Source organism: Planococcus chinensis (genome assembly GCF_042681545.1).
In the GTDB taxonomy this organism is placed as follows: domain Bacteria; phylum Bacillota; class Bacilli; order Bacillales_A; family Planococcaceae; genus Planococcus; species Planococcus chinensis.
This window is the reverse complement of the sequence record NZ_JBHUFW010000004.1, coordinates 288358-345136: the sequence shown is the minus strand read 5'-3', so window position 1 is coordinate 345136 and position 56779 is coordinate 288358. Positions and strand designations below refer to the sequence as shown.

Below are 56779 nucleotides of genomic sequence, written 5' to 3'. Positions count from 1 at the left end.
TCGGTCACCGAGGCATTGTGCTGCTGTTCGAGTTCGATATAGGCCTTCTCGATCTTTTTCACTTTGTCCCGGATCGACCGCGGCAGCCAGTCGCTCTGGCGCAGCCCGTCGATGACCGCCCCTTTGATGCGCCACGAGGCATAGGTCTCAAATTTCAAGTCTTTGTTCAAGTCGAATTTATCGAAGGCGTCCAGCAATCCCTCATAGGCGAGGCTGCGGATATCGTCCTTGTCGACCGTCTTTGGCAGGCTGATGCTGAAGCGCTGGACAATGAAGTCGACCAGCGGCAAGTATTTCTCCACCAGGAAATTCCCGGCTTCTGAATCGCGATGCGTTTTCCAGTCTTCCCAATAATTCAGTTCGTTTTCCGATATTGTCATCGCCACTATGAGTTCCACCACCTATTTTACAGATTTATTTGAAAAGGATTTTCAGCAAAAAGCCTTTCAATCCCAGTTTGTACGGTACCGGCAGTTCAAGAAAATCGAACGCGAGCTTCTGCATCGCGCGCGCCGCCTGGCTGTTCGGATAAGCAATCGTGAACGGCACCTGCTTTTTCACGGCACTTGGTACACTAGCATCGCTTGGAATAAACCCGAGCATGCCGATTTCTTTGTTGAGGAACTTTCCGGTGACCTGCTGGAAATTGTCCGCGGTCTGCCGGCCTTCCTTGTCGCTTGTGCACTGGTTGACGACCAGTTTCATATGGACGTTCGGATCTTTGCCCTGGACCATCTTGACGACCGAGTAGGCATCGGTGATCGACGTCGGTTCCGGTGTCGTGACCAGAATGACATCGTCAGCCGCCAGGATAAACCGCAGATTTTCGTAGGACAGCCCCGCTCCAGTATCCAAGATGATGTAATCGACATGCCCCTGAAGCTGGCTGAGTTCGGTAAAGAATTTATTCATCTTGTCCTCGTCGAGCCGGAATACTTCATCAAATCCCGTCCCGCCGGAAATGAACTGCAAGCCGTTCGGGCCTTCTTCGATGATGTCCCAAATGGATAGATCTTTGTCGAGCATGGTCGCAATCGTCTCTTCCGGCGAACGGCCGAGGAGGACATCGATGTTCGCAAATCCAAGGTCGACGTCGAAAATCAGCACTTTCTTGCCTTGCGTCACCAGGCTCAGGGCGAAGTTGAGCGCAAAATTGGATTTGCCGACGCCGCCTTTGCCGCTAGTCACCGCGATGACGCGCGTCGGCCGTCGGTCTTTTTTCACTTTTTTTTGCTGCATCTTGTCGCGCAGCGCTTTTGCTTGATCAATCATGGCCGTTTTCCCCTAACACGAAATCTGCAATCAGTTCAGGCGTGGCCGCGAGCAGGTCGTCCGGCACGTTCTGGCCGTTTGCGATAAAGCGCACCGGAATCGAGTAGCGGTAGATCAGGTTCAGCATCGCACCCGCTGAACTGGTTTCATCTTTTTTCGTCAAAATCAGATTATCCATCTTGATGGTCTTGAAGTTGTCGATGATGCGCTTCATGTCCTCGAATTTCGAGGTCAAGCTCAACACCAGGTTGATTTGGACGTTCGATTGGTTCGGCAGCAAGCTTTCGAGGTCATCGATATACTGCTTCTGCTGGTAATTGCGTCCTGCTGTATCCATCAGCACAATGTCGCAGTCCGAAAGTTCCGCCATGGCCTTCAACAAGTCATCGAACGATTCCACGACTTTCACCGGAATGTTCAGGATGCCGGCGTACGTCTTTAATTGCTCGACCGCTGCAATGCGATAGGTGTCGGACGTGATCAGTCCAACCTTCTTGTCTTCGCGCAGCAAGTAATCAGCGGCGATTTTTGCAATCGTCGTCGTTTTGCCGACGCCGGTCGGGCCGATAAAGCAGACGATATCCGGGTTCTGGCCGGACGGCGCCTTCTGGTGAGCGCGGATCATGCGGATGATTTCCAGCCGGGCTGCTTCCCCGATTTCGGCTTCTGTCGCTGAAGGATTTTTATCCAAGACAACCATCATCTTTGCGAGAATTTCCGACTGTACTTCCTTTTTCACGCCTTGTTCATCCAAGCGCCCGCTCAGCGGCTTTAAGACATCCGGCAGCCGGTCTTCTTCAATGACATGCATCATGAACTGCTTGATGCTTTTCAGTTCAGCGATCAAATTGCCGGTTTCATCCGCCGCATCTGCGCGTGCTGCATGTGGCCGAACGGTTTCCGGTTCGGCAAACACCGGAACCGGCCGTTCGTTGGCCGGCTGGCCCTTCACCTTTTCCATGCCTTTTGATTCGATGGCGGCGATCACTTCGAGTTTCTCTTTTTGGAAAAGCCCGAACACGCCGCCCTTTTTGACTTTTTTGGTGCTCAGGATGAGCGCATCCGCGCCCAGGTCCCGTTTAATCTGAGGAATGGCATCCGCTACATTGTCTACGATATATGTTTTCAGTCTCATGATAGATTTACCGCCCCGCTTGAAAGATTGACGACGCCGACGCTCTGGATTTCAACATCCGGCTCCAGTTCGTTATAGGAAAGGACCGGCAAGTCCGGCGCAAACCGTTCGATGAATTGGCGCATATACATGCGCGTGCCGGGCGATGTCAGCAAGATGGGCTGGACGCCGGTTTGCTGCAGCTGCGCCGCTTGTTCCGAGATGTTCTGGAAAATGGCTTGCGACGTTTCGGGGTCGATCGACAAATATGTCCCCTGGTCCGTCCGGTGGATCGATTCCGCAAAGCGCTTCTCGAGGCTCGCTCCTGCGGTCAAGACCTGCAGCGCCTGGGATGGCTGTGCATATTGCAGCGTGATCTGGCGCGACAACGCCTGGCGGACGTATTCCGTCAAGATGTCGGTGTCTTTTGTCTGGGAGGCGAAATCGGCCAAGGTTTCGAGGATCGCCAATAAATTCCGGATCGACACTTTCTCTTTCAGAAGCTTCATCAGCACTTTCTGTACTTCGCCGATCGCCATGAGGTTCGGAATCAATTCCTCGACCACTGCCGGCGAGGTTTCCCTCACATTCTCGACTAGCGCCCGCACTTCCTGGCGGCCGAGCAGTTCATGCGCATGGCGCTTGATCACTTCGGTCAGATGGGTCGAGACGACAGAAGGCGGATCGACGATGGCATAGCCGGACATTTCCGCTTCTTCTTTCATGTCTTCATTGACCCAGAGCGCCGGCATGCCGAACGCCGGCTCGACGGTCGGAATGCCTTCGATGCTTTCGTCGTCGATGCCCGGGCTCATGGCCAAGTAATGGTCAAGCATGATTTGCCCGGAAGCCACGCGGTTGCCTTTGATCTTGATGATGTATTCATTCGGCTGCAGCTGGATGTTGTCACGGATCCGGATGACCGGAACGACGATGCCGAGCTCCATGGCGCATTGCCGGCGGATCATGATGACCCGGTCGAGCAGGTCGCCTCCTTGGTTCTTATCGGCAATCGGGATCAGCCCGTAGCCGAACTCGAATTCGATCGCATCGACATGCAATAGGTCGATGACGCTTTCCGGGCTCTTCATTCCTTCGAGTTCCGGGCTCTTCTCGGACGTTTCCTTTTCCAGCTTTTCTTCTTTTTTCAGGTTCTGCTGCATGGCGTAGCCGCCGTATGCGACAAGCCCTGCGACCGGCAGCACGAGCATCGGGTTGATCGGCGTAAAGACCGCTATCAGCGACAAGGTGCCGGCTACGATATAGAGGAGTTTCGGATAGGCGAACAATTGCTTGGTGATGTCAGTCCCGAGGTTGCCTTCGGATACCGCACGCGTCACCACGATGCCGGCTGCTGTTGAAATGAGCAATGCCGGAATCTGGCTGACCAGTCCGTCGCCGATCGACAGGAGCGTGAACAGCTGGGCTGCTTCGCCGAACGGCAAGCCGTGGACAACGACCCCGATAATCAAGCCGCCGATGATGTTGATCAGCGTGATGATGATGCCGGCGATCGCGTCCCCTTTGACGAATTTGCTGGCACCGTCCATGGCGCCGTAGAAATCCGCTTCCTGGCCGACTTTCTCGCGGCGTTTTTTCGCTTCCTGGTCGGAGATCATCCCCGCTCCAAGATCCGCATCGATGCTCATCTGCTTGCCGGGCATCGAGTCGAGCGTAAACCGCGCAGCAACTTCCGCTACACGTTCCGAACCTTTCGTGATGACGAGGAACTGGATGATGACAAGGATCAGGAACACGAGAATCCCGATGATGGCACTGCCGCCGACCACGAACGAACCGAATGTCTCAATGACTTCCCCGCCCGTCTGATTCGTCAGGATCGACCGCGTCGTGGAGACGTTCAAACCGAGGCGGAACAAGGTGGTAAGCAACAACAGCGTCGGAAAGATGGAGAATTCCAACGCTTCCTTTGTGTTCATCGCGACCAGAATGATCGTCAGCGCGATGCTCAAATTGACCATGATCAAGATATCCAGCAATAGTGGAGGGAGAGGGATGACCATCATGACGATGATCATGATGACCGATATTAAGATGGCGTAATCTTTGATTTTCATGCGTTTTTCTCCTCACTCATTGTCAGCTGATCTTGCCTTTTAACCGGTAGATATATGCGAGAACCTCTGCGACCGCGAGAAACAAGTCTTCAGGAACGGAATCCCCGACTTCGACTTGTGCATAAAGCGCGCGGGCGAGCGGCTTGTTTTCCATAATGACGATATCGAGCTCTTTCGCTTTCTCCTTGATCTTCAACGCCAGGTGATCTTTGCCCATAGCAATGACCTTCGGCGCCTCCATCGTCTCCGCGTCGTACTGGATGGCGATGGCGTAGTGGGTCGGGTTGGTGATCAGGACGTCCGCATTCGGCAGGTCCTGGATCATGCGGTTCATGCTCATCGAACGCTGCCGCTCTTTGATCTTTTGCTTGATCAGCGGATCGCCTTCGGATTTCTTGTATTCGTCCTTGATGTCCTGTTTCGACATCCGGATGTTTTTCTCAAATTCGTATTTCTGGTACATATAATCAAGGATTGCGAGGACCAGCAAAATGATGGATGCGGTGATGCCAAGCTTCAGGACCAGCCCGCCGATAAACGACAACGATTCCGTCAAGCTCTTTTGGGACAATAAAAACAATTCCTCTTTTTCGCCCCATAACACCGTAAAGGCGGCAAAGCCAATAATAGAGATCTTCAACAGCGATTTGGCCAGTTCGACCAGTGCACGGACCGAGAAGATCCGCTTCGCGCCCTGGATCGGGTCTAACCGGTCCAGTTTCATCTTCAAAGGGTCAGTGGTGAACATCGCCCCGACTTGGATGAAATTGCCGAGGATGCCAAAAACGATTGCGGCACCCATCATCGGCGCCATCAGCTTCATGGCGTTCATCGTCATCCCTTCGAACAGCGTCCGGACGTTCTTCTCCGTCCAGTCCCAGGTGATGTATTCGGTGAAATTGATGCGGTAGATCGCGAGCACCTGGTCGAGCATCCAGCTTCCGAGAAAGCTCAGCAGCAGGATGCCGCCGATCATGATCATCGCAGAAGGCAATTCAGCGCTTTTCGCCACTTGCCCTTTTCGCTTTGATTCCTGGCGTTTCTGCGGTGTCGCTTTCTCGGTCTTTTCCCCCGAGAAAAACTGCAGATCAAGGGACAATCGGTTTTTCATATTCATGCCCCTCCCAGCAGCCGGGTCAAGTCGCCCATGCTGACCATGATTTTTTCGAACAGCGACTGCAGGATATAGAAGAAGATCGGCATGGAAAACATCAACAGCACAAAGCCGGTGAAGATTTTCAGCGGGAAGCCGACCGCGAAAATGTTCAGCTGCGGCACTGTCTTTGCCAGGATCCCAAGCGCCACATCGACCAGAAACAGCGCACCGACGATCGGCAGCGCGATCTGCAGCGCAATCAGGAACATATCCGTAAAAAGGTTGGTGACAAATTGGGCGATGTCGCCAAATTCAGCGGCGACTTCGAGCGTGCCCACGGGAAACACCTGCAGGCTCCGCATGAGGCCGTCGAGCATCATGTGATGGCCGTCGACCGTCAACAGAAACAGGAGAGCCAGGATGTACTTGAAATGGCCGATGATCGGCACCTGTGTGCCGGTCTGCGGGTCCATGACCGAAGCGATGGCAAAACCCATCTGGAAATCGATGAACGCCCCGGCAATCTGAACAGTGTAGAGCACGAGCGCGGCCGTGAAGCCGAGCGCGATGCCGACCGCGAATTCCTTGATGACCATCCCGACGTAATATACATCGAGCGGAATCGGCTCGCCCGTCTCCAGGCTCGACCACGCGATGAGTGCGAGGAATGCCGCCAATCCGAGCTTCAGGTGGTTCGGCACGCCCTTCATGGAGAACAGCGGCGCGACGACGAAGAAACTGGTGATGCGGACAAGGACCAGGAGTAAATACGGCAGCGACGCAAGAAATGGTTCCATGCGCTACCCGATAAGCTGCGGCAGCTGCTGGAAGAGGTCACGCGTATAGTCCAGCAGCATCGTCAGCATCCATGGCCCGAAGATGACGATCGACAGGAACACCGCAAGGATCTTCGGTACGAACGCCAGCGTCTGTTCCTGGATCTGTGTCATGGCCTGGAAAATGCTGACGATCAGCCCGACGCCGAGGGCGATCAAGAGGATCGGCGCGGAAATGATGATGATCATGTATATCGATTGTTCCGCCAGTTTTATCACTACGTCTGGTGTCATCTTGTTCTTCCTTTCGGTGAGGGGATGGATCTTGTTTTGATGATAATAAATGAAGGGTGAAGATGAAGAACTCGCTGCAGGCGGACGCTTTCCGCGGGCTCGCGCCAAGCCGCTTCGTCGCTGCGCGACTCCAGGGTCTCGACTGCTTCGCTTTCCCGCAGGAGTCGCCGCCTTCCGCTCTTTCTTCTACTTGAATATGAATGATAATAGCGCAAGGTTATTCATATGTTGCTGAATTTTAATAAGAATAAATCCTAATTGTTTAATTCTTAATTTAGGATATGGAGCAAAACAGCAGAGACGCCTGCGGGAGCAGCGTAGCGACGAAGCGGCGAGATCCACTCAGGCGTATAGCCAAGACTAGACCGACCCCTGTGAAGGCTGGTCTTTGCGACGAAGTTAGCGCAGCGATGCAGGAGCACCTGTTTTTAGTTAGCTCGACACAAGCGCAGCTGTTTTGCGGAATATCCGGTAAACTTCAACTAGTTTTAGAGAAGCTAAAAACTCACAAGCAGCGATTCGACGATCAGGTACCAGCCGTCGACGAGGACGAAGAGCAGGATCTTGAACGGCAGTGAGATCATGACCGGCGGGAGCATCATCATCCCCATCGCCATCAGCGTACTGGCGACGACCATGTCGATGATCAGGAACGGGATGAAGATGACGAAGCCGATCTGGAACGCGGTCTTCAGTTCGCTGATGGCGAATGCCGGAATGAGCGACATGAGCGGAATTTCTTCGATGCTGTCAGGCTTTTCGAGTTCCTGGTATTTGAAGAACAAGGCCAGGTCTTTCTCCCGGGTGTGTTCCGCCATGAAGCGCTTGATTGGCACAACGGCCGTGTCCATCGCTTCTTCCTGTGTGGCTTCCCCTGCGAGATACGGCTGGAGCGCGGTCTCGTTGATCTCGGTGAACACTGGCGCCATGATGAAGAACGTCAGGAACAAGGCGAGGCCCACGAGCACTTGGTTCGGCGGCATCGACTGGGTGCCGAGCCCGGTGCGGACGAATGACAGGACGATGACGATTCGCGTGAAGCTGGTCATCAGGATGAGCAGGGCCGGTGCAATCGACAGGATGGTCAAGAGCGCCAAAAGCTGCAGCGTCACCCCGACATCTTCCGGGTTGTCATTGCCGAAATCGATGCCCGGAATATTTACGAGTAGGAGCAAATCTGCCGTCATTTCGAATTCCCTTCCTTGCCGTCCGTCTTCAGCAGGCTGCGTTTGATTTCTTCCTGCTTTTGTTTCTGTTTGTTCAAGCTTTGCGCAAACAATTGCTCAAAGCCCTGGCCTGAGCCCTTTTTCCAGTTCGGCAGTTTCAACGCCGGTTTTTGGAACATCGTTTGCGGCTTCTCGAGGTCCTTTTCGATCGCGCCGATTTCATCTGCATCATCGAATTCCTTGAGGAGCGTGATGTCGTCGCCGACGCCGACCAGCAAGACTTTGCCGCCGACTTTTACGAGCTGCAGGGATTTATTATTCCCGAGCGGTGTGCCGCCCAGAGGCTTGACCGCTTGGTTCGGCTGGAACTTCTGCTGGCGCAGCGCCAGAAACTTGATGAGCCCGTAAATCATGGCGAGGATCAAAAGCGTATAGAATACGAGTTTTGCGATGATGCCGAAGAGGCTCTGCTCTTCCGGCGCTTCTTCGCTTTCGGCCGGCTGTTCTTTATCCGGCGCCTTGTCGCCGACCCAGTCGGCGACATTCGGTTCTGCAAATGCTGCATCAGGCACCGAAACGGCAAAACCGATGGCGAAAATGAAAATCATGAGGATGGATAGCGAATTTATTCTGCTCAATCTCGGTGTACTCCTTCTGTCCGGCATTACCGCAGTTTCGAGATGCGGTCGGCTGTGCTGAGGATGTCCGTGACACGGACGCCGAAGTTTTCGTCGATGACGACCACTTCTCCGACTGCGATGACTTTATTGTTGATAAGGATGTCAACGGGCTCCCCCGCCAGTTTGTCGAGCTCGATGATTGAGCCGTGCGACACGTTCAAGATTTCCTTGACCATCCGCTTGGTGCGGCCGAGCTCCACTGTCACTTGCAGCGGGATATCCAGCAGCATGTTCAGGTTGTTCGGTTCGCCCTGCACGGACGATGTGTCGTCAAAGCTCGAGAACTGGACCGACTGGATGTTCGGCGACTCATTCTTTTTCGGTTCAGTTGTGGTTTGGTTGTTCGTTTGGAATTCCATAGTTTGTGTCTCCTCCGCGTAATCAGGTTCTTCGATCAGAACCCCTGCCATTTGCTTCGCCAACCCGACCGGGATGCCCAGTTCGAAGCTGGCTGGTTTTGAATTGTCCACTTTCACATGGAAGGCAGCTTCTAAAAACCACTCTTCGCTGGTGAATTTGGCAATCGGAAAATCCTGCTGTTTGTCGACAACGTCCATTCCCGAAAGCGAATAGGCTACGTCCTGCTCCAGCACCATCGCCATCGATTTTGATACGGATGTGAACATCCCTTCGACCACTTGCTGCAGCACCTGGAATTGCTTCTCCATGTCTTCTGCATCGCTGCCGGGCTGGATCGACTGCACCAGCCGCTGGACATCTTCTTTTTGAATCGAGAGAATCTGGATGCCGCTCACATCGCCGGTGTATTCGCCAAGGACGACGAAAAACGGCGAGTCGCCAGCAGACAGAAGGTCTTCCCGCTGTTTGACCGCGAGGACCGGCGGCGAGATGGCGATCCCTTTGCCGAGCAATTCGGAAAGGACTTTGGACGAGCCGCCGAGCGATACGGCCAATAGTTCCATCAACGCTTCTCTTTCGGTTGGCAATAAAGAATTTGCGGGCATCGGGTTCCCCTCCGTTTTCTTCCGGCCAAGAAGGCCGCTGATTTCATCAGGGGACAATTTGTCTAAGTTCATCTTATTCTTCCCCTTCTGACTGGATATCGGTGATCTGGATGGCAGTACGGCCTCTGGAGACGCCGGGCTGTGCAAAGAATTTCTGTTTTTCGTCGACGAGGACCGTCACCGGGTCGGTGTACGATTCGTCCAGGCGGATCACATCACCCGGCTTCAAGTTCAAAAAGTCGCTGATGTCGATGGAGGATTTTCCGAGAACTGCCCTCACGTCGAGCTTTGTGCTTTGCACTTTCAGTTCGAGTGCGACCGCTTCGTGGCTTTCGATCTCTTTTTTCTGATTGGCCAGCCAATGGCGCGCCGACAGTTTCGGCAGGACCTGTTCGAGGACAACGTGCGGCAGGCAAATATTGATCATGCCTTCGACGTCGCCGATCTTCGTCTGCAGAGATACCAGAATGACGGTTTCATTCGGCGCAGAGGTGGTGAGGAACTGGGGGTTCACTTCCACTTCCTTCAGCTCCGGCGACAGCTTGATGACTGAGGCCCAGGCTTCTTGGAAACTGCTGAGCGCGTTGATGAAGACGCGTTCGATGACGCTCATCTCGATCTCGGTCAAATCATTCATCGCCGGTTTGCTCATGCCTTGTCCGCCGAGCATCCGGTCGAGCATGATATAGGTGACGTCCGGCGAAAATTCCATCAGGAGGCTCCCGGTGAGAGGAGGGGCTTTGATGACGCCCAGGATGGATTTTTTCTGTACGTTGCGGACAAATTCTTCATACGTGAACTGCTCGACCGACGCGACCGAAATCTGCACGTATGTCCGGAGGAGCGTCGACAGATAAGAAGTCAACAGGCGCGCGTAGTTTTCATGGATGCGCGTTAGCGTCCGGATCTGGTCCTGCGAGAAGCGCAGCGCTTTTTTGAAATCGTAGGTCTGCACTCTCCGTTCCCGCATCACTGGCGCCGCTGCCGGCGCATTTTGCTGAAGCGTTGAAAGAATCGCTTCGAGATTTTCATCGGTCAATTGATTTTCCATCGGGGTCCCTCCTTTCATTCAGCCCAGTTCGGGTGCTGCAGGCTCGGCAGTATGTTGATCTTCTGATAATAGGCGGTGATCTTGTCGGCGACTTCGTCGACCGGTTCAAGTACGTGCACTTTCTTGCCGGACATCAGTGTCACCATCGTATCGGGCGTTGATTCGATCCGTTCGATATAGATGGCGTTCAAAGTGAACGGCGTCTGGTTCAATCTTGTCAGTTGAATCATGTAAACAGCTGAAAACGCGCTAGGCGCTTTCAGCCTGTCCCTCCCTTATCGTTTCAAGTTGACGACTTCCTGCAAGATTTCATCCGAAGTTGTGATGGTCCGTGAGTTCGCCTGGAAGCCGCGCTGCGCGACAATCATTTCCGTGAATTCTTCCGTCAAGTCGACGTTCGACATTTCGAGCATGCCGGCGGAGATCATGGACGTGGCAGCTGCAGCAGTAGAAGGATTTGTTGTACCACCCGCCGCTGCGGTCATTTCGTACAAAGAACCTCCAAATTTCCGGAGACCCGTTGGGTTTGGTGGATTAGATATTCCAATTAGCCCATCAGTCAATTTAGTTTCCGCCCCGCCACCTTTAGGAGTGACCCAAACCTGACCATCTCGCGTTATATTAAAAGAATCATATAATGCAGGATCGATTTTGATAGGATTCCCGGTGCTGCTTAAAACGCTATATCCTTGAGTGGTTACTAAGTCTCCTTGAGCATCAACCACAAAGTTGCCTGCTCGGGTTAAATAGCGACCTGCAGCGCCAGTAGCATTTGGATCTTGTACCACAAAGAACCCGTCCCCCATGATCGCCAAATCCGTTCCGACACCCGTCGTCATCGCTGACCCTGGTGTATGGATCACATTGACGGCCGAAGTCTGCACGCCGAGTCCGACTTGCATCGGATTCACGCCGCTCCCTGACATGTTCTGGCTGAGCAGGTCCTGGAAGTTGATGGTGCTTTTCTTGAAGCCGATTGTGTTGACGTTGGCGATATTGTTCCCGATGACGTCGAGTTTGGTCTGGAAGCCTTTCATGCCTGAAACACCTGAATACATTGAACGTAACATTTGATTTTCCCCTTTCGTGTACCGGCCTGATCCTTTGGATCAGACGGTCTGTAGTCCGTTGGTTTCACCTGTATATTTTTCGATGCGTTGAATCGTATTGATTGGAAGTTTAGCGCCGTCTTCGAGCTCGACGATGATTTCGCCGTTCTTCATGGCGATCGCTTTGACGAGGCCTTCGCCGGATTCGGCAGTTTCCCCTTCGCCGCGTTCCCAGAAGATTTTATTGCCGATCAGGTTCGCGTGGTCGGCAAGCGACCCTGTCCCTTTCCCGCCGACGAATGCGGTCATCGTCGTGTTCAGGTTGGTCAATTGTTCGAGCGAGCTGAACTGCGCCATCTGCCCGATGAACTCAGTGTCTTTCAGCGGTTCGAGCGGGTTCTGGTTTTTCATCTGGGTGACGAGGATTTTGAGGAACGCGTCTTTGCCGAGCGTGCTTTCCGCACCGGTTTTTGCCGTCTGTGCGGTCTGCATGAGGGCTGCGTTGGAATTGCTGACGTTCATCGGAACATTCCTTCCCTGGTTAAATTGTATAATCGACCGACATCACCGTGCCGGCTGAAGGGGCTGGGCGAACGAATGCCGCCGTTTCCTCTTGGAGCCGCTGGTAGCCGTTTTTGGCAGGTGCCTGTTGCTTCTGTTGCTGCTGTGCGAAGCGTTGCTCGCTTTGCTGATTGAAATTCGTTCCCGTTCCTTGCTGGCTGATTTCGATCCGGTCCACGGTGATGCCTTGCTGGACCAGCGAGTTTCTGAGCTGGTAGACCTGCAGATCGAGCGCTTCCTTCGCCACCAGGTTGCTGGTGAAAATCTGCGCGGCCATCTTGCCGTCGACCGTACTCAGGCGGATTTCGAGATGCCCGAGGTGTTCCGGGAAGATGCTGACTTTGATTTGGGCATTCTCACCGCTGCCGGTGAGCTTTATGGTGTTTTTCATAATGCCGGAAAGGTCATCCGCCAAGTTCGTCATGCGAACTGTCGGAGCCGGAGCTTCCGTGCGTGCAGATGGCTGGATAGCTTTCGGTGCCTCCAGCGGGGCAGCCGGCGTTTCCGCTTGAACTACTTCCACCCGGACCGCCGGCGCTTCCGATGTCTGCAGCTCGGCTTGCTCTGTCTGCATGCGTAAGTGGTTCACCGGTGGACTTTCCATCTTCGAAACCGGCAAAGCGGATTCAAGTGCAGCGGCAATCCCTGCCGCCGTTTTCAGCCCATCGCCGGCTTCACCGAGGATTTTTGCCGCAGCTGCATGCCCTTCTTGCGCATGCCCTTTTTCAAGGTCAGCTACGACTTCTTGAAGGATTTTTATGGATTCATTAACTTTTTTTGGCTCATTTAAAATATATTCCTTTTCGACCCCCATAAAAATAGGGACAACGGCGAATTCTTTGTTAGTGTTTGATTGCAGATCTTGCACTTTCTGAGCAATCTGGTGCATCAATTCCACCATTTTCTGCTGGAGCTGCATATTCACAGCTTGATTCTCAGTTGCCGGGCCGTTTTGAGCCGGACTTCCTGTTTCAGGTTTTACATAATCGGGGTTTTGCCCCGCCATTCCAATTTTCTGCTGGGCAGTTTGAAGCGTCAGCAACTCAATCATGGCAGCGAGCAATTCCTGCTGTTCTGGCGGCAGTTCCTCAAGGGGAATCGCGCCCAGTGATTCGAGTGCTTCTTCAAGTTTCGCCAGCAATTCGGCTGGTGCTGCAAGTTCTTGTGCGTTTTCTTCATTGCTTACTGAAGAAAGCAGCTTCGAGAAAGCACCGGTCTCAGGCGGGGTTTCGGTTTTCACTTTGGCGGTTGGGCCAACGTGCTTTACCGCAGCCGATCCTGTCGTTTTCAATGCATCGATCGGACTCACCCTCTTTCTGCGATGGCGGCTTGGCTCGTACGGTAGAACCGGGTGCTCGCCAATTCGTCAAAAAAGTTCTGTTCCGTCGTTTTCGCCTGTTCGACAAACTGCGAATGCTTCTGCTGCTTCAGGTTGTCCCATGTCTTTTCTTCCTGGGCTTTGCGCTGCAGCTGGTTCTGCGTGCGGGCAACATTGCTCTGCAGGAGCTCGAGTTCGCGGTTTGAAGCCAGCAATTGCTCCTGGAGCTGCTGGATGTAATTGACGAGCATGCGGAGTTCGGAGATGTTGACTCCGTCTTCCTGCTTCGCTTTTACCAGGTGTTCGGCGTCGATGATCTTTTTATAGATCGCCTCATTCCGCAGGTAGCCCGCTTCCTGCTGTTTGATGGCATCCGCCATTTGGATTTGTGCAAAGCCTTTTTCGTTTTCTTTTAGATCGAGTATTTTCTGGAACCGGAAATTGAATTGTGTCATGTTCTACACTCCCCCAAATTGTGCGGATAGCCGGTCGACGCTTTCTTCCAGCTTGGTTTTTTCGTATATATCCTGCTGCAGGTATTCCTTGATCAGCGGATAGGAACGGATGGCGTCGTCTATCTCTTTGTTCGCGCCGCTTTTATAAGCGCCGATATTGATCAAATCTTCCGAGGCGTCATACGCTGACAGCAGCCGTTTGAATTCGACCGATGCCTTATGGTGTTCTTCCGAGACGACGTCGTGCATAACGCGGCTGACGCTCGACATGATGTTGATCGCCGGGAACTGCCCTTTTTGCGCAATCTTACGATCGAGGACGATGTGGCCGTCGAGAATTCCGCGCACCGCATCGGCGATCGGCTCGTTCATGTCGTCGCCGTCGACGAGCACCGTGTAAAATGCGGTGATCGAGCCTTTATTCGAGGTACCGGAGCGCTCGAGCAATTTCGGCAGGAGCGCGAATACGCTCGGCGTGTAGCCTTTGCTCGTCGGCGGCTCGCCGACAGCGAGCCCGACTTCGCGCTGCGCCATTGCGAACCGCGTGACCGAGTCCATCATGAGCATGACGTTCTTGCCCTGGTCGCGGAAATACTCCGCGATCGCGGTTGCAGTCAACGCGCCTTTGATGCGCTGGAGCGGCGTCTGGTCGGATGTCGCTGCGATGACAACGGATTTCTTCAAGCCTTCGGGCCCGAGGTCGCGTTCAATAAAATCTCGCACTTCCCGCCCCCGCTCGCCGATGAGCGCGATGACGTTGATATCGGCTTCGGTGTTGCGGGCAATCATACCGAGCAGCGTGCTTTTCCCGACGCCGCTTCCGGCGAATACGCCGATTCGCTGCCCTTGTCCGACGGTCAATAAACCATCGATCGCCCTTACGCCCACTTCAAGCGGACGCATGATGCGCGGCCGTTTCAACGGATTCGGCGGCATGTTGTTCGTCGAGTATTTCGTGAGGCCTGACGGCAATGTGCTTTCATCAAGCGGCTTGCCCGTGCCGTCCAGTATTTTTCCGAGAATCGACGGGCCGACTTTAATCTGCAGCGGCACGCCGGTCGCAACGACCAGACATCCGGGACCGACTTGCGACAGGTCCTGCAGCGGCATCAGGAGGATCTTGTTCTCCTTGAAGCCGACCACTTCCGCTTCGATCGGGCGTTCGTAATGGTTCGGATATAAGAGGCAAAGTTCGCCGATTTTGGCATACGGCCCTTTCGACTCAATTGTCAGGCCGATCACCTGGATCACTTTGCCGTGCTTTTTCACCGGTTCCATTTCCCGTATCAATTCCAGGTATTCATCAGTTTGAAGGTTCATGGATGGTCTTCTCCTCGCAATGGGCAAGCATCTGGCGTTTGATTTCTTCCAGCTGGCTGTCGACGGTGACGTCATATGAGCCGCTCGCCGTATGGATCATGCACCCGCCTTTTGCCAGGTTCATGACAGGCACCAATTTCAATTCTGAATCTGCCCGGATGTATGTTTTCAGTTCATCAAGGAATGGCAGGATGATCGGGTAGTCTTCAAGCGACACCTGCATGACCACGTCTTCCGCTTCCTCGACGCGCTTCAATGCGCGCTGGACGATGTTCAAAAGCTGGTCGTCGTGCTGCTTTAATTCCTTTTTCAATACTTTCTCAGCAATTCGGACGCTTAAGGCCAATAGGAAGGGTTCTGCGTCCTGGATGATTTTCGTTTTTTCTTCGTAAGCCGTTTCGATCAATCGCTGCATGTCTTCGCGGGCCTGCCGGAATTCTTCTTCCGCCTGCTTTTGGCCTTGGTCGAATCCGGCGGAATAGCCGAGTTCGGAAGCTTGCTTGTAGATGTGTTCCGCTTCCGCTTTCGCTTCTTCCCGCTCCGATTCGCGCCAGGCTTCGATCGCTTCGCGCGCCGATTGTTCTTCGGCCTTTAAAGCCGATACCAGTTCTTCACGCTGCGCCTGCAATGAATTGATTTCCTGCAGAAGTGACTGCTTTAGCTGGATCGGATCGATTTCAACGGTTTCGGTGTGCTTGCTTTTATTTTCAATCTTGCGCGTGCCGATGATTTTCTTCTCGAACGTGGCGGTGTCTTGGAAACGAATGATATTAGACAATCATTTCCTCCCCTTCACCGCGCGCAACTGTGATTTCGCCTTTTTCTTCGAGGCTGCGGACTAACGCAACAATGTTCGTCTGTGCGGTTTCGACGTCCTTCAGCTTGACAGGGCCCATCGATTCGATCTCTTCTTTGATGGCGTCCGCCCGGCGCGTCGAGATGTTGCGGTAGATGCCTTCTTTGACGTCTTCGTTCGCGACTTTCAAAGCGTAGATCAGATCGCCGTCCTGCACTTCGCGGATGATGCGCTGAATCGTGCGGGCATCCAAGAGGACGATGTCTTCAAAGACAAACATGCGCTTCTTGATTTCTTCGACGAGGTCCGGAGATTCGATTTCGAGTTCCGCGAGAATCGACTTCTCGGTGCCGCGGTCGACTTTGCTGAGCACTTTGACAATGGCTTCGACGCCGCCGGTCGCTGTGTAATCCGACGAGCCGGTTGCTGATAATTTGCGCTCCAGTATCTGTTCCACTTGGTGGATGACTTCCGGCGATGTGCTTTCCATCAAGGCAATGCGGCGCGCAACTTCCGCCTGCTTCGCCGGAGCGAGCTGCGAAATGATCTGCGACGCCTGTTTCGGATCCAAGTACGACAGCACGAGTGCGATGGTCTGTGCATGTTCATGCTGCAAGACAGCAAGGATCTGGTTCGGATCCGCTTTTCGTGCGAAGCTGAACGGCTTCACTTCCAATCGGCTCGTTAAACGGCCGATCGTCTCGAGCGCGCGGTCCTTGCCTAGTGCTTTTTCCAATATATCTTTCGCATAATCCAGCCCGCCTTCATTCATGAAGTCCTGCCCGAGGATCATGCCGTAAAATTCATTCATCACTTGTTCGGTCTGGCTGTTCTTCAATTGGCGCACGTTCGAAATCTCGAGCGTCAATTGGTCGATTTCAGGTTCACTCAGCTGCTTGAAGATCTCGACCGACACTTCCGGTCCGAGCCCTACTAGCAGCACGGCGACTTTCTGAATGCCGGTCAACCCTTTCATGCGTTGTTTAGACATGAGCCACTCTCCTATTCTTCAGCCATCCACGTGCGCAATAATTTCGCAAAATCTTCCGGCCGCTCCTTGGCAAGTTTTTCAATCGTTTTGCGTTTCGGATTCGACTTCGCTGTCAATTCCGACAAGTCGATTTCCTCTATTTCATCAATGCGGGTGCCAGGCATTTGATTTTCATACATGCTGAACTCGAACTCCTCTTCCAACTCTTCGCGCTTCTTGCGGCGCATCAACAGGAATACAACGAGCCCGATCACCAGGACTGCCAGGCTTCCCCCGATGATCCACATCAGGCTTGCCGGAAGCACCGTCCACCATGTCGGCGTCGGCTCTTCAACGACCAATTCCGGTTTGCCTTTGAACTCGGTCGCAAATACGGAAATCCGGTTGTTCAGGTCTTCTTCCGCCACTTCTGTTCCGTTCATGCTGAGCGTCGTAGCCACTGTATTGCGCAATAAATTCCGGATATCTGCAACGTTTTCCGGTGAAAGACTACCCGGATCCGTTGGCACCGGCGGCTCCACACCGACATTGATCGTGATGTCATCGATGACATATGGGCTCATCTCGATCTGTTTGTTGATGCGGTTGACTTCGCGGTTGATACGTTCTTCCGTCCGCTCCGATTCGCTCGAGCCGCCGTCTCCGGCAGGATACGTGGCCGGATCATTTGCAATTTCCGTCTCGCCGACGCCGGCTGCTGCATCCAATCCGGCACCTTCGCTTTTATAGGTCTCGACAATGCGCTCGACGCTGAGGTCAAGGCCGGTGCCGTCTTCATTAACCGCTTCGACCAGATTCTCTTCGCGTTTCTCTTTAGTGAAATCCATGCTGGTCATCACGGAAACGATCACTTTATCCTGTCCCATCGTCATGCCGAGCATCTGCTGCAGCTGGCGCTGGATATCTTTTTCAATGTCTTTCTGGATTTCGCGCTGCTGCTGGTAAACCGACAGCGTCGTGTCAAGCTGGTTTTCCTCAAGCGCTTCAAATACCTGGCCGTTCTGGTTCATGATGACAATCTGGTCAGCCGGCAGGTTCGGCACACTTTTGCTGATCAAATGGTACAAACCGTTGATCTGCTTCTGGTCGAGCTGGAACGCCGGAGCGCCCTGCACAACGACCGAAGCTGTCGCCACTTGTTCTTCGTCGGTGATCCAGACGTTTTCTTTCGGCAGCGTGATCATGACATTCGCATCCTCGACGCCGTCGATCTGTTTAACAAGGTTCGACAATTCGTTCTGCATTGCATCGCGCTCCACGACATCAAAATGGCGGTCGGTCATGCCAAGCCCCATGTTTTCGCTGAAAATGCTGTAGTTCACATTGCCGCTTTGCGGAATGCCGTCAGCTGCCAAGCTAACTTTCAAATCCGAGACGTTCTCCTTCGGCACACTGATGATCTTCGAATCCGCCGATACTTCGACCGGAATCCCCTGCTCCTCAATCGCCGCCTTGATTTCTCCCGCTTCGGAAGCCGACAGGTCGGAATACAGCACCGCATAGTCGGTCCGCGAGTTCAAGAACGTAAAAATCGACAGCAAGAGGACCGTCCCGATCAAAGAGCCGGCGATGATCCATTTCGTCGCCTTCGGAAACTTCTCCCACGACTCTTTCACCTTTGCACGGTATACAGTTATCTTTTCTTTCATTTATGCTCCATCCTTCTTCTCATGTGCTGGAATCATAATTGCATTCTCATGACTTCCTGGTAAGCTTCAACCACTTTGTTGCGGACTTGGACGGTCATCTGAAGGGACAAGCTCGCTTTTTGCGAAGCGATCATCACTTCGTGGACATCCTGCACTTCGCCGGTGACGAGCTGTCCGGTCAATTTATCCGATTCGTTCTGGGCCGCCTTCACGTCCTGCAGCGTATTCTTCAGAATTTCGCCGAAACCTTCGACTTTATTTTCAACCGCGGGTTTCGCGATTTGTGAGTTTTGCAAAAAGGGTGCTTGTACTTGGCTGGTGATTTCCATAATGACCTCCTAGATGGACTTTATTAAATGAATTTATACTTTTTCAGTATCGATATTCCGCAAAACAGCTTCGCTTTGCTGCGGGCTTGCGCCGAGCTGTCCCGCGGCAGTCTCCGCTGTTTTGCTCCATATCTCAGATAGCATTGCTAAATGAGATATGCTTTCATTCCTCAAAGAAGTTTCTAGCGCCGCCGCGCCCAGGGCTAGGCGGAGTAGTGAGACGAGTGGTTTTCTCGGCTCATTACGGAAGCCATGCCCAAAGCGCCGAAGCGGAATATATACTTTATTTATTTACCGATCTCCAATGCTTTCATGAACATGCTCTTCGATGCGTTCAATGCCGTGACGTTCGCTTCATAAGAACGGGTGGCCGACATCAGATCGACCATTTCTTTGACCGGATCGACGTTCGGCGAGTAGACATAGCCGTTTTCGTCCGCATCCGGATTGTCCGGCGCGTAGGTCTGGACAAACGGCGCTTGGTCTTCTCTGATCTGGGAAACCGAAACGCCCGAAACTGGACCAGCTCCCCGGCTGATTGCTGAAGACAAATGCTGCTGAAACGGCGAAACGCCGTTTTGCGACAGTTCCACCGTTTTCCGGCGGTATGGAACCCATTCGCCGTTTACCATATGCCCGCGCGTTGTGTTAGCGTTCGCGATATTCGATGATACAACGTCCATCCGCAGGCGGTTTGCCGTCAAGCCGGATGCACTGATATTCAAGCCGTTGAATAAATTCATTGATGATTATCTCCCTTCAATGACGGTGCGCAGGGAATTGAATTTTCCATTGACCCGTTCTGTTAAGGCGTTGTACCATAATTGGTTTTTCGCCAGTTCCGCCATTTCGGCGTCCATGTCGACGTTGTTTCCGTTCGGCGTTATTTTGGTGGAGTGGTTTTCTTTGATGATGGAAGAAGAGCCTAGCCCGTTTTCGGTACTGAAAGCAAAATGCCGCGGATCGGTTTTCTTGCTCGCCATGGCTTGGGTGCTGATTGCCGTATCAAACGCTGACTTGAAGCTCACTTGTTTGCTCTTATAGTTGGGGGTATCCACATTCGCAATATTTGCAGTGTGGACACGCTGTTTTAATGTGGCAGTTGACATCGCTTGTTCCAATGATTGGAACGATTGGGGAAAGAGATTCATTTTATAGCTCCTTTGCTGAATTTTGGCCAATAAAAAAACCCACTCAAAAAAGGGCGGATTTACATTCAATCTACCATTTTTCGGTAACCCGGCTGCCATATTACAAGGTAATTTAGGCCCGTGGCTTTGCGCCCTCCCCTTTCGGAAAAGTTTGCCGTTATCGTATGATAATCACTATTCTATTTTTCAAACTCGGTATTTCGTACCAATTTGATTTTCAAGTTCGAAAATTATAGTAACATGATTTTATTAATTTGTATATTTTTCTTTTATAAATTTTTTAGTATATATTTTACATTTTTTTCTGTTGTTCGTCGCAAAAAGATGTTATGCTTACCCGTAAATGAGCATATCCCATTTTGAGAGGAATGAACTAATATGTTTCGTGGTTTATACACGGCCACTTCCGGCATGATGGCGCATAACCGGAAACAGCAGATGCTGACCAATAATTTGGCGAATGCCAATACGCCAGGCTTTAAACAAGACCAAACGGTCATCCGTTCTTTTCCCGATCAGCTGATCAAAGCGATGGGATCCGCGAAAACAATGGCTTCCGGGCATCATCTTGGCAGCATGTCAACAGGCGTCTATGCACAGGAAGGCATTCCGTCTTTCGCGCAAGGCGCTTTAAAATCGACTGGAAACGCAACAGATTTTGCGTTAATGGACGATCTGCTGCCTGTCAATCCTGCCACAAATGAGCGGGGGTCTTTAGTCTTTGCCGTCGCGCTTCCCAATAACGAGGTCCGCTACACCAAAAATGGCCAGTTTTCTGTCGGTCCGGACGGGTTGTTGAAAACGAGTGAAGGGCATAATGTCCTCGGCTCGGACTTATCTCCTATAAGAGTTGATTCTAAAGATTTCACTGTCGAAGAAGATGGCACAATAACTTCGGCAAACGGAACCTCTACCAATGACCTATGGATTGGCTATACAGAAAATCCTCAGCAATTGGTAAAAGAAGGCCATGGTTTATTGCGCTGGGCTGGCAACGGATTGGAAGTTCCACAGCTTGCCGAAGGTGTTCCCTTCCTGGATAATTCGCGTTCATTTGTCAAACAAGGGTTCGTGGAATCGTCCAATGTCGATCTGACCCAGACGATGACTGACATGATGAGCACCTACCGCGGATTCGAATCAAATCAGAAAGTCCTACAGGCATATGACCGTAGCATGGAAAAAGCGGTCAACGAAATTGGCCGCGTTTAACGAGGAGGTTTCCAAACGATGAACATTCAAATGAACACAGCTGGAAATTCGATGCGCGAACTTCAGAAAAAAGTCGACGTCATCGCCAATAATATTTCCAATGTAAATACAAATGGCTATAAAAGGCACGAAGCAAACTTCTCCGATACACTCGTCCAGTCGATCACCAAACAAGCCGGTCCGGCACATGAAATCGGACGGAGTACGCCAAATGGACTACGTATTGGTTCTGGCGTCAAAGTCGCCGAAACGAGCCTTCGGAGCGAACAAGGCTCCATCCGCCAGACCGGCCGTGACCTCGATTTCAACATCCAGGGCAGCAACGGATTTTTCCGGGTCGCCTCTGAAGGGAACGTCTTCTACACCCGGGACGGCTCTTTCCAGACGCAGCCGGTACTCAATTCGAACCGCGTCAATCTCGTGACATCGAACGGCGACTCCGTGCTCGACCGCAATAACAACCCGATTGGGTTCGATTCGGATTACAGTTCGGTCAAGGTGAACCAGAACGGTACGATCGAAGTTTCTTATAAGACTCCCGGCAAAGCTGCGGATACGATTCAATTGAGCATCGCTGACATCAGCCGTCCGAATCTTTTGGAGAAAGCCGGCGGCAACCGCTATCAGCTTCCGGGTACAGGAGGAGAACAGATCGCCAATGGCACTTTGAGCCTCCTCGATCTTTCCCAGCAGAACGATGGTTCGATCCGCATCGGCCAAGGCGCTCTTGAAATGTCGAATGTCGATTTGACAGAAGAGATGACCGAGTTGATTTCGACGCAGCGCTTGATCCAGTCGCAAGGCCGCGCGATTTCATTTGCGGATGATATGATGGGATTGGTAAACACGATACGTGGTTAATGGTTTAGAAGCATCCGCTCCTGCGGGTGCTTTTTTTCATATATATAATAGAAGGAAAAATGTGGGATAGAAGGGTTTGGTTAGGGGATTGGTGTTTTTGGGCAGAAGAAATGTTGGATCGACTTGTGGGAATTCGTGCGGGTTTAGTGGAAATTCACTTGAGTGTAATGGGAACTCGCAGAGGTTTAGTGGCATCTCGTATGGCTCAAGCGCGAACGGATCGTCGTGGCTGGAATTCGGAAGGGGTTGGTTGGAACTCACGCCTCATTCGTTGGAATTCATTCTATTCGAAACCATAAAACCAAAGAATGATGCTTTTCGCGGCTCGCGAAAAGCGAAAAAGATATGTGGTGTGTAGGAAATCAGTTGAGGAGTTCTATTCTTTTCATAGCTTTGGGCCAAGTGGCAACTCGCAATGAGTTAGTGGCAATTCGACGGGTTTTAGTGGCAACTCGCATGGATTTAGTGGGAACTCGCCCGTTCCAAGTGGAAACTGGGCAACAAGGTTGGAATTCAGGCCGCCTTGGTTGGAATTCAGGCCGCCTTGGTTGGAACTCACGCCTAGTTGGTTGGAACTCAGCCAGAGTTGGTTGGAATTCAACCTTCTTTGGTTGGAACCCACTTCCCTTTCAAGGGAACACTTTCTTATCCAAACCCAAAACCAAAGAATGATGCTTTTCGCGCTCCCCGCGAAAAGCGAAAAAGACACAAAAAAAACACCCACAACTGTGGGTGCATTCTTATCTCAGAAAATCCATCAAGCTCGGCTGGATGATTTCCGATGTAGCCGAGAGGCTTGCCTGGTAGATGCTTTCTTCGCTTTTCAGCTTGATGATCGCTTCGGCGTAGTCGACATCTTCTATTTTGGAGAGCATTTTCGTCAGTTCCAATGTACTGCCTTTTAGGCGATTGTCGGTCGCATCCACACGGTTCGTGCGCGCACCGATTTCCGATTGGACCGTCAGCATCTGGTCCATGCTGCTGTCGATGGCATCCAAGTCGACCGGCGTGTTCGCTTTGACCGCACCCGCTAAATCTTCAAGCATCTGCACGGTGCCGCCAAGGATTTCCGCAGAAGATGCGTTCGCCTTGACCGTCAAACCATTGCCGATCGTGAAACTTTTCGCTGCGCCGAGCAGGTCCTGCCCGTTCAGCTGCGTGCCAGACAATTGTTCGATCGTCGATTTCAGCTCCAGAATCTCCGTTGAAATTACTTCGCGTGAATGGTCAGAAAGTGTATCGCTGCCGCCTTGCACCGCCAACTCGCGCACGCGCTGCATAACATCGGTCATGCGGCTGATCGTCTGGTCGGTTTCGTCGAGCCACAGTTTGGCTTCGTCGGTGTTGCGGGTGAATTGCTCGTTTTCCGCAATCGTGCTTTTCAGGTTCATCGCTTTGCTGACGCCGTTCGGGTTGTCGGACGGCCGCTCGAGCATTTTGCCGGAAGACACTTGGCTATTCGTTTTTTCGAACCGGCTCAGGTTCTGGTTCATGTGCCGCACGGAATTCTGGTGCAGCATCTGTTGTGTGACTCTCATTTGGTACCCCTCCACTCGGTTCTATTAACGGGCCATGCGGTTGATGATCGTATCGAGCATCTGGTCGGTCGTTGACACGAAACGTGCCGCGGCGCTGTAGGAATGCTGGTACTTGATCAAATTCGCCATTTCCTCATCAATCGAGATTCCCGTCACCGACTGGCGGCGGTTGTCCGTTGCCATCAGCGCAGCTTCCGAATTGGCTACTGCGTTGATCGACCCTTGGCTTTGTGCGCCCAGTTTGCTGACAAGCGTACGGAAATCGCTTTGCGCCGCTTTCGCGTTCGCTTCCAGATCCGCTGGCGCTTTATAAGTTGCTGTTTCATTGACTTTTAAGTTCTGAATCGTAAACGGCGTGCCGCTTGCGAATAAACCATCCGCTTTGCCCATGCCGTTCGCTGTTGCAAATTTCTCTACAACTGCCGTCAAATCGGTTTGATAGGCTTCCACAGCTTTCAAGGATTCATTGATGCCGGCAATCTTGCCGCCTTTTTTGCCGTCGGCCGCAACCACCGTACCAACTTGATCCGTTCCGGTTACCAGCGCTTTGCCATCGGCCGAACTGATATCGTAGATGCCGTTTTTATTCTCCGTCACTTTCACGGGAATCAATGAACTTAATTGCTCCACAAGCACATCGCGCTGGTCGAGCAGGTCGTTCGAGTTCTTGCCGTTCTGTAGAATGCTTTGATTGAGTTCAGCAATTTGCTTCAAGTAGCCGTTCGCTTCGTCCACTGCCGCTCCTTGCTGCAATTGAAGGTCCGCTGTGATGTTGCCAAGCGACGTATCCATCGACTGCGCCACTTGAACGAATGCCTCTGCGCGTTCTTTCAGGACCACTTGGGCCGATCCGCTCATCGGGTCATTCGCCACGTCCTGCCAGGCAGAACTCAATTGATCCATCGAAGCGCGCAACCCGGTCTCGCTCGGTTCGTTAATCGCGACTTCGATGCGGCCGAGGGTTTCCTGGCGCACGGACCATTCACCGGCAGCAGCGGACTGGTCGCGGTATTGCGCGTCCAAAAACCGGTCTCTCACACGGGTGATCGACTCGACAAGCGCCCCTTGGCCAAGCTGGCTCGGGTTGACGCTGCCGTTCGCCCAAACATCGAGTGCCGGAGAAGCGGTTTGATTTACTTGTTGGCGCGAGTAGCCTTTTGTATTTGCATTCGCTATATTATGCCCCGTCGTCGAGATGCTGGTCTGGGCAACCGCGAGTCCGCGTTTGCCGAGTTCTAATCCGTGAAATGTTGAAGCCATGTTTTTTCCCTGCCTTTTTACGCCTTATGCTTTTGTATCAAAAAAGCCTTGGCTATTAGTCTGTGGTTTTGGTTGCCCGATCGGCGACTGGTAATTGAATTGCTGCTGTTTCGTCTTCGTCACCTGATCAATCATGTGCTGGACAAACTGCATCGAATCGAGCAGCAGCCGTTCATTGATTTTATTTTTCGCCTGCAGTTCGATCAAAAGGTCCTGCAACGCACTGACCTGGTTCTGCAATTTACGCTTCATGAGTTCGTCCGTGAGGCCGTCGACCATTTCGCTGAACCCAGATGCGCCGTGTTCCAGCAATAAAATACCGGTGATGCGTTCGCGTTCGGTTTCAATCGCGTTCAATTCTTTTACCAGCTTCGCTTCTTCTTTCACGAGGACATTGAGGTCATCGACGCGGCGCTCGATCAGCACCGCCTGTTTCTCGTCCGCGAATCCGATCAGCCTTTTCTGTACGTGGATCATTTCATCCAGCGCGGCGCCCAATTCCTTCAGCATCCGACACCCTCCTCTTTCTGCAGCCCGAACTTACTTATCAAACCAGAACTGAAAGACCTTATCGGCCACTTCTTTGCCGTTGACCTGGTATTCACCAGACTCGATCTGCGCTTTCAATTGGTTGATCTTTTCTTGTCTTTCCGTGCTCGCTTCGGTTTTCTTTTCATACATTTCTTTGGCCCGGTTCGAAATCTGCACTTGATCTTCTTGTTGGATCGGCTTCGCCTTCTCCACCGGAGGAACATTCGCCTGCTTCTGATACGCATTGATGAACGTGGAACCCGTTGTTTTATCGATATGCATTTCGCCACCGCCCTCTTTTTTTATTTTGAATAAAATCTAGTTTAGCATTTTTTAAGCCGCTTCGGCGCTTTGGGCATGACTCCCGCAAGAAGCCAGGCACAGAACGCCTGTCTTCTTGCTTCGTCTAGCCCGTGGACGCGCCGGCGCTGGTTTAGCTCATTAAAAGCAGATAGCTTCACTCGATAGAGAAGCTTTATCTGAGATATGGAGCAAATCAGCGGAGAAAACCGTACTGCTCCTGCAGCGCCGCGCGCTTCGTCGCAAAGACTTGCCCTCGCAGGCTTCGGGTAAGTCTTGCCTGCGGGATAGCGAGACAGCCGAGACCCCGCAAGTCGCGAAAGCGACTGAGGAGGCTTGGCGCTCGCCCGCGGCAAGCGCAGCTGATTTGCGGAATATCTGCAGAAACTCTTTACTATTTCAACTGCCAATACTTCACTTTCGTGGACTCTTCATCGCGCTTCTTGTTCATGTCCCCGATCAGTGCTTCGCGTTTGAGCGTGCGGCTGATGTCGGAGGAGAACAGGTCGAAACACGAGTGGCAGAGCATCTGCCGCTTGATGACGGTGCCGCAATGGGCGCAGGGGTAGCCGAGCTTCGGGAAGTCGGCGCCGTAGATGCGGCCTTCGCGGATGAAATCCGTGATCTGCTTCTCGGTGACGCCGGTCGCATCGCTCAAACCTTCAAGCGTGATGAGCTCCGCGTCGGTTTCCCGCAGGTAGCCGTTGACCGACTGGAAGTCCTGCTCGATTTCCTGGTGGCAATCACTGCAGCAGTCGGAATATGATTTGATGTATAGTTTGCCGCATAGATGGCAGTTCGCCAATCGGTCCTGTTCCACTTGCCTCACCTTGTTCTTTCTACTATTTATATCGGCATCCATCCGGAAAAGTTTAGCGCTAAATCGAATTATTGCAATTTAAATTCGGTGACCAGCACGCGTTCGACTTTGCCTTCCTGGACGATTTCATTCAACTTCAGGGTCAATTCCTTCTCAAGCAGTGAAATTCCTTCTTTGCCGACCAATTGGTCCTTCTCGAATCCGGCCACGGTCGAGATGATCGCAGCACGCACTTGCGCATGGCGCTTTTCGGTCGCTTCTTTCGCTTTTTCGCTGCTGAGCAGGATGTTGAACTGTACGACTGCGTAATTGTTCGCCGAAGCCAGGTTGGTCGTGATGATGTCGGTGTCGACGCTCATCGCGGCGATTTCCTCAGCGGATGGCGCTTTTTCGGTTTCCGCTTCCGCTGTTGTATCCTTCAAAAAATACATCGCGCCTCCGCCGACGGCTGCGACAGCGATCAATAAAATCATGAGCATTTTCATACTTTTCATAATGCACCTCTTACTCTTTTATTTTCCTTCGACGCTATGCGGGGAGATGAGCACTTCGACGCGGCGGTTTTCCGCGCGTCCTTTTGCCGTATCATTCGATGCGACCGGCTGGTATTCGCCGTAGCCGGTGGCGCTGAATTTCCGCGGATCGAGTTTATCATTTTCCAATAGGATCTTCATGAAGTTGATGGCGCGTTCCGAACTCAGCTCCCAGTTCGACGGGTATTCTTCCGGATCGGTCGGGATGTTGTCGGTATGGCCTTCGATGTAGATGTTGCGCGGCAGATCCGTCACCAAAAGGCTCGCGATTTCCATCGCCATCGTTTCTGCGGCAGCCGTGATGTCTGCGCTGCCGGACGGGTAAAGCACGCCTTCTTTGATTGTGAGCAGCAGGCCTTTCGCCGTCAGCTGCGTCTGCAGACGCGGCGACAAGCCTTTTTCTTTAATGTACGCTTCGATTTTTTCCTGGATTTCGCCAAGTTCCTTGAAATCCTCCTGGAGCGCTTTTTCTTCCGGCGTCATTTCTTCTTCCGGATTTTCTTCTTCTTCCCCGTCTTCTTCCAGATCCGACAGCTTCGATGTGTCGCCCGGCGTCTCGACCGGCGCCTGGTAATCCATGATGCCGGTGCCGCCTTGCAGCTCCTGGTTGAACGAATCGGAGATCTCCTGGAACTTCTGTGAGTTCACTTCGCTCGCCGCAAAAAGGACGATGAACAGCGCGAGCAGAAGCGTCAAAATATCCGCATATGGAATTAGCCATGACTCGTCGACATGTTCTTCGTGCTTGTGTTTACGCTTCAACGCGAGCCCCCACCTTTTCCTCTTCTTTCAAAATCCGGTCTTTCGCCGGCAAGTACGTGAGCAACTTCTCTTCAATCGTGCGGACCGGCAAGCCTTCCTGCACGGCAAGCAGGCCTTCCAGCATGATCTGCTTCGTGCGCGCTTCTTGCTCCGACTTCCGTTTTAATTTATTCGCAAACGGATGCCACAGGACGTAGCCCGTGAAAATCCCGAACAGCGTGGCAATAAATGCCGCGGAGATCGACTTACCAAGGAGCGCTACGTCATCCAAGTGCCCGAGTGCCGCGACGAGCCCGATGACCGCACCCAATACCCCGAGTGTCGGGGCGTATGTGCCCGCCTGCGAAAAGATCTTCGCGCCGAGTTCGTGGCGGTCCTGCATCGCTGCGATTTCCTCTTCCATCAATTCACGGATGTATTCCTGCGGCTGGCCGTCGACGACCATCTTCAAGCCGCGCTGCAAAAACGGATCTTCCACTTCTTCCGCGCGGTCTTCGAGCGCCAGCAAGCCTTCCTTGCGGGCAACCATCGCCCATTCCGTGAACATCGGGATCATCTCGCGCAGCGGCATGATTTTCACTTCGCCGAACAGCACCTTGAACAAGCTCGGAATCTTCTTCACTTCATCGCCCGGGAACGCAATCATGATGGAAGCGGCCGTTCCGCCGAAAATGATGACCAGTGCAGCCGGGTTATACAACGCAATCGGATCGGACCCTTTCAAAATCATTCCGCCGACCAATACAAGCAGCCCCATTAATATGCCTATCCATGATGTCTTATCCACACCAAAAACCTCATTTCACTCTATGTTTTCTCTTTATTGATTCTTCAATTGGCCCATCGCGAGCTTCCATGTGTCGCGAAGTTCAGTGACGTAGCCTTCCGCTTCTTCCAGTGCGGCCAGATCGTTTTTCATGTTTGCTTCAATGAGAAGGCCGTAGATGTAGTCGTACATCCGGGCAAGCCCTTCGGAAATGGCAATGTCCATGTCCAGCGTATGGCGCAGCTCCTGGATGATCGCCTGCGCTTTGAGAGAGTTCGTGTTCTTCTCTTCGATTTTATTGTCCGCCATCGCTTTTTTCGACAGCTTCATAAATTTCAGGCAGCCGTTGTACAGCATGAGCGTCAGTTCCTGGGGCGATGCCGTCATCACCGAGTTCTGCTGGTATGCCTGATAAGGATTGATTGTTGCCATAAATTTCCCCTACTTCCGTTTATCTATGAACGATCCGCCGGCGCCCATGTTCTGGTAGGCGCCGATGTATTTCTTCGACATTTGTTTGGTCTGGTTGATGCGGTTCAGCTGTTCGCCGAACGCCCGGTACAAGCCCTTGACCATCGGCTGAAGCGTTTCTTCCAGCTCTTTGAGTTCTGAAATTTTCTCCCGGTCCCTTGCTGTCCAATGAAACCCATCGCTTCCGGTGAATGCTGAAAGGCGGGCAATCGTTTCCTGCCGCTTTTCGAACATTGCTTGCAGCTCTTCCAGCTGGCCGTCTTCGTTGTTTTCCATTTTGACGTCTATGGCAGACGCTTTCCCATGCAGCTCTTTTGTTTGTTGCAGCAAATCGATTAAATATTGGCCGTACATCTTACATGCCACCGAACATATTCGACTGCATCCAGACGCTTTGCTGGTTCATCGTGTTCATCGCCTTTTCCATCGCCGTAAATTGCCGCCAGTAGCGGTCTTCAACGCGCGACAAGCGGTCTTGCCATTTCGAGATGTCTTCATCCATCTGCTTGATTTTCTTGGTGATGACGCTGTTGTCGATGGCGCTTCCCGGATTGCCGGCACGGCTTCCCAACTCTTTGATGGCGTCGTTCAGTTTATTGTAGACGCGGTCCCCGATGCCGAGGCCGCCGGTTTTATTCGTAAACAAAGCGACCACTTCGTCCGGTTTTTCCGTCAGTGCTTTTTTCAGCTTGTCTTCATCAATGTTCAGGCGGGCGCCTTCGCTGTAATGGCCGGTGGAAATGCCGATTTGGGAAAGCAGGCTAATATTGCCCGGTGCAATGCCTTCGACTTCGTCCATGAACGCTTTCCGCAATTGCAGGACCGCATCGCGCAGGATCGGATCGTTGCGCATCAAGCCGCTTCTCGATTTCTCTTCCCATAACTCGATTTCTTTTTCTGTCATGGCCTTTTTCTGTTCGTCCGTCAGCGGCTGGAAGTCCGGATAGCGCTTCTCCAGAAGCGCCGTCTCCATCTCGGTGATGGTCTTGTTGTATTGCTCGACAAAGCTTTTGATCGACTCGATCGGCTTTGCCGTGTCGGCGCTCACCGTGATCGTCGACGGCGGGCCCACTTGCAATAAATTCAGCGTCAGTCCGTTGACCGTTGTCTGGTTCGTTTTCAATCCGCCTATCTCGATGCCGTCAAAGACTACTTTGCCATCAGTTCCGGCCGACGTATATGCTGAGACTGTGGCTGTTGAAAATGAAGTCTGAGCGTCCGTTCCGACCACTTGCTTCGCAAGCGCCGCGGAATCAAAGCTCATCGTGAAGTTTTCAGTCGATCCCATCGCCTTGGTTGAAACGAAAAAGCGGGAAGTCGTGTCGTCAAAGCTGACACGGAGCGCCGGGACAGCCGCTGCTGTTGCGTCCTGCAGCTTGGTCGCAACTTGTTTATAAGTCTCATTGCCATCTATCGCAACTGATACAGAGCCGACCGTAATCGTCCCAGCCATCCCAATGATGTCCGTCGATTTCGCCGCTCCTGTGCCGTCCGTCTTTTGGATAGCGAATTCCGAATGTAGTTTTGCAGCTTTCGCGACGCTGAGCACTTCTGCCTGATACGATCCTTGCACCGCGCTGGACGTTGTCGTGACCGACAAGCTCGCAGCGTTTGAAGAACTCGCAGTGAATGCGTTGAATGAAGATGAGAACCGGAGGCTGTTCGCGCTCGTGCGCAGGTTCGACAGCGATAAGTTGAAATCGCGGTAAGAATCCTGCTGCCATTCGGTCCAAATTTTCTTTTGGGTCAATTTATCAAGCGGCATCCGTTCTGCCGACATCAAGTCTTTCACTAATTGGTCGATATCCATTCCAGTCGCTAATCCGCCTATGCGCATCTTTGCCCACTCCTTTGATCGTTACATTTTTTCATCTACGAGCAATCCTGCAATTTCCGCTATGGAAGCGTACATATCGAGGAATTTCTTGTTCGGGATTTCTTTCAGTACTTCGTCTGTCACCGTGTCGATGATCTGGACATAGTAAATATCCAATTTCTCATGCAGCTGGAATTTCAGCGACGTGGATTTGTGTTCCAAAAACTCATTCATTTCCCGCACTTTTTCAATCAGCTTCTCTTTCGGAATTCGTTCGGCCTGTTCCTCCAAAGGCGGTTGTGCAGGCAGCTGCTCCGGTTTCTCCACTTTCGTTTCGGGTTTGTTCGGAAAATAAATGGCTGTTGTATTTTTCACTTCCATCGTCGTCTCTCCCTCTGCTTATCCATTCTCTACCGCTGTTGAATCCTGGCTTTCAGTTCCAACCAGCGTCTATAGGTTAGTTATCGGCAGAAAGAGGAAGTTTTTTAACCCGAATCCTCAAAAAAATAAAACCGATTCCCAAGGAACCGGCTCCATCCATCACGTTAAGTTGTTGAACTGCTGGCTGACGCCTTTCGTCCAGTGGTTGTTGAGCCCGGTCGGATCGTTCGCTGCCCCTACCGGCGCATACTTCGCGCCTATTTCTGCGATGGTGTCCTTGCCTTGGTTCAGGTAGTTCTTGCGGAGATTCCGCGCCATGTCGTAAATACTGTCTTCAATCGACGCATAACTGCGCAGGCCGTTCTTGCCCATCATGCCCGCCACATTGTTTTTCTCATTGACGGCGCGCGATGAACCGTTTCCCGTTTCGTGGATCGCAATGGCCGTTAAAAGACCCGGATCGATATCATACTTCTTGCCGGCATTGATGAAGTGCTGCGCCGATCCGCTCAGCTTGCCTTCGAGCGTGTTTTCGAGTTTGATGAACTGCACCGGCTTGAAGCCGAAATCGCTTTTGTCATTCAGGCTCGTCGGCACATCGCGCGTATCGATCGGCTGGATCGATGCCGAAACCGGCGAAACTGCAGGAGTTGCTCCAGCAACCGGCGACTGCATCGGCTGGATGATCACTTGAATCGGCGTGAAAGAACCGGTACCTTGCATCGCCATCGGAGTTTGCAAAAACGAAACTTCCGGAGGTGCGGACTGCTGAAGGCTTTGCATTGCCGCATTCAAGATCATCATGAAGAGGGCATTGTCACCGCCCATGCCGCCAAGCGGGGACATGGAAGACGGGTTGGCAGCCGGTGCGGCCTGAGCCATGGATGCCATGGTCATTTGTTGGAACCAATTGGATGAAATCGGGCTGGTCATGTGTTTTCCCACCTTTTAGAATTTGCACGTGATTTCATTATACGAAAAACCAGGAAAAATAGAATAGGATAATTGTGTCAACAAGTATTATCTAATTGGCTTAATATAGCAATTCTCAAACTTTTCATGTGTCTTTAGGCATATTTCTTCTATTAGATAGGAAGGTTTACTGGAAGGACTTTTCCACTTTTTCTCGAATAGTATAAGTGTTGAGCATTAGCGGATGGAGGGAAAAAATGAAACCGGCATATCAATGGATTGCAGCCAGTGTCCTGCTCGTTCTAGCAGCACTTTCTGCAAGCAAAGGAACGGATTTAAGGGCGCTTGGCACAGATGTGGACGGTGCGGGGATCGGTGTATATTTCTTAAGTTTTGAAATCAATGATCGGGTTGCTGAAATGAGCATACCTGCGTATGCGATCGGGTTCTTTATTGCAAGTGGAGTTTTGGCAATGACTGCTATAGGGCTGATGATTACAACTCAATGGAAAAGCAAGAAAAGGAATAAATCAAAAAACGCATAAAAAGAAACTGCCTTCCACATGGGGTCAATTTCTTTTTATGCGTTTTAAATTGTCTTTATTTCAGTAGTTCCAGGATGGATTGCGGCTGCTTGTTGGCTTGGGCCATCATCGCCTGCGACGCCTGGTTCAGGATATTCGCTTTCGTGAGAATCATGATTTCCTTTGCCATGTCCGTATCACGGATACGTGATTCTGCTGCGGTCAAGTTTTCTCCAGAAACCTCGACATTATTGTGTATGTGCTCTAACGCATTTTGATAAGCTCCAAATTTCCCTCTTTCAGAAGATACTTTCTGTATCGCTTCATCTAATTTTAAAATAGATTTTGCAGCCTCTTCCCATGGATCAACTTTCAAATCGGATATACCTAGCGCAGCAGTACGGACATCACTGCGATTTATATTAAATACTTCTCCTGAATTTGCTCCATACTGTATTAGTATATCGGCAGCAGGTTCTTCTATCACATCAGGCGCATTATCCTGGTTGATTAAATAGTTTGACTGGACTTTGAAAGTTGAAGACTTAGAACCGCCGTCATTTCGAATTTCTATAATCCACTTTCCACTAATAGGGTTTTCAAAAACCATTTTTTCATCACTTGATCCCCATCCTGAATAGGTAGCTTTTGAAGACGAGTTGTTTGATGTGCTTTCCTGGTTGCTGCTTGAAGACATATTTGCCGTGCCATAGCCAAACCATTCTCCGCTTGGACTTTCGATATTCAAGTCAGGCCACACACCATCGGAAATCGTGCCAAAAAAAGCAGCCACTTCCAAGGTGCCTGTATTGGCTCCTTCCGGCACTTCGATATATCCGGCGGCTGCTCTTTCGCCAGGATTTACAGTAATGATCTGTTCATTAGAAGGGACATTTTCTATGACTTCATTTTTAGGTACATTTAATATATCGATGCCATTGTATTTAGTGTTATTAGCCACGTCATCTATATCGCTTATTATCTGGTTTACTTCATGCTGAATAACCATTCTATCGTTTGAAGAAAGTGTGCCATTCGCTGCTTGGACAGCTAGTTCCCTCAATCTTTGTAGATTAGGATCTGCAATTTTAGCAAGGCTTCCTTCAGCTGTTTGAATGAAATTTATTCCTTCCTGGATATTTTTTTGCGCTTGTTCCAACCCTCTGATCTGGGATCTCATCTTTTCAGATATAGCTGTCCCCGCTGCATCATCCGCTGCGTGGTTGATGCGCACCCCGGAAGAGATCTTTTCCATGCTTTTCGCTGAAATTTTAGCATGTGCATTCATTTTGTCTAATATATTGATGCCAGCCATATTGCGGTTAATAATCATTTCGGATCCCCCAAATTTTCTTCGATAGTCCCATTATATCAATCTCAATACCAGTTAGTTACATTTTTAAGTTAATTTTCAATAAAAAAACTGTACCCCGATAAGGATACAGCTTTTTTTGTATTTATTTCTTAGAAGCTTTCGTTTCCACCGTCGCCTGGCCGATCACTAAGTAATCGCCGACCATGCCGCGGAATTCGAGCAATTGCGTGCCGTCAATCCATTTGAAATCTTCACGGTTGAAGCGGAAATGCCCTTGCTTCGCTTGCTGCTCAAAGCCGTTTTTGCCGGAGATGGCAGAAACGCCGTTGATTGTTACGGTCTCAAGATCGAAATCTTTTGTGCTAAAGCCTTTTGGCAATCCGACTTGGATAGAGAATACGCCGCTATTGCCTTTGATGACGCCTGGCATTACTTTGAAATCGTTCAATGGAATAAACACTGTGATCGTTTCTTCCAAAGTGCTTGTCCAGCCAGCCTGATCAGTCACCGAAACTTGAATTTTGTAAACTCCCGGCTGATCAAATGAAACAAGGTCGCCGTTCGCTACTTCTTCGCCGTTCACTGTCAGTTTTTCAGAAGCGATACCAGATAGAGCGTCACTTGCTTCGTAGCTGATCGCCAGCTCAGAACCAAGTGCCACTTCATCTTCGAGGTTCCACGAAAGAACCGGAGCCGTTTTGTCGATTTTCACTTGCGCTGTTTTCACTTCTTCTTTATTGCCAGCAGCGTCTGTGCTGTAAAATGCAATTTCATGTACACCTTCTTTGCTTACAGAGAAGCTCGTGCCTTCTGTAAACTCTGAACCGTCCACTGAGTAGAACGTCTTCGCAACGCCGCTATGTTCGTCCGTCGCTGTCAGTTCCACTCCAAATTCACCTTGGAGCCATTTATCTTCGATGTTTGAAAGAGTTTCAGGAGCGGTGCGGTCGATTTTCACTTCGGCCGTTTTCGCTTCTTCGATGTTTCCTGCCTTGTCGACGCTGTAGAAGGAGATCGTGTTGATGCCTTCTTCAGTCACGGCAAAGCTTGTTCCTTCAACGAACTCGGATCCGTTTACGGAGTAGAACGTCGTTGCCACGCCGCTATGCTCGTCAGTCGCAGTCAACTCGACCATGAATTCCTTGTGCCATTCGCTGTCTGCATTTGAAACCGTCTCAGGTGCGATGCCATCGATGTTCACTTGAATCGTTTTCACTTCTTCTTTATTGCCGACTTTATCGATGCTGTAGTAGGAAACTTCGTTGACGCCTGCTTCCGTGATCACAACAGTCGAGCCTCCGACAAACACAGAGCCGTTTACGGAGTAGAATGTCTTGTCGACGCCGCTCTTGTCGTCCGTCGCCGTCAATTCCACTACCGCTTCTTTCAGCCAGTCAGCGGATTCGTTCGATTCCGTCACAGGCGCCGAGCGGTCGATTTTCACTTCCGCCGTCTTCACTTCTTCCGTACCGCCGGCTTTGTTGACGCTGTAGAACGAAATTTCGTTGATGCCGTCCTGGTCTACGGTAAAGCTGCTGCCTTCCGCAAACTCAGAGCCGTTGGCCGAGTAGAATGTTTTTGCAACTGCGCTCTTGTCGTCCGTTGCTGTCAATTCCACTGTGAATTCCTGGTGCCATTCGCCGTCCACGTTCGACACGGTTTCAGGAGCTGAACGGTCGATATTCACTTCGGCCGTCTTCACTGCTTCCGTGTTCCCCGCTCCATCGACGCTGTAGAATTCGATTGTGTTGACGCCGTCTTCAGTTATTGCAATAGCCGCGCCTTCTTTGAACGGTGCGCCGTTCACTGAGTAGTAGGTCGTTTCAACGCCGGCCTTATCGTCCGTCGCTGTGAATTCCAAAGCGAATTCCGTATGCCATTCGCCGTCTGCATTCGAAACCGTTTCAGGAGCAGTGCGGTCGATCTTCACTTCCACCGTCTTCGCTTCTTCTATGTTTCCAGCAACATCCGTTGAATAGAATGAAACCGTGTTGATGCCTTCTTCATTCACAAGTACGATGTCGCCTTCGGTGAATTCAGAACCATTTACCGAATAGAATGTTTGGTTCACTCCGCTTTGCTCATCTTCCGCTTTCAACTGGACCGTGAACTCCTGGTGCCAATTACTGTTTGCGTTGGATGATGTTTCTGGAGCTGTCTTATCAATATTCACTTGAGCTGTTTGGACTTCTTCTACATTCCCCGCAAGATCCGTTGAGTAGAATGAAATCTTCTGGCTGCCGCTTACCGTGAAGTCAGCGCCTTCCAGGAAATCAACGCCGTTAAAAGAGTAGAACGTCTTGTCGACGCCGCTCTTATCGTCTTCCGCAGTAAGGATTACGTCAAAATCTTTATTGATCCAATCAGTGACTGCGTTTGACGATGTCACTGGCGGAGTCAGGTCATTTTGCATTTCAACTGCTACCGCATTCGAGTAGCCCGAGTCGCCGAAACGGCTGTGCGTGACGGTTACGACGTACTCGTGTTTGCCGTCAGCGATGTCAGTGATAATGTAATTGCGTTTTTCTGTCGTGCCTAATAGGACATATTCTTCTCCGACCACTTCGTACACATTATATGCAGAAGCACCGGTGATTTCTGTCCAGTTCAATGTAGCTGTCTGCTCATCAAAAGAAAGCAATTTCAATTCCGGGCTTTGTACAGTCGGGTGGCCCAGCGTGTATTCCACTTTTGATGGAGCGGATTCGCCGAAGCGGTCGCTAACGGCCGTCACTTCGTATTCGTACCAGTCTTCTGGCATGTTGGTGAAGATGCGGTTTGTGCGATCTGTTGTCGCCACGAATTCTTTTACACCGTCTTTAATTTGGTAGATGTTATATGCGCTAGCAAACTCAATTGCTGTCCATCTCAGGTACAGGTCATTGCCGTTTAATACACTGATGCTGATCTCTGGAGCAGCTAAGTCAGGATGTACAAGCGAATAATTTACCGGGGTTCCGATTTTTGATTCGCCAAACCGGTCACTAAACGAAGTAACTTCGTATTGATAATTTCCGGCTGGAAGATTTGTAAACAGACGGCTTGTACGATCCGTCGTATACAAAAGTTTTTTCACGCCATTATCAATTTGGTAAATATTATAGCCAGTCGCATATGCTGACTCCGGCCATTTTAAAAACAAATCATTTCCGTTCATTACGGTAACATTTACACTTTCGGGAGCTGCCATTTCAGGAAATACTAAATCAATTTCTGCTTGAGCAGCCTCTTTAGATTCTCCAAAGCGATTACTTACTGCATGAACTTCATATTTATAATTACCCGCTGCTTTATTCGGCAAGGTACGGTTTAAATTTTCTGTTGTATTTACAAGTTTTCTGATGCCATCTTTAATTTCATAAATGTTATAGGCAGTTGCAAATTCCACTGCTGGCCATTTCAAATTGATATCGTTGCCATTCCAGACAGTCAATTTCAATTCAGCAGGAGCTGCCATTATTGGATGAACTAAAGTCACTACTGTCTGTGTAGAAGTTTTGGACTCACCAAAACGGTTGCTGACTGAAGTAACTTCATAAGTATATTCACCTGCCGGCAAATTGCTAAATGTTCGGCTTAAATTAGAAGTGTTTATTAGAAGCTTCTTTTCACTAGTCATGATTTGGTAGACATTGTAGCTGTCTGCAAACTCGGAAGCCTTCCATTTAAGATTAATATCATTCCCACTTAAAATAAGCGGATTTAATTCAGTTGGTGGAGCCATAATTGGATGCACGACTTGAATTTCATAAGGAGCAGAAGGTGCAGACTCCCCAGTTAAAGAACTGAAAGCTGTTACTTCAAAAATATATTGCCCTTCAGGCTGGTTCGCATATGTGAAAGATGTACGAGTTGAGGAACCCACGAGCTTCTTTTCTTCTCCAGCTATTTGATAAATATTATACTTTTGAGCGTTAGGAACAGAATTCCATTTTAAAGATATATAATTCCCGATGATTACACTGCCATTAACTTCTGTTGGAGCCTCCAGAGATGCCGCAAGTGCATTGGCGCTTGGCAATATAAACTGAAGAACTAGCAAGACGCTAAGAAGAAGTGATATTGCACTACTTTTTTTCAATTGATTTCCCCCTCTTTATACCTAGGTAGATGACAAATAAAAAAACACTATATATCTTTAATATAGGCTTTTCTAATCGTTAAAATAAGAGACTCAACCGAAGGAAGAGTCTCTTGTTTTTCTTCATATGCTAATGATTAACGAAGCAATTGAAGTACTGCCTGTGGTGCTTGGTTTGCTTGACTTAACATAGCTTGAGAAGCTTGAGTCAAGATGTTGTTCTTAGTCAAGTTCATCATCTCTTTCGCCATGTCAACGTCTCTGATGCGTGATTCTGCAGCTTGCGTGTTTTCAGCAGAAGCGTTCAAGTTGTTGATTGTGTAGTCTAAACGGTTTTGAACAGCACCAGTGTATGCACGGCCTTCAGAGACTGTCTTAATTGCTGTATCAAGAGTTAGTAAAGCAGCAGCTGAAGTTGTAGCATCAGCCACAGAAACAGTACCAAGACTAGTCAATGTAGCAGATAAATCTACTTCTTTCAAATCAAGACTTAAAGTTTCTCCTGAATTTGCTCCACTTTGGATTGTAAGGACTCCAGTTGTTCCAGATTGTCCATCGAGCAGAGTTTGACCATTGAATTTAGTAGTATCGGCAATATCTTGAATTGTTGCAGTCAATTGTGTAAGTTCCCCGCCAATAGCTGCTCTTTCTTCGTCACTATTTGTATCACTCGCTGCTTGTACAGTCAATTCACGCATACGCTGAAGTACAGCGTGCGTTTCGTTCAAAGCGCCATCAGCTGTTTGGATCAAAGAAACCGCGTCTTGTGAGTTTTTAGAAGCTTGCTCAAGTCCGCGAATCTGTCCGCGCATTTTTTCAGAGATTGAAAGACCAGCTGCGTCGTCTGCACCACGGTTGATGCGCATACCTGAAGAAAGTTTTTCCATTGAGTTAGCTGCGTTGCCGCTAACCTGGCCCATTTGGCGGTGAGTGTTAAGTGCTGCGATGTTATTGTTGATAATCATTTTGTATTACCTCCGTGTAATGTTTTTTATTTTTTGCAAGGGTCCAAATCCGTTTGAACTTCCTTACACTATTTATATCGGAGGCACTTTAGAAATGTTTAGCGTTTTTTGAAAAAAAACTTTAAATCTTTTTAATAACTCTGTTAACCGTTGCTTCTTACAAAGTAAAATCCTACATACACTTGGTTTCACTTCATTTAAGAAAGCTCTCTAGTACAAAAGAAAAAACCGGAAGCTCCGATGCTTCCGGTTTCCTCACTTCTTCATATTCAAAAAGTCACTCAAATTTATCACATTCGATTTCGCCCGTTTATTTTCTTCCTGGATCTCCAGGTAGACTTCCTGGCGGTGGATCGTGATGTGCTTCGGCGCGGAGATGCCAAGCTTAACGGTCTCGCCTTCGACCGAGGTCACGGTGATTTCGATGTTGTCGTCGATGATGATGGATTCGCCTTTTTTGCGCCCGAGTACTAGCATCGCCTACACCTGCCTTGTGTCAGCCGCGCCTTGGAACAAGGGCTGCTTAATATTGTAGGTTTTATTATCAAGCACGACTTGCATGCCGCGGCGCTTTTTATTGTTGATGACGATCGGCGCTTTCAGATTGGTTGTCGCGTCTTTCAAATCGCCGGCCGCGGTAATCGTCGTCAGGACGATGGCGTCCGTCGGATCTTCGAGCGCGAGACGTTCCACTTGCTGGTCGGCGAGCTTCACATCGTAATCGCCGAAGAACGTGAACGGGTCGACGAGGAAAAAGCTCACTTCCTCTTCTTCGACGGATTGCAGGAAGAAGAATGGTGTGGCCTCTGATGCATCCGCCGGAATCAGCGCGTACTCCTTGTACTCCTCGAATCCCGGAATGCCTCGTTCAAATGTCAAAATGCGGTCGTTCGCCACTTCTATTGGACCAAATTGGGTTGTCTGTATGTTCATGCCTGGCTCCTTTCCGCTTTGTGGTTTCGGTTGAATCAAACTTCAAAAATCGGGTTTCCTACCTATAAGCTTACCGTATTTTTCTCCAGCTTCAACAATTATCTGCAAATTGAGTTCTCAAATTCTCATATGGAAGAGCCAATATTTAACTCAAAGTAGTGATAAAATACCATATTTGTGCTAAAGTAAGAAAACAATAAACCTATCATTTTGAAAGTTATTGCTGATGAAGATTAATTCCTACTACCTTACGCATTAATTTATCATTCCGATTTCTTCTGATTTAGATATAGAAAGAGTTGTGCCTAATGGATTTTATTTTTGCTTCATATGAAATGCCGCTTGCCTCCCTTTCCATCCTGGTGGCGATTTTCTCCTCGTTTGTCGCATTGGACATCAGCAGCCGCCTGGAACGTGCCATGGGAAGCCTGAAACAGCGCTGGATCTTGTCCGGCGCCATTGTCATGGGCCTTGGCATCTGGGCGATGCACTTTATCGGGATGCTGGCATTCCGCATGCCGATGGACGTTTCCTACCATCTTCCGCTCGTACTGTTTTCGGTGCTTCCAGCAGTCGTTTCCTGCTGGCTCGCGTTCTCGATCATCAGCCGCCCCGCCATTTCGGCGAAACACCTGTTTTTCGGCGCCTTGATGATCGGCCTCGGGATCCTGTCGATGCATATTCTCGGCATGGAAGCGGTAATGATGCCTGCTACAGTCGCCCACGATGCCTTTCTTTGGACACTCGCAGCGGTCATCGCGTTCACGGCTTCCTATGTCGCCCTGTATCTTTTATTCCATCTGCGCAAAGTGCATGGCTTCCACTGGAGCAAGATCGCCTCTGCGATTGTCATGGGAATCGCGGTTTCCGGCATGCACTATACCGGGATGGCGGCGATGCTGTTTTCCCCGTCCGGCGAAGCGGCGCACGGCGGCGTCTTTGTCGCTGATGACAACATGCTTGCCTACCGAATCGGCGTCGGAATGCTTTTGATCCTCGGCATCGCGTATCAAAGCGTCCGGTCCGATAAGCGGATCACGGCGCAGACCGCTGCCTATGAACTGAAATTCCAGTCGGTCATCGAATCGGCGAACGACGCCATTATCGTGGCCAATCAGAACGGCACAATTATCCAATGGAACCGCGGGGCGGAATCGATTTTCGGCCATGCGAAGGACGAAGCGCTCGGACAGAACCTGCAGTTGATCGTCCCGGAGCAACACCGGGAAAAACACGCCGCAGGCATGGCCCGCTTCGCCCGCACCGGGGTGCCAAGCGTCATCGGAAAAACCTTGGAGCTCACCGGGCTCCATAAGGACAGCAGCGAGTTTCCGGTCGAGATGTCGCTCGGAACCTGGCGGACAGAACAAGGCGTATTCTACAGCAGCATCATCCGCGACATCACAGAACGCAAAGAAACCGAAGAGAAAATCAGCAGCCTCGCCTACCTCGATCCATTGACAGGCTTGCCGAACCGACGGCTGTTCAATGAACGGTTGGCAAGCGCACTGGAAAGTTCGGCTCGGACGGACGAAGCGTTTTCGCTGCTTTATATGGACCTCGACCATTTCAAGATGGTCAACGACACTTTCGGCCACAGCATCGGCGACGCGTTGCTGTCGGAAGTGACCGAGCGCTTGAAAAACCAGGCGATGGAAAACGATACGGTGTCCCGCCTCGGCGGCGACGAGTTCACGCTCCTGCTGCCAAAAAGCGACGCCCGAAAAGCGGCGGATTTCGCGCAGCGCGTCCTTGATTCATTCAATGAAGCGTTCCATTTCACCGGCGAAGAGCTGTTCGTGACGCCGTCGATCGGCATCAGCGTCTATCCGACAGACGGCCAAGACGCCGATACGCTCATCAAGCATGCGGACCTCGCCTTGTACCGCGTCAAAGAACAAGGCAAGAACAACTTCCAATTCTTCACGCCGGCGATGAACGAGGAATACTCGAGGCGCTCGAAAATTGCCATCGGCCTCCGCAAAGGGCTGGAGCGCGACGAGTTCACAGTCCATTACCAGCCGCAGATCGACATTCCAAGCGGCGCCATCATCGGCGCGGAAGCCCTGGTCCGCTGGACGCATCCGCCCATGGGGCCGATCTCACCAGCCGAGTTCATCCCGGTGGCGGAAGAGACCGGCGCCATCATCGCACTCGGCGAATTCGTCCTGCGCGAAGCCTGCCACCAGAACAAGGCGTGGCAGGACGCCGGGATGCCGCCGCTCCGCATGGCCATCAACATCTCGGCGCGCCAGTTCGCCCAGACCGACATCTGCGGCAGCGTCCGCAGTGCGCTCGCCGACTCGGGGCTTGACGCGAAATACCTGGAGCTCGAACTGACCGAGAGTATTATCCAAGGGACGAGCGATGCCGTCGCGACGATGCAGGAGCTGAAGGACATGGGCCTCCATTTATCGATCGACGATTTCGGCACCGGCTATTCGTCCCTCAGCTACTTGAAGCTGTTCCCGATCGACACATTGAAGATCGACCAGTACTTCACCCGCAATCTGCTCGTTGACACAAAGGATGCCGCGCTGGTCGATACGATTATCCGTCTCGCGCATAACCTGGAGCTGAAAGTGATTGCCGAAGGCGTCGAGACGGCGGAGCAGCTGGAATTTTTGAAAGCCCGACGCTGCGATTATGCCCAAGGCTATCTGTTCAACCGCCCGCTCTCGCCCGAAGAGTTCGGACGGATTTATTGTCCGCTCCAAGTCGGGGACGTGGTCTATTAATTCCATTTTAGGCGAATAAAAAAGGCGATCGCTTCGGCGATGGCCTTTTTGTTTTGATTCCATTTAAGGGGAACATCGATAGGAACGGCTGAAACGTCGATAGAAGGGGCCGAAACATCGATAGGACCCTTCCCTAACACCGATAGAAACCCTCACTAACGCCGGTAGAAAATCCCGAATTACCTCCGGACGGTGCCGCGCACAAGTTCCATATCACCTTCGATGCCTTTGAGCTGCGCTTCGAACGGCTCCAACCCGGTGTCATCAAGCAGCGACTTTAAGTTCGCCTGCTCCAGGTAGTTCCGCGGGAAGACGATGTCGCCGCCCCTTCCTTGCGACTCGATGCGCGCCGCGATGTTGACGGTGCGGCCGAAATAATCGAGGCGGTCGTTCGAGTTGACGGCGATCGCCGGGCCGCTGAAGAGGCCGATGCGGAGAACGAATGCTTCGCCCCGGGTTTTATTGAAATCCGCGAGCTCCCTTTGGATCTCGAGCGCCGCTTTCAAGCCGTCGCCCGGCACGTGGAACACCGCCATGACGGCGTCGCCGATCGTCTTCACGACGCTGCCGGAATTTTTCGCGATGCGCGCCGCCAGGAAATCGAAATGGCTGCGCACCTGGCCGTACGCGCTCGAATCGCCCGCCGTCTCATAGAGCGACGTCGAGCCGACGAGGTCGGTGAAGAGGATGGTCACGTGGCCGATGGCGATGTTTTGCCCCGGCGACAGCACTTCCGAAGAAAACAAGTCGCGGAACTCCTGCATTGCGGTCACTTTGGCGGCAGTGACGGCTTCGCTGCGCCAGGAAACCTCTTCGAGGACGACGAGGATATCCGCACTACTGCCGTTCTCCACACGGATCGGCGCAGAACCGGAAACCGAGGCGTGCGACCAGCCGGCGTCCGTGTAAGTGATGCTCGGCGCGCCCTCCGCTGAACCGACTTGCGCCGTATGGTTCGCCTGCAGCACGCGCAGGCGCAGGCCGTCAATCGGCGGAACCGCGAACTCGGCCGATTCGCCGCGGCGTACGATCTTTTGCGCTTTGACGTGCGGCGTGATCATCGGCGCCCCGACGCAATAGACTTCGGCGTAGGCTTTCCGGATCGACGGATGGACGGAGAAATGCAGTTCGACGGACTGGTCGAAGTTCACGTCGTAATTGACGCCGCACAGGTCGCAGTGGAACTCCGGCTGCAGTTCAGCTAGCGAGCTGTGTTCGGTTTTCGACACGCGGCAGTTCGGGCAGATCAGGTTCCAGCTGAGCGTCAGCATTCCCGCTTTTGCGGCGTACAGCATGCCGCGCAGCACGTCATCGGGATCCTGCTGCCATTCGCGCGCCACCGGGTACGGCTCGATCTGCGCGGCGTCATGTCCGCTTTTGTGGATCAGATGGCTGCGCAAGGCTAGGATGAATCCCTCGCTCACCGGGTATTTCCGGAGCTCGCCTTCAAGCCGGCCGATCTCCTGCAAGTTCACTTTATGGTCCGTCGTTTTCTGCGGCGCCTGGTGCGCTTCGGTTGCGCCGGCTGCGAGAAAATCGTCCATATAGGCGAGGGTCTTCTTGACCGACGGCGCGGCGATGAGGTCGATCGCAAGGATGCCAAGCGCATTGCGCGGCACGAACGTGCCCGATACGCGGATACGGGTTTTATTCGCCTCACGGGTGTCTAGAAATTCGATGCCCCACGTATAATGCTTGACGGGGCCTTCCGGGTAGAAGCGTTCGACGGTGTAGCTTTTGCCTTCCTCCCACTGGAACGGGTATTCCTGCCACAGGAGCGGCACGAGCCCGAGCGCTTTCGCCTGCGCTTCACGGTAGAAGATGCCGCCCTGTTCTTTTGCGATGTTGCGGAACGTCACGGGGAACAGGCCGATGTATTCGTTCAGCCGGTTGTTGTCCGCCAGTACCTGCCAAAGCGTTTCTTTCGGCAGCGCGTATTCCTTCTCGGCGCTATAGATTCTTGGTTTCAATGCCATTTAGGGTCACCTCGATGAAATCAAAATGGCCAGGGCCAAAATGATAATATGGAAAATCTGGTCGGCCATGATCAAGAGCCACGGCTGGGCGTTTGGCGGCACCATCTGTACACGCCGCACCCAGAACGCGACGAACGTCTTGCGGTCCAAGACGACATGGCTCAGGAAAATGAGCACGACCGCTGCCCACGACAGGCCGCCCGACGCGAAGCCGAACGCACTGACGACACTCGTATAGACGGCGACGTGCGTGAGGAGTGGCCCCCAGCGCTTCGCTTTATGCTGCGCCATCCAGCTCGTCTGCAGCAGGAAGTCGCCGATCAGGTGGCCGATCAATAAAACCTCGAATTGCGTCATAGCCGGTAGCCTCCGTTTCGTTCGCGGCACCGTTCGGGATCATATTCGCATTCTTCCAAAATGGCAACGAACGCTTCCACCAGGCGTTCATCGAAAAGCGTGCCTTTGCAGCGCACGAGTTCTGCGGCGCCGTCCCGAAGCGACAAGCCTTTGCTGTAGGAGCGCGCCGTCGTCATCGCATCGAACGCATCGGCGACCCCGACAACCTTCGCAAAGAGCGGGATGTCAGCGCCTGACAAGGCATCCGGATAGCCGGTGCCGTCGAGCCGCTCATGGTGCGAACGCGCCGTCTCAATGGCGTTCTTCATCGCCGGCTTCGGTTCCATATTCGAGAGAATCTCCGCACCGATGACCGTATGAAGCTTGATCTGTGCGTATTCTTCATTCGTCAGGCGGTCGGGCTTCCGGAGGATGTCGTCCGGGATGCCGATCTTGCCGATGTCGTGGAGCAGCGCCGCCTTGTAGAGCTCTTCCGCTTCTGCGCCCTCCATGCCGATGCGCTCGGCGATCCACAGCGAATACCTCGCCACCCGCTCCGAATGGCCCGCTGTATACGGGTCCCGTGCATCGAGGACTTTGGCGAGCGTGCGGATCATGCTGAGGAGCATGCGCGACACCTGGTCGAACATCTGGCTGTTGTGGAGCGCAAGCGCCGACTGGTTCGCGAGCATCAGCGCGAGCGACATGTCCTGTTCCGTAAACTGCCGGCCGTCTTTCTTGTTGACCAATTGCAGCGCGCCGAGCACCTGCCCTTTGACCGCGAGCGGCACCGTGATCATCGATTTCGTCGCAAAGCCGCTCGTGGCGTCAGCGCGGTTCGACCAATCCGGGTGCGCCGGCACGTCTTCGATCAATAGTTCCGCACCGCCTGCGATGACTTTCCCGACAATCCCTTCCCCCATCTCCAATTCGAGGTGGAGGATGTTGTGCGCCGATCCGCCGTATGCGGCAACGGCCCGGATCTTCTGCGCTTCGCCGTCCACCACCCACAGCGTCCCCGCTTCCGCATGGATGACGTGCACCATCTGCAGCAGGATGTCCTGGAACACATCGTGGATTTCGATATTCGAGTTCAATTGCTTGAACGCTTCAAGCAGGCTCATGAGCTCCTGCACTTTATGCTGCAATTCCTTTGTCTGTACCATGCGATCCCTCTTCCTCCATACGTGCGCCATGGCCGTAGGAGTCCGCAAGCCCGCGCTATCTGTCGTTATTGTAGCATGAATTTTTACCAAAAAAGATAAAATTCTTTCCTGTTTTTTCTAGAAAAAAAGTCCTTGGAATCTGCATCCCAAGGACCTTTTGCATTGCGTGCCTGGCCGTTATTTTTGCACCGTGCGGAATTCGCTGATTTTCTTGCGGCAGCTGTCGATGAGGTTTTTCGCCGAGTTGCGGAGCGCCGGATAGCGGATCTGCAATTGCTCGTGGTTTTCGATGTTCACCGGGGTCTTCAAAATGTCGTCAAAGCCTTCTGTCCAGCTGTGGAAAAATGACGTCACTTCCTGCATGCGCCCTTTTTCATTCTGCAGCTCGTCCTGCAGGAGGCGGATCTGCATCAGCGCGTTCTCCGCGATACGTTTGTCATCGCCGTCCAAGGTCTCGATCAATTGAACAAGTTCATGCGTTTCAAGGTTTGTAATAGGGGTCCGAATCGCTTCTTTCATTAACATAAAGGTCTCCTGTCTAATCGTAATCATTTCTCCTCACCTTTCCCAACACATGGTAGGCTATAAGTATGATATCGGCAGGTTTCGGCAATTTGTTAACGGCTTTTTTGAATAAAACCGGAAAGAATTTTTTATTTTTCTTGATACTGGAATTTTTTCTTCCACTATCAGGGAATAAGAGAGATAATAGTCCTAAATACAAAATCCACGAGGTGCCTATGCCATTTCTCTTCCTTGCATTCATGATCGTTTTAGCCGCTATCCTGAAGTCGCCTGTTGTCAAAGGCTGGTTCGGTGAACTCGGCGTCCGCCTGGCGCTCAAGCGGCTCGACAAAGAATCGTTCGAAGTGCTCCACAACATCACCTTGAAGACGCCGGACGCGACGACCCAGATCGACCACATCGTCCTCGGTCCGAACGGCATCTTCGTCATCGAGACCAAAAACTACAAAGGCTGGATCTTCGGCTCCGAGCACAGCGCGCAGTGGACGCAGACCATCTACCGCTCGAAGCACCGCTTCCACAACCCGGTACGCCAGAACTTCGGCCACATCAAGACGCTCCAAGCCCATCTGCCCGGCTATACCGAACCGATGGTGTCGATCGTCAACTTCACCGGCAATAGCGAACTGAAGAAAATCGACATTAAATCGGAGCACACCCACGTCGTCCACACCGGCGACCTGGTGCGCACCATCCGCAGCTACCGCGAACCGCTGCTGTCACGTTCGTTGGTCCTCGCCTACGCCGACCATCTTTCGAAGGCGAACATCACCGACCGCGAAGCGAAAAAACAGCACGTCACCACAATCAAAGACACCCAAGCACGCAAAAAAGCCCAGACCGCCGCCGGCATCTGCCCAAAATGCGGCGAGGCGCTCATTGCCCGGAATGGCAAGCATGGCTCTTTCACCGGCTGCTCCGCGTATCCGAAGTGCCGGTTCACTGCTTGAGGGGGCTGCATCCAGCGTTTTTGCTGGGTGCTTTTTTTGTGGTTTTGTGCAGGGTTCCACTTGGGGTGTGTGAAATTCTACTTTGGGTGGGCGACTTGCCACTAAACTTGTCCGAGTTGCCACTTAGCTTGTGTGAATTGCCACTTGGTACGAGCGAATTGCCACTAAACTCGCCTGAGTTACCACTTGGCTCTTGCCCTTTCGCTTTTCGCGCCAGCGAAAAGCATCATTCTTTGGGTTTTGGTGTGAGAAGTAGTTTCATCGAGTTCCCACTTGGCTTGCGTGAATTGCCACTTGGGACGAGCGAATTACCCCTAAACACGCCTGAGTTCCCACTTGGCTCCTGCCCTTTCGCTTTTCGCCCTAGCGAAAAGCATCATTCTTTGGGTTTTGGTGTGAGATCAGGCTCCTTGTGACATATTTTCAGATGTGAAAGAGCATACTTCATGGTCCTCTCGCCGAGTTCCAACCAACTCGGCCTGAGTTCCAACCAAATGGATCTGAATTCCAACCAACTCCCCTTGAATTCCAACCAACTCGCTCTGAATTCCAACCTACATCAAGAAAGACTCCACTTTAAGCAATAAAAAAACGCACCCGGAACACTCCCAGATGCGGCTTCACCAAAACAATGCCTTCAATAAAAATCATGATCCTTCTCGCTCACCAAGAGCCTTTCCAGAACCTGCTCACACGCATGCCCCTTCACTTCATTGAGCGCATACAGCACCGCGCCGAGCACCGGCGACAGCTGAGGCTGCTGATAATGATAGGTTTTATTCGTCTTGCCATTGTCGAGGTATTGGTGGATGAGATTTTGCGTGAACGGATTTCTCGCGACGCCGCCGACCAAGGAAAGCGGCACCGTTTCCGAAGAAAACACAGCCGACACCAGGCCGATGCCGGTTCCGAGCGTGTCGATCACTTTCTCACAGGCGTTGATGGCAATGGAGTTGCCGCTTTCTGCTTCGTCCGTGACGAGTGTCCCCATCTCGCTCAGCCGGTTGCGCGCCTCGATTCTGTCGCTGCAAAAACCGCTTGCCGCCAGAAGCCGGAGGCCGTCGACCGTTTGTACATCCCAAAACTGCAGGACTTTTTGGAGCAGCGCCGCATTTTCCGGCCCCGCATCGCGTGTAATCAAATCATAAATCACCGAATAGGACAAAAAACGCGCTGACGCTTCCTCCTCGTGGTGGAAATCGTAATTCCTGACGATGCGTCCGCTCTCCGTTTTCCCCACCACTATCGAACCCGTCCCCGAGACCGCCATGATGCCAGGACCACCCAGGAAGGCCCCGAACTGCGCAAGTTCCGCGTCATTGAAGACCTGCGCACTCCCCTGCAAGCCGCTGTCCGTGAGAAATTGCCGCGCCCACACCTGGTCTTCCGGTGCGTTCACGCCTGCGAATCCAGCTACCGTCGAACGGACCGCATCCACCTTGCTGCCTGCGTCTTCCAAAGCACCCAAGATGGCCGCCCGGACATTTTCTCCCGGCTCATGATTCTTTTTCGGATGAGCGCCTGCGGTTCTGGCAAATCCCAGTATATTTCCGTCCAAATCAGCTACTGCCGCACGTGTGAATGTGCCGCCTCCGTCAATTCCAACTATCACTTCTCGGCTCACAAAAGTCCCTCTTTTCAATAAAACCATATAACCCTTATAAACTAACTATACATTAACTCGTTTTTATTTCAAATTCTCCATACAAAAAGCTGCGTGCAAAAAATCTGCACACAGCCCATTCTTTATTCAGCCGACCGGCTGGACCTTCACTAAATTCATCGACCAATAGCCGAACGAATCCGCTGAACAAAGCGCTTGCTTGCTTTCGCGCTCGCCGTACGGCCCGAAAAATTCGCCGTAGACATAGTTTTTATTCGCCTTGCGGTCGTAATGCCAATACATCATCAGCGCTGCAGAGCCTTGCAGCGCATTGCGGCTTGCCACTTCTTCGTTTAAAAAAGCCATCCGTTCGACCGACTCAATGTGCTGGATGCCGATGACATTATGCGGCACATAATTCGCGTAGGTTTCCGAAAACAGCTTGTCGATCGTCTCCATATCCTTCGAGCGCACATTCTCCCGCTCCAGATGCAGCGCCAAGAACGCATACTCCTCCTCGCTCTGGTCGATGTCGAGCTTCCACCAAGCCAAATCCATCGGCCGGGAGCGCCCACGCGCCGCGTCGAACTTCGTGTCTTCAATAAAGGAATCAAACCCGAGCATTTCTCCGAGGTTGGCAAAATGGCTGATCTCGCGCTGGGTGATCATCGAGCGGTTATGGACCGTCGACAGATTGAAGCGGCGATAATTTCGGACATAGCCTTCGAAAAATTGCATGAGATTGAAGTGTTCTTTGTGTTCCACTTGATGTGCCTCTTTTCTTTGAACAAACGATTTTGGATCTTGCTAATAGAAGGTGATCCGCTGTATTAGATGAGCGACCACTCCACTTGTGTATATAGTCCTATATACAAAGATAACCTAAAATCCAGTTATTAACAATTATTTTTTTACAATTAGTGGATTTTTCTTCTAAGTAGCACATACACATTAGCTTCAAATATTGAATTCCAACCAACTTGGATTGAGTTCCAACCAACTCCCTTTGAATTCCAACCAACTTGCCACAAGTTCCAACCAACCACTCTTCCCGGGCCAGGTTTTTGTTTTATCCCTTTCGCTTTTCGCTCCAGCGAAAAGCATCATTCTCTGGTTTTCGATCAGGAAAGTCGAAAACTCAAAATACACTCCATACTAGAAACCTTCTCCCGGTTCTTCAGAACTTCACACACCTTTCCGAATTCCCACTTAGCTACTTCGAATTCCCACTTAACCCACGCGAGTTGCCACTAAATCACCTTGAGTTGCCACTAAACCACCCCGAATTCCCACTAACTCCAAAACCTCACCCCAAACAAAAAAACACCCCAAAGGATCTCTCCCTTAAAGTGCAAAAACTCCCTATTGGATCGGCACCGTATGCGACACCATCCAGGACGCATGCCGCCGGCTATAGAACGCCGTAATCTTATACCCGATCCCGGCCGGCGCCTGGACGCCGAAGCGGCCGGCCACGTTGTTGACTTTCGCGAAGTCGCAGGTGAGCTGGACCGGTTCGCCGCCGCTGTCTTCGACGAAGATTTCGAGCTCTTCGCCGAACTCGTGCGCGGGCGGTGCGGGCAGCTTGATGATGGCGCCGCCGCGCGCGTTCGCCGGCTGGTTGACGGAGATCCGGTGGGCGGCGCCGATTTCGATGGCGAAGCTGCCGGTGGTGGCAAGCACGTAATTGTACAGGCGGCCGTTGTGGAGGACGCTTGTGGTCGAGTAGTCAAATGGCAGGTTGCGGAGCGACGTGATCGAGTCGATGCCGCCTCCGGTGCCGTCCCGCGGTTGCGCAAGGAGCGGTTCGATGATGGAGAGGCCGGACGGGTAGTCGAGGATGATATTGGCGTAGCCGTTCGCTTCGAAATACGCGTGCTGGATCGTGTTCGAGTAGGACGGCGTCGTGCCGATTGTGCCGCTGCCGATGTGGATGCCGGCGATGCCGTTCGCATCGAAGTTGCCGCCCTGCACGTTATGGCCGTAAAGCCCGCGCTGCACAAGACCCGCTCCCGCGTTGCCGACAAAATGGCAATCGTAGATGCCGTAGACGTTATTGTCGCTGCCGCGGTCCAGCTGTAGGCCGCTGCCGATATGTATGCTGTACTCCGTACCGCTATCCAGCGCCCGGCGCAAATTTGGCGACACGGCGATGCTGTTGCCGTCGACGCGGTCGATGTGGTGGACCGAACCTGGTCCTGAGCCGATCTTCAGGAACGCACCGACGTGGACATTGCTTGCGCCGAGCTTAAGGCTCGAGAACGTCACTTTGCCGCCGGAACCTCTCGCGTCCGTCCCTTTCAGCACCTTGCCGTTCTGTTCGAATTTGCACGACTGGTCGAACACGCAAAGATTGTTATTGCCCTCGCCCGTGATCTGCAGCCCGTGGACCGCGCCCCAGGAAAATGACACGTTCGAAAACACTTTGTTCTTGATATCGGTCGCCAGCATGCACACTTTCGCATTCTGCTGGAAGCCGTTGCCGGGATCGGTCCCCATGAATTTCATGCCTTTGATGTGGCCGTTGCTGCCGCGCATGCGGACAATGTAATCCATTTTCTTCGACGGCGCGATGATCGTCGTCTGGTCGCTGTAGCCGACCCAAGAGACGATTTTCTGCGACTCCGCGCCGACTTCCGGCACTTCAAGCGGTTCGCTGACCCGGTACGTGCCGGGCGGGAAGAACAGCGTGCCGCCGCCGGTTTTATTGTATGCGAACGCGATCGCCTGCTGCAGCGCGCGCCAGTCGTCGGTTTTGCCGTCGCCTTTTGCGCCAAACGCCCGGACGTTGAACGTCTTGTCGGGGCGTTCGCTGAACGTCACTTCCTCCGCCATTTTCTTGAGCCTGGCCTGGCTCGCTTTGCTTTTTTTCGAACTGAACGCCATCGGTGCACCCCCTGTGTCTACTTTCTTTTATTCCACGAATGAACCCCGAAATCCTGCCTGATCGCAAAACGCTGGGGTCCGAACATCAAAAAGGCAACCCTTCCGTCGGATCCACCTTCCGCTCCTGGCGTGCGAGAAAGTCGCTGAAGCCGTCCCAGCCGCCGTCGTTATGCGTTGCAAACAGTTCCGCCATGAACTTGCCGAAAAAATCCGGACGCGCGTCGTGGTCCCAAATCGTATGGAAATTACGGCTATACGTCACGCGGTTGAAATTGCCGAAAATATGCGTCAGCGTTCCGACGAGCGTCCGCACCTCTGCGACCGACGGATTTTTCGGGAACCGGCTCTCACTGAACAGCGTGCCGTTCCGGTCGAGCAGCCGCACCGAAAACGCCCATTCATACTCCTCCAGCACCAGCACCAAATCTTGTCTTCCAACCATTTCCGCACCTCTTTTCATGATTCAGTCGAATAAAAACCCTCTTCTTTCGAAGAGGGTAACACGCCCTTTAGCGGATGTCCACAAGTTGGGATAGCACTGTGCCGTCTGCATTGACCTGTTTGATTTGGCCATGGCCATGGGCGTAATAATATTTATTTCCCTCTTCATCGGTCACTTCTGTGGCATCAGTGAATGTCTTGTATTTTGTTTCGACGGTTTGATTGAAGCCGGTGATGGTGCGGCCGACCTCTCTGAATGGATCAAAGTAAACTGCATAGAGAAATCCTGTGCCTACCTTTTGCCGATAAGGCAAATCGAAGAAGAGATCCTTGTATGGAGGTCCGGTAAAATATCCGGAATACGTTTCGGCTTCAACTATAGCGGCCGGCGCCGCATTAGCACTCCTTTCCATTACCCATACCCATTCCGGCGGTGCACCGTCCCGTATCGAATACTTCCGGTAACGATACGTGACCGCTTCGCCCGCGCCTTCCATCACGTACACTTTCGTCTTGTCGCGCAAGTAAGAATCCCCGATCGTCGCTTTGTTCCTGAACTCCGGTTCCATGCCGCGCGCCAGGAATGCCGAGAATTGGCTGCGTGTTATATTTTCAAGCGGATGGAATGAGTTGTTCGGATAGCCGATGGTGATATTGGCAGCAATCAGCGTCCCGACTGCTTTAAAGGATTTCATCCCTTCCGGCATGTCCCTGAAGCCTGAATTGATCGTAATGCTGAGGCCAAACACACGCTGCACAATCATCGCCACGTCGCCGCGGACGATCGGTACATCCGGTCTATAGGTGCCATCCGGATACCCCGACAACAATCCCGCTTCCGCTGCTTCGGCAATAAAGCCGCTTGCCGTATGGTCTTTCGGTACATCGCTGAACGGCGTTGCCTGTTTTGCGCCATCAAAGCCTTTCAGCCGGCCAATCATAATCGCCGCTTCTGCACGGGTCACTGCCTGATCGGGCTGTATGGTGCCGTTCGAATAGCCAGTCACAATCCCGTTGTCCATCAAATAGGTGATTTCTTCATAAAACTGATGCTCTTTCGGCAAATCCGGCGCTGCCGATACCGGCGCAACTACCAACATCAAACTCATCAAGACTGCCATGATCACGATCCACTTCTTTTTCATCCAATCACTCCCACTTCATAGTAAACGCTGTTTACTTAGGCCGGCGGCGATGGAAAATCTGATGGGAAATCATTTTCTGCAGTGTGCATCGGTGCTAGGAACTTCTCCGTTCTAATTCGTGTTCTTCCCTGCATAATCCTTTGTATAAATAAAACCCTCTTCGAAAGAAGAGGGTTCGTTTCCGATCAACGGACTTCCACTAGTTCATAGACTGCGCCGGAAGGCTGGACCGATTTGACTTTGCCATGGCCTTCCACATAATAATGCTTGGTGCCTTTTGCGTCGGTCACTTCTGTTGCGTTCGTGAACGTCTTGTATTTTGTGGCGACGGTTTTATTGACGCCGGTGATTGTGCGCATTTCTTTATCGTATAAACCAAGGTATTTATAGACAAATTCCTTGCCCGCTTTGACCGGATAAGCCAAGTCGGTATACGACTCGGAATACGGGAAGCCGACGGTATAGCCATCATAGCTTTCGCTTTCGACATTTGCAGTAACGTTGCTGTTCACATTGTTCTCCAATACCCACATGAACTCTTTTGGCAGGGTCGGGTCGATCGTATGCATTTTGTATGTGTGAGTGACTCGCTCTCCACCTGACTCCAGCACATACACTTTCGTTTTGTCGCGCAGGTAGCTGTTCGGGATGGTTGCATCGTTCTTGAATTTCGGCTCCATGCCGCGCGCCAGGAATGCCGAGAATTGGCCGCGCGTCACTTTCAGGTTCGGCCGGAATGTCTTGTCCGGATAGCCGATCGTGATATTCCCGAGAAGCATCGTCTGGACTGCATCATAGGCTTTCATATTGCTCGAGACGTCCTTGAACTCCCATTGCCCGGTGAGGCCGAGGTCGAACACACGCTTGATGATCATCGCCATGTCGCCGCGGATGATCGGCGCGTCCGGTTTATAGGTGTCCCCAGGATAGCCTGACAGCAAGCCCGCTTTCACCGCTTCCGCAATATAGCCGCTTGCCGGATGGCTTTTCGGCACATCGCTGAATTTCGTTTCCTGCGGTGCGCTGCTGAAGCCTTTCAGGCGGGCGATCATGATCGCCGCTTCCGCGCGCGTCACTACTCGGTCCGGCTGGACGGTGCCGTTCGAATAACCGGTTACAATCTCTTTGTCCATCAAATACGTGATTTCTTCATAAAAGCGGTGGTCCTTTGGTAGATCCGACGCCGCAAATACCGACGGCACCATTAACACCATGGAAAGCAATAAAACCATTGCCGTGATCAACTTCTTTTTCATATGTCCACTCCCTGTCCTGTTTTTATTTCACATCCACCAGTTCATGCAGTACGTTTCCTTCGCGGTCGATCGTCTTGACATTGCCGTAGCCTTCGACCATGTAATAAGTTGTTCTTCCATCACCAACAACAACCGCATTAGTGAAGGTCTTGTAAGGGGTTCCGACGGTTTCATTGATGCCTGAAATGATATACATATCCAAATGATCCCCGGCCGGATTATAGAATACCTGCCCTTTGACCGCCGGGTAGTCAAGCACAACGAAGCCTTCGGAATACGGCAAGCCGCTGCCAAGTTCGCTGTAGTTTTCGAACATCAGGTACGGCGTGGTCTTGCCGGCGACTTCCTCTGTCCACATGAATCCGTAGCGCAAGCCGTTTTTGTCCGGCACATCGATGTACCGGTCGGTTTTGAGGCCTTGTGGCGAATTGTACGTATACGTCTTCGTCATGTCGCGCAGGTATGAATGCGGGATCTTGGCGTCGTTCTTGAATTTCGGCTCCAAGCCGCGCGCAAGGAATGCTGCGAACGAGCCGCGCGTCACTTTCGCAGCAGGGCGGAACGTGTGATCCGCGTATCCGATTGTGATGTGCGCCGCCAAAATGCGCTCGATGGCGCCGTGCGCTTTCATGCCTGGCGTAACGTCACGGAAATCTTCAGGCAAGCGGAATTCCAAACGGAACATGCGGTCGAGGATGATCGCCATGTCGCCGCGGACAATCGGCGCGTCCGGGTTGTAAGTGCCGTTCGGATAGCCCGACAGCAAGCCCGCTGCCGCCGCTTCGGCGATATAGCCGCTCGCAATATGCCCTTTCGGCACGTCGCTGAATGGCGTCGCCTTCTGCTCGCCATCGAACCCTTTCAAGCGGCCGATCATGATCGCCGCTTCCGCGCGCGTCACCGGTTTGTCCGGCTGGACCGTCCCGTTCGAGTAGCCGGTGATGACGCCTTTGTCGAGCAAGTACGTCATTTCCTCATAGAATCTGTGGTCCTCCGGCAAATCTGCCGCGGCAAAAACCGACGGAGCGAATAAAACCAGCGACATCAGTACTGCAAAGATAGTGGTCAATTTTTGTTTCAATGGACATCCTCCTTCATAAATAAGCTTCCACTTAATTCTAACAATAAGAATACAGGATTGATAGAAAATAATGGAATTAATAACAGGTATTTGGAATAAAATAAAAAGCCCCTCTTTCAAAAAAGAGGGGGGTGAAGCCGTCAGTGGATATCCGCAAGTTCAAAAATGACGGCACCGTTCGGGTCGAGCGTCTTGATCGGGCCGTGCCCTCTGGCGTAGTAATACTTCATGCCATTCCCGCCCGTCACTTCCGTCGCGTTGGTGAATGTTTTGTACGGGGTGGCGACGGTTTTATTGACTGCCGTGATCGTCCGCCGCTCCGGCTCTCCGCCTTCATTGGCTACGAGGAAGGTTTTGCCTTGGACCACCGGGTACGCCAGGTTATCGTACGTCTCAGAGTACGGGAAGCCAAGCTTGTAAGATGTGAAGCTCTCCCGCTCGACGATCGCCGAATCCAGGCTGCCCGCTTTCGATGAAACGACCCACATGAATTCCGGTGCCATGCCCTCATTCAGCGAATGCTTTTTGTAGACGTAGGTCAGCGTATCGCCGCTTCCGGTCATGACATAGGTTTTCGTCTTATC

Annotated in this window: 58 protein-coding genes and 1 riboswitch (2 of these 59 running past the window's edge); of the genes, 5 read left to right on the top strand and 53 right to left on the bottom strand. The window is 51.9% G+C overall.

All coding sequences use genetic code 11. The features are described from left to right. The 23 genes from ACFSDB_RS04050 to flgB all read right to left on the bottom strand — a co-directional run. Positions 1-380, bottom strand: the start of a protein-coding gene (locus ACFSDB_RS04050; RefSeq protein ID WP_377339589.1) for a FliA/WhiG family RNA polymerase sigma factor. The gene continues 385 nt to the left of window position 1, outside the view; only the first 380 of its 765 coding nucleotides appear in the window; the start codon lies at positions 378-380; its stop codon lies beyond the left edge, outside the window. Positions 381-414: 34 nt separating this feature from the next. Continuing rightward, complete coding sequence (locus tag ACFSDB_RS04045) at positions 415-1272, bottom strand: MinD/ParA family protein (RefSeq protein ID WP_204890864.1); 858 nt, start codon at positions 1270-1272, stop codon at positions 415-417. Continuing rightward, a complete protein-coding gene (gene flhF / locus ACFSDB_RS04040; RefSeq protein WP_204890865.1) occupies positions 1265-2407 on the bottom strand; it encodes a flagellar biosynthesis protein FlhF in 1143 nt (380 codons plus the stop codon). Before flhF ends, ACFSDB_RS04045 begins: the two co-directional genes overlap by 8 nt. After that, positions 2404-4464 (bottom strand): flagellar biosynthesis protein FlhA, encoded by a 2061-nt coding sequence (gene flhA / locus ACFSDB_RS04035; RefSeq protein ID WP_204890866.1) that lies wholly within the window; start codon positions 4462-4464, stop codon positions 2404-2406. Before flhA ends, flhF begins: the two co-directional genes overlap by 4 nt. 22 nt (positions 4465-4486) lie before the next feature. Further along, entirely contained in the window at positions 4487-5575 is a 1089-nt protein-coding gene (gene flhB / locus ACFSDB_RS04030; protein WP_204890867.1) for a flagellar biosynthesis protein FlhB, read from the bottom strand. A gap of 2 nt (positions 5576-5577) precedes the next feature. Further along, positions 5578-6357: a flagellar biosynthetic protein FliR gene (gene fliR, locus ACFSDB_RS04025; RefSeq protein WP_204890868.1), complete on the bottom strand. Its 780-nt coding sequence runs from the start codon at positions 6355-6357 to the stop codon at positions 5578-5580. Positions 6358-6360: 3 nt separating this feature from the next. Continuing rightward, positions 6361-6630: a flagellar biosynthesis protein FliQ gene (gene fliQ / locus ACFSDB_RS04020; protein WP_204890869.1), complete on the bottom strand. Its 270-nt coding sequence runs from the start codon at positions 6628-6630 to the stop codon at positions 6361-6363. Positions 6631-7127: 497 nt separating this feature from the next. Then, positions 7128-7817 carry a flagellar type III secretion system pore protein FliP gene (fliP, locus tag ACFSDB_RS04015; protein WP_204890870.1) on the bottom strand — a complete coding sequence of 230 codons (690 nt, stop codon included), beginning with the start codon at positions 7815-7817 and terminating at the stop codon, positions 7128-7130. Continuing rightward, a complete protein-coding gene (locus ACFSDB_RS04010) occupies positions 7814-8434 on the bottom strand; it encodes a flagellar biosynthetic protein FliO (RefSeq protein ID WP_377339199.1) in 621 nt (206 codons plus the stop codon). The genes fliP and ACFSDB_RS04010 overlap by 4 nt, the downstream gene beginning before the upstream one ends. A gap of 26 nt (positions 8435-8460) precedes the next feature. Next, positions 8461-9513, bottom strand: coding sequence for a flagellar motor switch protein FliN (fliN, locus tag ACFSDB_RS04005; protein WP_204890871.1), 1053 nt, complete (start codon positions 9511-9513; stop codon positions 8461-8463). 1 nt (position 9514) lies between these two features. Then, positions 9515-10492, bottom strand: a complete 978-nt coding sequence (gene fliM, locus ACFSDB_RS04000; protein WP_204890872.1) for a flagellar motor switch protein FliM — start codon at positions 10490-10492, stop codon at positions 9515-9517. A 14-nt stretch (positions 10493-10506) separates the two neighbouring features. Further along, positions 10507-10722, bottom strand: a complete 216-nt coding sequence (locus tag ACFSDB_RS03995; RefSeq protein ID WP_204890873.1) for a flagellar FlbD family protein — start codon at positions 10720-10722, stop codon at positions 10507-10509. Positions 10723-10767: 45 nt separating this feature from the next. After that, positions 10768-11562 (bottom strand): flagellar basal-body rod protein FlgF, encoded by a 795-nt coding sequence (gene flgF, locus ACFSDB_RS03990; RefSeq protein ID WP_204890874.1) that lies wholly within the window; start codon positions 11560-11562, stop codon positions 10768-10770. Between the two features lie 39 nt (positions 11563-11601). Then, a complete protein-coding gene (gene flgD, locus ACFSDB_RS03985) occupies positions 11602-12063 on the bottom strand; it encodes a flagellar hook assembly protein FlgD (RefSeq protein WP_204890875.1) in 462 nt (153 codons plus the stop codon). Between the two features lie 19 nt (positions 12064-12082). Next, entirely contained in the window at positions 12083-13411 is a 1329-nt protein-coding gene (locus tag ACFSDB_RS03980) for a flagellar hook-length control protein FliK (RefSeq protein WP_204890876.1), read from the bottom strand. Next, positions 13408-13875, bottom strand: coding sequence for a flagellar export protein FliJ (gene fliJ / locus ACFSDB_RS03975; RefSeq protein WP_204890877.1), 468 nt, complete (start codon positions 13873-13875; stop codon positions 13408-13410). Before fliJ ends, ACFSDB_RS03980 begins: the two co-directional genes overlap by 4 nt. Before the next feature lie 3 nt (positions 13876-13878). Further along, a complete protein-coding gene (fliI, locus tag ACFSDB_RS03970; RefSeq protein ID WP_204890878.1) occupies positions 13879-15195 on the bottom strand; it encodes a flagellar protein export ATPase FliI in 1317 nt (438 codons plus the stop codon). Next, positions 15179-15973 (bottom strand): FliH/SctL family protein, encoded by a 795-nt coding sequence (locus tag ACFSDB_RS03965; protein ID WP_204890879.1) that lies wholly within the window; start codon positions 15971-15973, stop codon positions 15179-15181. The genes fliI and ACFSDB_RS03965 overlap by 17 nt, the downstream gene beginning before the upstream one ends. Further along, the gene (gene fliG / locus ACFSDB_RS03960; RefSeq protein ID WP_204890880.1) at positions 15966-16982 is read right to left on the bottom strand and encodes a flagellar motor switch protein FliG; all 1017 of its coding nucleotides are present in this window, start codon (positions 16980-16982) and stop codon (positions 15966-15968) included. The genes ACFSDB_RS03965 and fliG overlap by 8 nt, the downstream gene beginning before the upstream one ends. An 11-nt stretch (positions 16983-16993) precedes the next feature. Beyond that, positions 16994-18631 (bottom strand): flagellar basal-body MS-ring/collar protein FliF, encoded by a 1638-nt coding sequence (fliF, locus tag ACFSDB_RS03955; protein ID WP_204890881.1) that lies wholly within the window; start codon positions 18629-18631, stop codon positions 16994-16996. Between the two features lie 32 nt (positions 18632-18663). After that, on the bottom strand, positions 18664-18960 hold the full coding sequence (fliE, locus tag ACFSDB_RS03950) for a flagellar hook-basal body complex protein FliE (protein ID WP_204890882.1): 297 nt from the start codon (positions 18958-18960) through the stop codon (positions 18664-18666). A 287-nt stretch (positions 18961-19247) separates the two neighbouring features. Continuing rightward, positions 19248-19703: a flagellar basal body rod protein FlgC gene (gene flgC / locus ACFSDB_RS03945; protein ID WP_204890883.1), complete on the bottom strand. Its 456-nt coding sequence runs from the start codon at positions 19701-19703 to the stop codon at positions 19248-19250. A gap of 6 nt (positions 19704-19709) precedes the next feature. Beyond that, entirely contained in the window at positions 19710-20111 is a 402-nt protein-coding gene (gene flgB / locus ACFSDB_RS03940) for a flagellar basal body rod protein FlgB (protein ID WP_204890884.1), read from the bottom strand. A gap of 79 nt (positions 20112-20190) precedes the next feature. Beyond that, a riboswitch (cyclic di-GMP riboswitch) is annotated at positions 20191-20277 on the bottom strand. 212 nt (positions 20278-20489) lie between these two features. On the opposite strand from flgB, the gene ACFSDB_RS03935 reads away from it, so the two are divergent. Both ACFSDB_RS03935 and ACFSDB_RS03930 read left to right on the top strand, forming a co-directional pair. Continuing rightward, entirely contained in the window at positions 20490-21323 is an 834-nt protein-coding gene (locus ACFSDB_RS03935; protein WP_204890885.1) for a flagellar hook-basal body protein, read from the top strand. Between the two features lie 18 nt (positions 21324-21341). Then, entirely contained in the window at positions 21342-22184 is an 843-nt protein-coding gene (locus ACFSDB_RS03930; RefSeq protein WP_204890886.1) for a flagellar hook-basal body protein, read from the top strand. Positions 22185-22924: 740 nt separating this feature from the next. Here ACFSDB_RS03930 and flgL read toward each other — a convergent pair. The 13 genes from flgL to ACFSDB_RS03865 all read right to left on the bottom strand — a co-directional run bounded on the left by flgL (position 22925) and on the right by ACFSDB_RS03865 (position 32295). Beyond that, positions 22925-23722 (bottom strand): flagellar hook-associated protein FlgL, encoded by a 798-nt coding sequence (flgL, locus tag ACFSDB_RS03925; RefSeq protein WP_204890887.1) that lies wholly within the window; start codon positions 23720-23722, stop codon positions 22925-22927. A 24-nt stretch (positions 23723-23746) separates the two neighbouring features. After that, a complete protein-coding gene (gene flgK / locus ACFSDB_RS03920) occupies positions 23747-24982 on the bottom strand; it encodes a flagellar hook-associated protein FlgK (protein WP_204890888.1) in 1236 nt (411 codons plus the stop codon). A gap of 24 nt (positions 24983-25006) precedes the next feature. After that, complete coding sequence (locus ACFSDB_RS03915) at positions 25007-25492, bottom strand: flagellar protein FlgN (protein WP_204890889.1); 486 nt, start codon at positions 25490-25492, stop codon at positions 25007-25009. Positions 25493-25522: 30 nt separating this feature from the next. Next, positions 25523-25795, bottom strand: coding sequence for a flagellar biosynthesis anti-sigma factor FlgM (gene flgM / locus ACFSDB_RS03910; protein WP_204890890.1), 273 nt, complete (start codon positions 25793-25795; stop codon positions 25523-25525). Positions 25796-26207: 412 nt separating this feature from the next. Further along, the gene (locus ACFSDB_RS03905) at positions 26208-26642 is read right to left on the bottom strand and encodes a flagellar protein (protein WP_204890891.1); all 435 of its coding nucleotides are present in this window, start codon (positions 26640-26642) and stop codon (positions 26208-26210) included. Between the two features lie 59 nt (positions 26643-26701). Further along, positions 26702-27127: a flagellar basal body-associated FliL family protein gene (locus tag ACFSDB_RS03900; RefSeq protein WP_204890892.1), complete on the bottom strand. Its 426-nt coding sequence runs from the start codon at positions 27125-27127 to the stop codon at positions 26702-26704. A gap of 18 nt (positions 27128-27145) precedes the next feature. Then, the gene (motB, locus tag ACFSDB_RS03895; RefSeq protein ID WP_204890893.1) at positions 27146-27928 is read right to left on the bottom strand and encodes a flagellar motor protein MotB; all 783 of its coding nucleotides are present in this window, start codon (positions 27926-27928) and stop codon (positions 27146-27148) included. Then, positions 27918-28715: a flagellar motor stator protein MotA gene (motA, locus tag ACFSDB_RS03890; RefSeq protein ID WP_204890894.1), complete on the bottom strand. Its 798-nt coding sequence runs from the start codon at positions 28713-28715 to the stop codon at positions 27918-27920. The genes motB and motA overlap by 11 nt, the downstream gene beginning before the upstream one ends. Positions 28716-28748: 33 nt before the next feature. Continuing rightward, positions 28749-29126: a flagellar export chaperone FliS gene (gene fliS / locus ACFSDB_RS03885; protein WP_204890895.1), complete on the bottom strand. Its 378-nt coding sequence runs from the start codon at positions 29124-29126 to the stop codon at positions 28749-28751. Positions 29127-29135: 9 nt separating this feature from the next. Beyond that, positions 29136-29519 (bottom strand): flagellar protein FliT, encoded by a 384-nt coding sequence (locus ACFSDB_RS03880; RefSeq protein ID WP_204890896.1) that lies wholly within the window; start codon positions 29517-29519, stop codon positions 29136-29138. Position 29520: 1 nt separating this feature from the next. Continuing rightward, positions 29521-31002, bottom strand: a complete 1482-nt coding sequence (gene fliD / locus ACFSDB_RS03875; RefSeq protein WP_204890897.1) for a flagellar filament capping protein FliD — start codon at positions 31000-31002, stop codon at positions 29521-29523. A gap of 21 nt (positions 31003-31023) precedes the next feature. Further along, complete coding sequence (gene flaG / locus ACFSDB_RS03870; RefSeq protein ID WP_204890898.1) at positions 31024-31362, bottom strand: flagellar protein FlaG; 339 nt, start codon at positions 31360-31362, stop codon at positions 31024-31026. A gap of 159 nt (positions 31363-31521) precedes the next feature. Beyond that, entirely contained in the window at positions 31522-32295 is a 774-nt protein-coding gene (locus ACFSDB_RS03865; protein ID WP_204890899.1) for a glucosaminidase domain-containing protein, read from the bottom strand. 236 nt (positions 32296-32531) lie between these two features. On the opposite strand from ACFSDB_RS03865, the gene ACFSDB_RS03860 reads away from it, so the two are divergent. Further along, positions 32532-32819 carry a hypothetical protein gene (locus tag ACFSDB_RS03860; protein WP_204890900.1) on the top strand — a complete coding sequence of 96 codons (288 nt, stop codon included), beginning with the start codon at positions 32532-32534 and terminating at the stop codon, positions 32817-32819. A gap of 55 nt (positions 32820-32874) precedes the next feature. Here ACFSDB_RS03860 and ACFSDB_RS03855 read toward each other — a convergent pair whose 3' ends face one another. The 5 genes from ACFSDB_RS03855 to fliW form a co-directional block, all read right to left on the bottom strand. Further along, positions 32875-34131 (bottom strand): flagellin N-terminal helical domain-containing protein, encoded by a 1257-nt coding sequence (locus tag ACFSDB_RS03855; RefSeq protein WP_204890901.1) that lies wholly within the window; start codon positions 34129-34131, stop codon positions 32875-32877. 124 nt (positions 34132-34255) lie between these two features. After that, a complete protein-coding gene (locus ACFSDB_RS03850) occupies positions 34256-36913 on the bottom strand; it encodes an OmpL47-type beta-barrel domain-containing protein (protein ID WP_204890902.1) in 2658 nt (885 codons plus the stop codon). Between the two features lie 1418 nt (positions 36914-38331). Further along, complete coding sequence (locus ACFSDB_RS03845) at positions 38332-39159, bottom strand: flagellin N-terminal helical domain-containing protein (protein ID WP_204890903.1); 828 nt, start codon at positions 39157-39159, stop codon at positions 38332-38334. Between the two features lie 255 nt (positions 39160-39414). Continuing rightward, positions 39415-39636, bottom strand: a complete 222-nt coding sequence (gene csrA / locus ACFSDB_RS03840; protein ID WP_204890904.1) for a carbon storage regulator CsrA — start codon at positions 39634-39636, stop codon at positions 39415-39417. Between the two features lie 3 nt (positions 39637-39639). Next, positions 39640-40092, bottom strand: coding sequence for a flagellar assembly protein FliW (gene fliW / locus ACFSDB_RS03835; protein WP_204890905.1), 453 nt, complete (start codon positions 40090-40092; stop codon positions 39640-39642). 308 nt (positions 40093-40400) lie between these two features. On the opposite strand from fliW, the gene ACFSDB_RS03830 reads away from it, so the two are divergent. Next, the gene (locus ACFSDB_RS03830) at positions 40401-42830 is read left to right on the top strand and encodes an EAL domain-containing protein (RefSeq protein ID WP_204890906.1); all 2430 of its coding nucleotides are present in this window, start codon (positions 40401-40403) and stop codon (positions 42828-42830) included. 179 nt (positions 42831-43009) lie between these two features. Here the strand turns inward: ACFSDB_RS03830 and ACFSDB_RS03825 are convergent, their stop codons facing one another. The 4 genes from ACFSDB_RS03825 to ACFSDB_RS03810 all read right to left on the bottom strand — a co-directional run bounded on the left by ACFSDB_RS03825 (position 43010) and on the right by ACFSDB_RS03810 (position 46827). Further along, complete coding sequence (locus tag ACFSDB_RS03825) at positions 43010-44806, bottom strand: adenylate/guanylate cyclase domain-containing protein (protein ID WP_204890907.1); 1797 nt, start codon at positions 44804-44806, stop codon at positions 43010-43012. Between the two features lie 6 nt (positions 44807-44812). Then, on the bottom strand, positions 44813-45163 hold the full coding sequence (locus ACFSDB_RS03820; protein WP_204890908.1) for a DUF3307 domain-containing protein: 351 nt from the start codon (positions 45161-45163) through the stop codon (positions 44813-44815). Beyond that, positions 45160-46308 (bottom strand): HD domain-containing phosphohydrolase, encoded by a 1149-nt coding sequence (locus ACFSDB_RS03815; RefSeq protein WP_204890909.1) that lies wholly within the window; start codon positions 46306-46308, stop codon positions 45160-45162. The genes ACFSDB_RS03820 and ACFSDB_RS03815 overlap by 4 nt, the downstream gene beginning before the upstream one ends. A 177-nt stretch (positions 46309-46485) precedes the next feature. Further along, positions 46486-46827, bottom strand: a complete 342-nt coding sequence (locus ACFSDB_RS03810; RefSeq protein ID WP_204890910.1) for a hypothetical protein — start codon at positions 46825-46827, stop codon at positions 46486-46488. A gap of 221 nt (positions 46828-47048) precedes the next feature. Between ACFSDB_RS03810 and ACFSDB_RS03805 the strand changes: the two genes are divergently transcribed. After that, positions 47049-47783 carry an NERD domain-containing protein gene (locus ACFSDB_RS03805; protein ID WP_204890911.1) on the top strand — a complete coding sequence of 245 codons (735 nt, stop codon included), beginning with the start codon at positions 47049-47051 and terminating at the stop codon, positions 47781-47783. 637 nt (positions 47784-48420) lie between these two features. Here ACFSDB_RS03805 and ACFSDB_RS03800 read toward each other — a convergent pair. The 8 genes from ACFSDB_RS03800 to ACFSDB_RS03765 all read right to left on the bottom strand — a co-directional run. Beyond that, entirely contained in the window at positions 48421-49407 is a 987-nt protein-coding gene (locus tag ACFSDB_RS03800) for a BadF/BadG/BcrA/BcrD ATPase family protein (RefSeq protein ID WP_204890912.1), read from the bottom strand. 126 nt (positions 49408-49533) lie between these two features. Further along, a complete protein-coding gene (locus ACFSDB_RS03795; RefSeq protein ID WP_204890913.1) occupies positions 49534-50151 on the bottom strand; it encodes a hypothetical protein in 618 nt (205 codons plus the stop codon). Positions 50152-50748: 597 nt separating this feature from the next. Beyond that, entirely contained in the window at positions 50749-52272 is a 1524-nt protein-coding gene (locus ACFSDB_RS03790; RefSeq protein ID WP_204890914.1) for a glycosyl hydrolase family 28-related protein, read from the bottom strand. An 85-nt stretch (positions 52273-52357) separates the two neighbouring features. Continuing rightward, positions 52358-52714 carry a hypothetical protein gene (locus tag ACFSDB_RS03785; RefSeq protein ID WP_204890915.1) on the bottom strand — a complete coding sequence of 119 codons (357 nt, stop codon included), beginning with the start codon at positions 52712-52714 and terminating at the stop codon, positions 52358-52360. A gap of 67 nt (positions 52715-52781) precedes the next feature. Next, positions 52782-53858 (bottom strand): S-layer homology domain-containing protein, encoded by a 1077-nt coding sequence (locus ACFSDB_RS03780; RefSeq protein WP_204890916.1) that lies wholly within the window; start codon positions 53856-53858, stop codon positions 52782-52784. A 185-nt stretch (positions 53859-54043) separates the two neighbouring features. After that, a complete protein-coding gene (locus ACFSDB_RS03775; protein WP_204890917.1) occupies positions 54044-55114 on the bottom strand; it encodes an S-layer homology domain-containing protein in 1071 nt (356 codons plus the stop codon). 22 nt (positions 55115-55136) lie between these two features. Then, on the bottom strand, positions 55137-56195 hold the full coding sequence (locus ACFSDB_RS03770) for an S-layer homology domain-containing protein (RefSeq protein WP_377339175.1): 1059 nt from the start codon (positions 56193-56195) through the stop codon (positions 55137-55139). A 140-nt stretch (positions 56196-56335) separates the two neighbouring features. Next, positions 56336-56779, bottom strand: partial view of an S-layer homology domain-containing protein gene (locus tag ACFSDB_RS03765; RefSeq protein WP_204890918.1) — the 3' portion only. The gene runs 627 nt beyond the window's last position; only the last 444 of its 1071 coding nucleotides appear in the window; its start codon lies off the right edge, out of view; its stop codon occupies positions 56336-56338.

Bases quoted from the DNA above. Each gene is read 5' to 3' on its own strand.
- flgL (WP_204890887.1), bottom strand. From the start codon at position 23,722: ATGAGAGTCACACAACAGATGCTGCACCAGAATTCCGTGCGGCACATG.
- flhA (WP_204890866.1), bottom strand. From the start codon at position 4,464: ATGAAAATCAAAGATTACGCCATCTTAATATCGGTCATCATGATCATC.
- ACFSDB_RS03780 (WP_204890916.1), bottom strand. From the start codon at position 53,858: ATGAAAAAGAAGTGGATCGTGATCATGGCAGTCTTGATGAGTTTGATG.
- ACFSDB_RS03880 (WP_204890896.1), bottom strand. From the start codon at position 29,519: ATGTACGGCCAATATTTAATCGATTTGCTGCAACAAACAAAAGAGCTG.
- fliE (WP_204890882.1), bottom strand. From the start codon at position 18,960: ATGGAAATCACCAGCCAAGTACAAGCACCCTTTTTGCAAAACTCACAA.
- flgF (WP_204890874.1), bottom strand. From the start codon at position 11,562: ATGTTACGTTCAATGTATTCAGGTGTTTCAGGCATGAAAGGCTTCCAG.
- ACFSDB_RS03935 (WP_204890885.1), top strand. From the start codon at position 20,490: ATGTTTCGTGGTTTATACACGGCCACTTCCGGCATGATGGCGCATAAC.
- ACFSDB_RS03775 (WP_204890917.1), bottom strand. From the start codon at position 55,114: ATGAAAAAGAAGTTGATCACGGCAATGGTTTTATTGCTTTCCATGGTG.
- ACFSDB_RS03845 (WP_204890903.1), bottom strand. From the start codon at position 39,159: ATGATTATCAACAATAACATCGCAGCACTTAACACTCACCGCCAAATG.
- fliM (WP_204890872.1), bottom strand. From the start codon at position 10,492: ATGGAAAATCAATTGACCGATGAAAATCTCGAAGCGATTCTTTCAACG.
- ACFSDB_RS03820 (WP_204890908.1), bottom strand. From the start codon at position 45,163: ATGACGCAATTCGAGGTTTTATTGATCGGCCACCTGATCGGCGACTTC.
- fliN (WP_204890871.1), bottom strand. From the start codon at position 9,513: ATGAACTTAGACAAATTGTCCCCTGATGAAATCAGCGGCCTTCTTGGC.
- fliI (WP_204890878.1), bottom strand. From the start codon at position 15,195: ATGAACCTTCAAACTGATGAATACCTGGAATTGATACGGGAAATGGAA.
- csrA (WP_204890904.1), bottom strand. From the start codon at position 39,636: ATGCTAGTACTCGGGCGCAAAAAAGGCGAATCCATCATCATCGACGAC.
- flgM (WP_204890890.1), bottom strand. From the start codon at position 25,795: ATGCATATCGATAAAACAACGGGTTCCACGTTCATCAATGCGTATCAG.
- ACFSDB_RS03830 (WP_204890906.1), top strand. From the start codon at position 40,401: ATGGATTTTATTTTTGCTTCATATGAAATGCCGCTTGCCTCCCTTTCC.
- ACFSDB_RS03930 (WP_204890886.1), top strand. From the start codon at position 21,342: ATGAACATTCAAATGAACACAGCTGGAAATTCGATGCGCGAACTTCAG.
- flgK (WP_204890888.1), bottom strand. From the start codon at position 24,982: ATGGCTTCAACATTTCACGGATTAGAACTCGGCAAACGCGGACTCGCG.
- flgB (WP_204890884.1), bottom strand. From the start codon at position 20,111: ATGAATCTCTTTCCCCAATCGTTCCAATCATTGGAACAAGCGATGTCA.
- ACFSDB_RS04045 (WP_204890864.1), bottom strand. From the start codon at position 1,272: ATGATTGATCAAGCAAAAGCGCTGCGCGACAAGATGCAGCAAAAAAAA.
- ACFSDB_RS03785 (WP_204890915.1), bottom strand. From the start codon at position 52,714: ATGGTTGGAAGACAAGATTTGGTGCTGGTGCTGGAGGAGTATGAATGG.
- ACFSDB_RS03995 (WP_204890873.1), bottom strand. From the start codon at position 10,722: ATGATTCAACTGACAAGATTGAACCAGACGCCGTTCACTTTGAACGCC.
- ACFSDB_RS03790 (WP_204890914.1), bottom strand. From the start codon at position 52,272: ATGGCGTTCAGTTCGAAAAAAAGCAAAGCGAGCCAGGCCAGGCTCAAG.
- flhF (WP_204890865.1), bottom strand. From the start codon at position 2,407: ATGAGACTGAAAACATATATCGTAGACAATGTAGCGGATGCCATTCCT.
- ACFSDB_RS03865 (WP_204890899.1), bottom strand. From the start codon at position 32,295: ATGACCAGCCCGATTTCATCCAATTGGTTCCAACAAATGACCATGGCA.
- fliP (WP_204890870.1), bottom strand. From the start codon at position 7,817: ATGACGGCAGATTTGCTCCTACTCGTAAATATTCCGGGCATCGATTTC.
- fliG (WP_204890880.1), bottom strand. From the start codon at position 16,982: ATGTCTAAACAACGCATGAAAGGGTTGACCGGCATTCAGAAAGTCGCC.
- ACFSDB_RS03915 (WP_204890889.1), bottom strand. From the start codon at position 25,492: ATGCTGAAGGAATTGGGCGCCGCGCTGGATGAAATGATCCACGTACAG.
- flgD (WP_204890875.1), bottom strand. From the start codon at position 12,063: ATGAACGTCAGCAATTCCAACGCAGCCCTCATGCAGACCGCACAGACG.
- ACFSDB_RS03825 (WP_204890907.1), bottom strand. From the start codon at position 44,806: ATGGCATTGAAACCAAGAATCTATAGCGCCGAGAAGGAATACGCGCTG.
- flgC (WP_204890883.1), bottom strand. From the start codon at position 19,703: ATGAATTTATTCAACGGCTTGAATATCAGTGCATCCGGCTTGACGGCA.
- ACFSDB_RS03810 (WP_204890910.1), bottom strand. From the start codon at position 46,827: ATGAAAGAAGCGATTCGGACCCCTATTACAAACCTTGAAACGCATGAA.
- ACFSDB_RS03855 (WP_204890901.1), bottom strand. From the start codon at position 34,131: ATGATTATTAACCGCAATATGGCTGGCATCAATATATTAGACAAAATG.
- ACFSDB_RS03805 (WP_204890911.1), top strand. From the start codon at position 47,049: ATGCCATTTCTCTTCCTTGCATTCATGATCGTTTTAGCCGCTATCCTG.
- fliQ (WP_204890869.1), bottom strand. From the start codon at position 6,630: ATGACACCAGACGTAGTGATAAAACTGGCGGAACAATCGATATACATG.
- fliS (WP_204890895.1), bottom strand. From the start codon at position 29,126: ATGGCAACAATCAATCCTTATCAGGCATACCAGCAGAACTCGGTGATG.
- flaG (WP_204890898.1), bottom strand. From the start codon at position 31,362: ATGGAAGTGAAAAATACAACAGCCATTTATTTTCCGAACAAACCCGAA.
- ACFSDB_RS03900 (WP_204890892.1), bottom strand. From the start codon at position 27,127: ATGAAAAGTATGAAAATGCTCATGATTTTATTGATCGCTGTCGCAGCC.
- flhB (WP_204890867.1), bottom strand. From the start codon at position 5,575: ATGAAAAACCGATTGTCCCTTGATCTGCAGTTTTTCTCGGGGGAAAAG.
- fliD (WP_204890897.1), bottom strand. From the start codon at position 31,002: ATGCGCATAGGCGGATTAGCGACTGGAATGGATATCGACCAATTAGTG.
- ACFSDB_RS03815 (WP_204890909.1), bottom strand. From the start codon at position 46,308: ATGGTACAGACAAAGGAATTGCAGCATAAAGTGCAGGAGCTCATGAGC.
- fliR (WP_204890868.1), bottom strand. From the start codon at position 6,357: ATGGAACCATTTCTTGCGTCGCTGCCGTATTTACTCCTGGTCCTTGTC.
- fliW (WP_204890905.1), bottom strand. From the start codon at position 40,092: ATGAACATACAGACAACCCAATTTGGTCCAATAGAAGTGGCGAACGAC.
- ACFSDB_RS03860 (WP_204890900.1), top strand. From the start codon at position 32,532: ATGAAACCGGCATATCAATGGATTGCAGCCAGTGTCCTGCTCGTTCTA.
- fliF (WP_204890881.1), bottom strand. From the start codon at position 18,631: ATGAAAGAAAAGATAACTGTATACCGTGCAAAGGTGAAAGAGTCGTGG.
- fliJ (WP_204890877.1), bottom strand. From the start codon at position 13,875: ATGACACAATTCAATTTCCGGTTCCAGAAAATACTCGATCTAAAAGAA.